Raw genomic sequence first — 57,671 nt, 5'->3', positions numbered from 1 at the left:
CGACCCACATGCCGCCGACCGGCGCCCACTGGCCCTTCTTCACGGACTCCTGGATGCGCGCCCACACCTGCGGGTAGTTGTCGCGGACCCACTCGTACTGCTGGGCCTGGGAGCAGGCGAAGATGAACTCGTCGTACTCGTCGGCGAGCGAGGTGACGTTGGAGAAGGTGCGGGACGTCTTGCGCTTGGTCTCGCGGATGGGCCACAGCCAGGCGGAGTCGATGTGCGCGTGGCCGACGCCGGAGATGGTGTGGGCGCTGGCGTGCGCGGGCTTGGCGAGGACGGGGGCGAGCACCTCGCGGACGGCGGCGGCGCTGCCGGAGACGTCGTCCAGGTCCAGGGCGTCCATGGCCCGGTCCAGGGCGTGCAGGATCTCGTGGCGGCGCGGTTCGTGCTCGGCGAGGTGGACCATGAGCTCGCGCAGCACCTGGAGGTCCAGGTCGAGGTGGAAGACCTCCTCGTCGAGGACGGCGAGGTCGGCGCGCCGGAAGGTGTACAGCGGCTTGTCGCCGGCGGTCAGCACATCGCCCAGACGCGTGGGCGCGGCGAAGTCGTTGGCCAGGATGTCGGGGTTGGACGCGGCCTCGACGAGGTAGTCGATCTGCTCGCCGCCCGTCGCCGGGTTGGCGATCGGCACGTACTGGTTGAGCGGGTTGACCGCCTTCAGGGGCGTCCCGTCGGTGAGGTGGACCAGCGCCTCCGCCTGGTTGCCCGGCCAGTCGCCCACGAAACCGAGGTCGATGACCGTCTCGACGCGCCGGCCGGCCCACTCGGCGGGCACCTGCCCGCTCATCCGGAACCAGGTCGTGCCCCAGGGCGGGCCCCAGGGAGTGTTCATCGCGAACGGCTCGTACGCGGCCGCCGCGGCCTCCTGGAAGGGGACCGGCTCGCCCGGCGCCTGCCAGGCCTCGACCGCCAGAGGGGCGGTGGCCGCGTAGATCGCGGGCTTGATGCGCTGGTTGTGGAGGCGCTCGGCGCGCTCCTCGATCCGGCGGCGTTCGTCGTGCATGGAGTGTCTCCAGGAAGGGAGCGGGCGAAGGAAGCGGAGGAGCCTGGGGAAAGCGCTTTCCGGCGAGCGTCTACCTAAGGTACGACAGTCCCGGATGCACGTCCGTGTAGCCCTCGACCAGGCGACGGGCCACGTTCACGGAGTCGACCAGCGGGTGCAGCGCGAACGCCTTCACCGCCGTCACACGGGAGCCGGACTCGGCGGCGGCGAGCACCTCGCGCTCGACCGCCTTGACCGCCGAGACCAGGCCGGTGGCGTGCTCGGGCAGCGGGGCGACGGTGACCGGGTGCGCGCCGTTGGCGTCGACCAGGCAGGGGACCTCGATGACGGCCTCGGTGTCGAGCACCGCGAGGGTGCTGCGGTTGCGGACGTTGAGGATCAGGGTGGTGCGCTCGTCGCGGGCGATGGCCCGCATCAGGGCGAGGGCGACCTTCTCGTAGCCACCGGAGAGGTCGTCGGCGTCACGTTCGCCGGCGCCGGCGCTCTCCCGGTTCTCGGCCATGTAGGTCGCCTCGCGCTCGGCGCGGGTGCGGTCCCAGGCGGTCAGGGCGTGCGCGCCGGGGTCGCGCATCTCCTCGTAGAAGTGGGCCTGCTGGTCGCGCAGGAAGGCACCGCGGGTCTTCTCGGCCTGCTGGTAGGCGCGGACGGCCTCGCGGTTGAAGTAGTAGTAGTGCAGGTATTCGTTGGGGATCGCGCCCAGGGACTGCAGCCAGTCGACACCGAACAGCTTGCCCTCCTCGAAGGAGCCGAGCAGGTCGGGGTCGGCGAGCAGTCGCGGGAGTTCGTCACGCCCCGCGATGTGCAGGCCGCGGACCCAGCCGAGGTGGTTGAGGCCGACGTAGTCGATCCAGGCCTCCTTCGGGTTCCCGCCGAGCACCCGGGCGATACGGCGGCCGAGCCCGACCGGTGAGTCGCAGATGCCGATGACACGGTCGCCGAGGTGGCGGGACATGGCCTCGGTGACCAGGCCCGCCGGGTTGGTGAAGTTGATGACCCAGGCGTCGGGGGCGAGACGGGCCACGCGCCGGGCGATGTCGACGGCGACCGGGACGGTCCTGAGGCCGTAGGCGATGCCGCCCGCGCCGACCGTCTCCTGGCCGAGGACGCCCTCCGCCAGGGCCACTCGCTCGTCGTTCGCCCTGCCCTCCAGGCCGCCGACGCGGATCGCGGAGAAGACGAAGTCGGCACCGCGCAGGGCCTGGTCGAGATCGGTGGTCGCCGTCACCGCCGGGGCGTCGGCGACGCCGGCCGCCTGTTCGGCGAGCACGCGGGCCACCGCGGACAGCCGGCCGGCGTCCAGATCGTGCAGCACGACGTCGGTGACCCGTCCCTCGCCCCGGTCGCCCAGGAGCGCCCCGTACACGAGCGGCACCCTGAACCCGCCACCGCCCAGAATCGTCAGCTTCACGCTTGCACCTCTCCTGCCACGACCACCTCGACGCCGGCCTCCTGCAGGGAGGCGCTGGTCGCCGGGTCGGCCGGCGTGTTCGTCACCACTACGTCCAGGTCCTCGGGACCGCAGACCTTCGCCATGCCCGTACCCGGGAACTTGGCCGAGTCGGCCAGCAGGACGACCCGCTCGCCCGCCTTGATCATGGCGCGCTTGACCGGCACCTCGACGACGGTCGTGTCCATCACCTGCCCACCGGGACGTACTCCACTGGTGCCGAGGAAGAGCCAGTCGGCATGCAGCTGGCGCAGGTTGTCCTCGGTGAGGAAGCCGACCAGGGAGCGGTACTCCCGGCGGACCATCCCGCCCAGCAGCACCAGCTCTATGCCCTCGTCGTCGGCCAGCTCCTCGTAGACCACCAGGTTGCTGGTGATCACGGTGAGGCGGCGGCCGTGCAGCTGGCGGGCCAGCCGGAGGGCGGTGGTGCCGATGTCGAGCAGCACCGACTGGCCGTCCCGGACCATCGCCGCGGCGCGCGCGGCGATGGCGTCCTTCTCCGCCACGCGCATCTCGGCGACCTCGGCGAAGGGCTGGTCGCCCTCGTCGGCGACGGCACCGCCGTGCACACGCGTGAGCAGTCCGTCGTCCTCCAGCTTGACCAGGTCGCGCCTGACCGTGGCGGGGCTCACGCCCAGCTGCTCGGAGAGGTCGGTCACAGCCGCGGGGCCGCCGGAGCGCAGGGCCCGCAGGATGAGTTGATGTCGTCGTTCTGCCAGCACGCCGTGAACACTACTCGTCATCTCCAATCATTTCCATGCTCACTTCTGTTCGGGTATTGACCAATCTCTCGGAACGGCGCACGATTCCGGTCATCGAAATTGACGAGTTTTGACGAGAGGGTGTGCGCGTGGACGACGACAGGCCCGATGTGCTGCTGACCGGGCTGCTCTTCTACGACCTCGTCCTCACAGGGCTCGGGAAGGCGCCGACGCCGGGCGAGGAGATCTGGACGGCCGGCATGGGCTGCGGCCCCGGCGGCATCGCGAACCTCGCGGTCGCCGCGTCCCGTTTCGGCCTGCGCACCTCGCTGGCCACGGTCTTCGGCGACGACTTCTACGGCGAGTACTGCCGGGACGTCCTGTGCGACCAGGAGGACATCGACCTCTCGCTCTCCCGCACCGCGGACGGCTGGCCCACCCCCGTCACCGTCTCGCTCGCCACCGGCCACGACCGGGCCCTCGTCACCCACGGGCAGGAACCCCCGTACTCGCAGGACACGCTGATGGGCGACCCGCCCGAGGCGCGCACCGCCCTCGTGCACCTGGAGGCCGAACCGCGCGCGTGGCTCGCGAAGGCCGCCGCGAACGGCACGCAGATCTACGCGGACGTCGGCTGGGATCCCACCCAGGAGTGGTCCACCGACCTCCTCGACCAGCTGAGGATGTGCCACGCCTTCCTCCCCAACGAGACCGAGGCGATGGCCTACACCCGCACCGACAGCGCCTTCGCCGCGCTCGGCACGCTCTCCGAGCTGGTCCCGGTGGCGGTCGTCACACGGGGCGGGGACGGCGCGGTGGCCGCCGACCAGATCACCGGCGAGTACGCCGAGGTCCCGGCCCTCGACGTCGACGTCCTGGACGCGACGGGCGCCGGGGACGTCTTCGGGGCGAGCTTCGTCGCAGCCTCGCTCGGCGGCTGGCCCCTTCAGGAACGGCTGCGGTTCGCCGTGCTCGCGGCCGGGCTGTCCGTCCGGCACCACGGCGGGGCCCTCGCTGCCCCCGGCTGGTACGGCGTCCACCGCTGGTGGCGGTCGCTGAAGGACCCCGGACTGCGGCGCGCGTACGGCTTCCTGGCCGACCGCATCCCGGCCGACGTCGGCCCGCCCGTGCAGCACGCGCCCGTCACCCCGCCCGCCCACACACCCGTCGGCTCACGCGTCTGCGAACGGCGGCAGTGACCCCTCGTACCCCCTCTCCACGTCGAACAGGAACAACAGGAGTGACCCGTGGACCTTTCTCGTAGAGGCTTCCTCCAGGCCGCCGCACTCACCGCGGCCGCATCCGGCCTGACCGTCGCATGCGGCGGAAGCTCAGGATCGGGCGGCACCAAGAACGGCAAGAACCTCACCCTGTGGTACTGGGGTGGCGGCCTCAGCGACAAGGTGGTCGCGGACGCCAGGACGCACTTCAGCAGCTCGGTGAAGCTGACCGTCGCCTCCATCGGCGGCGACTTCAAGCAGAAGCTCACCACCACCCTCGCCGCGGGCACCTCCGTGCCCGACATCACCGGCATCAAGGGCGAGGACATGGCGTCCTTCCTGCCCAACGCGAGCCGCTTCCTGGACCTGAACGACCTGGGCTTCAAGAAGATCTCCTCCCAGTACCTGGACTGGAAGACCAAGCTCGCCCAGACCAAGGACGGCAAGCAGATCGGTTTCCCGATCGACATCGGCCCCACCGCGATGTTCTTCCGCGCGGACCTGTTCGAGAAGGCCGGGCTGCCCACCGACCCCGACAAGGTCGCCGCCCAGGCCAAGACCTGGGAGGACTACTTCGCGCTCGGAACCGAGCTGAGGAAGAAGGTCCCCGGCACCTACCTGGTCAACAACCTCGGCTCCATGTTCGACATGACCGTCGGCCAGGGCACCCAGCGGTTCATCGACAAGAACAACCACTTCATCGGCGACCAGGACCACATCCGCGCCGCATGGACCACGTCGGTGCGCCCCTACACCCTCGGCCTCGACGCCAAGATCAACGACAACACCTGGAACGCCGCCATCGGCAAGACCCTGGGCACCGAACTCGGCGCGGCCTGGCACGCGCTGGACATCGAGCAGGCCGCACCGGCCACGAAGGGCAAATGGCGGGTGTGTGCCATGCCCGGCGGACCTGCCAACCAGGGCGGCTCCTACCTGGCCCTGCCCAGGCAGTGCCGCAACCCCGAAGAGGCCTTCAAGATCATCAGCTGGATCCTCAGCCCCGCCAACGACGCCCGCGGGTTCACCGACGCGGCCATCTTCCCCGCCGCCCCGGCCGCGTACGCCATGCCGGCCATGACGGGGCCCGACGCCTTCTTCGGCGGACAGAAGATCATCGAGGTCTTCGGGCCTGCGGCCAAGGCCATACCGGACAGCTACGAGGCGCCCGCCGACGCCGCCGTCATGGCCCCCTACAAGACGGAGCTGACCAACATCGAGGCCAAGGGCAAGAAGCCCGACGACGCCTGGAACGACGCCGTGAGCCAGGCCAAGCAGATCGCCCGCCGGCAGGGGGTGAGCTGAGGTGTCGTCCCCTCCGGTCACCGGTTCCGCCGAGGTGCCGCAGCGCCTCGGCGGGCCGGGCCCGGCCCGCTTCCGCCCGCGGCGCACGCCGCCGCCGGGCGCCGTGCGGCCCAAGCGCCGTGGGCTGCTGTCCTACTGGCGGCAGTACCTGGCGATCTCGCCCTTCTTCCTGATCTTCATCGCGTTCTCGTTCTTCCCGGTCTTCTACTCGCTGTATCTGGCCTTCCAGCGCTGGGACGGCCTGGGCGACATGCAGTTCGTCGGCCTGCAGCAGTTCAAGTTCCTCTGGGACGACGCGGTCTTCTGGCTGTCCATCCGCAACACCCTGGTGATCTGGGTCCTGTCCACGGTTCCCACGCTGTTCGGCGCCCTGGTGCTGGCAACGCTGCTGCACTCGGTGAGACGCTTCAAGGGCTTCTACCGCATCGCTCTCTACGTGCCGAACGTGACCTCGATCGTCGCCGTGTCGATCTTCTTCGGCGCGGTGTTCAGCAACAACTTCGGCCTGGTCAACGCGATCCTGGGCATGGTCGGCATCTCGCCGGTGCCGTGGCTGAGCAATCCGTGGCTGATCAAAGTGGTCATCGCGCTGCTGATGACGTGGATGTGGACCGGCTACAACATGATCATCTACCTGGCCGGTCTCCAGGCGATCCCGAACTCGATCTACGAAGCGGCCAAGATGGACGGGGCCGGCCCGATCCGCACCTTCTTCCAGATCACCATGCCGATCATGCGGCCCATCATCCTGTTCACCGTCGTCATCTCGACCATCAACGGCCTGCAGAGCTTCAGCGAACCGCAGGTCCTGTTCGCCAGCAACGCCGCCACCCCCAACCTCGGCGGCCCCGGCCAGGCCGGCCTGACCACGCTGCTGTACTTCTACCAGTCGGCCTTCGTCAGCAACGACTACGGCTACGGCGCGGCCATCGTGTGGGCCTTCTTCGTATTGATCCTGATCCTGGTCGTCGTCAACTGGCGCGTCGTGCAGCGCGGGAGGAAGTCATGACCGCAGCGGTGACGAGGCGGCCCAGGCGCCCCAAGGGCCTGACCGCGCACGTCTTCCTCATCCTGGCCGTCGTGATCTCGGTCTTCCCGTTCGTGTGGACGATCGTCATGGCGACCAACACCACCGAGGACATCTACAAGAGCCCGCCGAAGCTGACCCCCGGTTCGCACCTGCTGGAGAACGTCCGGCACGTGCTGAACACGATCGACTTCTTCGGCTCCATGCTCAACACCCTCGTCGTGGCGTGCGTGACCACCGTCCTGGTCCTGTTCATCGACTCCCTGGCGGCCTTCACCTTCGCCAAGTTCGACTTCCCCGGACGCAGGCTGCTCTTCGCCACCCTGCTGGGCTTCATGATGCTGCCGCTCCAGCTGGCCGTGCTGCCGCAGTTCATCCTCATGGGGCACATCGGCTGGGTCGGCACGCTCCAGGCACTGGTCCCGCCCGCCCTCGCCAACGCCTTCGGCATCTTCTGGCTACGCCAGTACATCGAGAACGGCGTGCCGGACGAACTCCTCGACGCCGCCCGCATCGACGGCGCCGGGTTCTTCCGCCAGTACTGGAACATCGCACTGCCGATGATCAAGCCCGGGCTGTCCTTCCTCGCCATCTACGCCTTCGTCGGTGCCTGGAACGACTACATCTGGCCGCTCGTCGTGCTCACCGACCCGCAGCGCCTCACCCTCCAGGTGGCGCTGGCCCAGCTCCATGTCGGCCACACCACCGACTACAGCATGGTCATGGCGGGCGTGCTCATGGCGGCCGTCCCGCTGGTCGTGGTCTTCACGGTCTTCGCCCGGGGATTCATCGCGGGCGCCACCGAGGGGGCGGTACAAGGGAGTTGACCCGGCCGGGCAGCGCAGGCTGCGCGGCAAGCACAGGAGACAGGAGGGGTATCTCGTGAGGCACGTCGACGCCGGGCGCCACAGGGTGCTCGTGGTGGGCATGGACGGGCTGCGCTTCGACCGGCTGACCCGCTCGCCCTCCCACGCACCCGTGCTGCACGGCCTGATGGCCGCGGGCGCCGTCGGAACCAGCCTGCTGCCCTACGGCAAGGCCGACGGCCAGGCCGGGCACGGGCCGACGGCCGGCATGGCCCACACCGACTCCGGGCCCGGCTGGTCGAGCATCCTGACCGGCGTGTGGCCCGACCGGCACGGCGTGAGGGGCAACGACTTCATCGGCGCCGACTACGCCCGCTACCCCGACTTCCTGACCCGCGCCGTCACCGCCCGCCCCGGTCTGCGCACCGCGGCCGCCGTGTCCTGGCCACAACTGATCCGCCGCGGCGTCCTGGGCCCCGCCATCGGCCGGCGGGTGCGCTACAACGGCGAGTTCCGCGGCTACGGGACCGCGGACCGCCGTGTCGCCCGCACCGCCCTGCGCTGGCTCACCACGCACGACCCGGACGTCGTGTTCGTGTACTTCGGCGCCACCGACGAGGCCGGCCACGACACGGGCCCCCTCTCCCCCGCCTACGACCGTGCCCTCCTCGCCCAGGACGCCCACCTGGGGCGGCTGCTGGAGGCGATCGACGCGCGGCGAAGCGACCCGCGCCGCGCCGACGAGCGCTGGACCGTGCTGGTCACCACGGACCACGGCCACCTGGACACCGGCGGCCACGGCGGCGACACACAGGCCGAACGGCAGGTCTTCGTCATCCTCGCCGAGCCCGGCAGGCCCGACGGCACCCTCCTCGACTCACCCCGCCTCACCGACATCGCCCCCACCGTCCTGGACCGGCTCGGCATCCCCGTCGACCCCGCCTGGGGCCTGCAGGGCCGCTCCTTGCCCCGGCCCATCACACCGACTTCGGAATGGTCATGACCGACGCACTCCCCGCCGATCCCCTGATCTCCCTCCGCCCCTGGGAGGCACCCGAGGTGACCTCCTGGGGGCGGCTGCCGATGAACGCCGTCGACCGGCGCGACGGAGCCCTCTCCCTGGACGGCGACTGGCGCTTCCGGTTGCTGCCCGCTCCTGACGCCCCGGTCGGAGGTGCCTGGTCGTCCTCGTACGTCCCGGGCGTCTGGACCATGCAGACCCTTCAGGGCGCCGACGACCTGCCGCAGTACACGAATGTCCGGATGCCCTTCGCCGAGTTCCCGCCCCACCCACCCGCCGCCAACCCGACGGGTGTCCACGAGCGTGAGGTCGACGTCCCCGCCGACTGGGCCGGGCGCCGGATCGTGCTCCAGGTCGGCGCCGCCGAGAGCGTGCTCCTCGTGCACGTGGACGGGCGGCCCGTCGGCATCTCCAAGGACTCCCATCTGGCCGCCGAGTTCGACCTGAGCGATGTGGTGCGTCCCGGCGGGCGGTCCGTCGTACGGCTCACCGTCGTCAAGTGGTCCGACGCCACGCACATCGAGGACCAGGACCAGTGGTGGCACGGCGGCATCACCCGCTCGGTTCTGCTGTACGCGACCGATCCGCTGCACCTGGCCGACGTCACCGTGCGGGCCGCCTTCGACGGCGAGCTGCGCGTCGACTGCCGGGTGCGGGACGCGGGCGGCGCGCTGCCCGAGGGGTGGTATGTCAGCGGCGAGCTGGAGGGCCGACTCCTCACCCAGGACCGGGAGTTCGACCGCGTCAACGCCGAGGAGGACCGTGTGTCCGACTTCCTCGGCGAGGCCCGGATCCACGCCACCGTCCCGGACGTGCGCACCTGGAACGCCGAGACCCCCGAGCTGTACGACCTGACCGTCCGCCTGCACCGCCGCGACGGAACCGTCGCCGACACCTCGCGCCACCGCGTCGGCTTCCGCGACGTCGAGATCACCGGCCGCGACCTGCTCGTCAACGGCGAGCGGGTGTTCATCCGCGGCGTCAACCGGCACGACTTCCATCCCCTGACCGGCCGCACGGTGTCGTACGACGACATGCGCGCGGACCTGGCCCTGCTGAAGCGGTTCGGCTTCAACGCGATCCGCACCTCCCACTACCCGAACGACCCGGCCCTCTGCGACCTCGCCGACGAGCTCGGCTTCTACGTCGTCGACGAAGCCGACATCGAGTCCCACGACCACGCCCACGAGATCGCCGACGACCCGCGCTATCTGAACGCCTTCGTGGACCGGGTCTCGCGGATGGTGCTGCGGGACAAGAACCACCCGTCGATCATCATCTGGTCGCTGGGCAACGAGTCGGACTACGGGGCGAACCACGACGCGGCGGCCGGCTGGCTGCGGCGGCACGATCCGACGCGGCCGATCCAGTACGAGGGTGCCGCCAAACTCGACTGGGCGGCCACCGACGACGCCTCCGACATCGCCTGCCCCATGTACGCGCCGATCGAGGACTGCGTCGCGCACGCCCTGTCGGGCCGGCAGACCAGGCCCCTCATCCAGTGCGAGTACTCCCACGCCATGGGCAACAGCAACGGCACGCTGGCGGACCATTGGGCGGCCATCGAGTCCACGCCAGGTCTTCAGGGCGGGTTCATCTGGGAGTTCTGGGACCACGGAATCCTGCAACGCGTGAGCGATGGAAGACCGGTCGGACGGGCCGGCGTAGGCCTGTATGACAACGGTGTCGCCGCGCCCGGCCACCGCTGGGCGTACGGCGGCGACTTCGGCGAGACGATCCACGACGGGGCGTTCATCGCCGACGGGGTCGTCTTCCCGGACCGCACGCCCAAGCCCGCCCTGTACGAGCACCGGGAGATCGCGGCGCCGGTGCGCATCGAGTGCTACAAGCACGAGGGCATCGTGCTCGGCAACCACCAGCACTTCCGGGGCCTGGACTGGCTGTCCGGCCAGTGGGCGCTGTCCCTGGCCGACGGCCGCACGCTGACCGCGCCCGCCGAGCTGCCGGATCTGCGGCCGGGCGAGACCGCCGCGGTGCCGCTGCCGTTCGAGGTGCCACGCGAGGGCGGCGAGGCCTGGCTGACACTGCGGGTGACCGTGGCCGAGGACCAGCCCTGGGCGCCGCGCGGCACGGAGATCTGCGCGCCGCAGGTGCGGCTGCGCGAGCCCGCGCTGCGCGAGGACGTTCCCGTGGACCGGCCCGTCGCGGTGGACGGCGAGGGCCTGCTGCTGCATCCGCTGCTCACGGCCGCTCCCACGCTGTCCCTGTGGCGGGCGCCCACCGACAACGACGAGCTGGGCGGCATGGCGCCGCGCTGGCGCACCTGGGGCCTCGACTCGCTGGTCCGCAAGGTCGTGTCGGTACGGCAGGACGGCGGCCGGGTGACCGTGGACGCCGAGTACGCCGGCACCAGCGGTGTCGTACGGCACCGGCAGGCGCTCACCCCCGTCGAGGGCGGCGTGCGGGTCGACGAGGAGGCCGTGCTGCCGGACGAGTTCCACGATGTGGCGCGGGTCGGCTCGGTCTTCGAGACGGCGGAGGGCCTCGACCTCCTTGAGTGGTTCGGGCAGGGGCCGTGGGAGTCGTACCCCGACCGCAGCGCGGGCGCGCCCGTCGGCCATCACGCCCTGCCCGTCGACGAGCTGTTCACTCCCTACCTCCGCCCGCAGGAGAGCGGCGGCCGGCACGGCGTACGGCGCTTCACGCTGTCCGCGCCGGACGCGACCGGTCTCGCGATCGAGCTGGACGAACCGCGCCAGGTCTCGGTGACGCGGTTCCGCGCCGAGGATCTGACCGGGGCCTCGCACCACGACGAGCTGGTGCCGCGCCCCGGGTGCGTGGTGCACGTCGACGCCGCGCACCGCGGGCTCGGCACGGCGTCGTGCGGGCCCGACACCTCCCCCTCGTACCTCATTGCGCCGGGTGTCCATCGCTGGAGCTGGACACTGCGCGTTCTGTGAACCCCCCGCCTTCCTGTCCCATGCCGCATGTCCCATGTGACATGTCACATCCCACGGAGCACACGTGTGTACTTCGCATGACCACGACCAGGGCGAGGCCCCCCAGGCCGGTGCCGGAAGACGCGGTTTCCTCAGGGCCACGGCGCTGCTGGGCGCCGCGGCCACGGCCGGGATCGGGGCCGGGGTCGCACTGCCGGCCGCCGCCGAGGCGGCCGAGAAGAGCGACTGGCGTCCGGACTCCCACAGCCGCCGCTTCACGATCGCCGTCATGCCCGACACCCAGTACCTCTTCGACGGACCGAGCATCGACAAGGCTCCGGTCGAGGCGTCGCTGCGTTATCTGCTGGAGCAGGGCGGCGGGCACGGCGGGCACGGCGAGAACCTCGTCTTCCTGTCCCATCTCGGCGATCTCACCCAGAACGGGGCGAAGGACGAATTCGCGGGCATCAGCGACGCGTTCAGGCTGCTGGACCGGCGGGGCGTCGGCTACAGCGTCCTGGCCGGCAACCACGACGTGAAGTCGTCGACGGACGACCAGCGCGGATCGACGCCGTACCTGGACGCGTTCGGACCTCAGCGCTTCAGGAGCAAGCCGACGTTCGGGGACGCCTCTTCGGACGGCTACAACACCTACCACCTGTTCAAGGCGGCCGGCCGCGAGTGGCTCGTCCTGGCGCTGGACTGGCGGCTGTCGGCGAAGGGGTACACCTGGGCGAAGGACGTGCTCGCCCGGCACCCGAAGACGCCGGTCATCCTGACCACGCACGAACTGGTCGTCGAGGACGACACGCTGTCGGACTACGGGCAGCAGCTGTGGGACCAGCTGATCAAGGACCACGACCAGATCTTCCTGACGCTGAACGGCCACTACTGGCCCGCGGGCCGCGCGACCCGCAGGAACGCGGCCGGCAACGACGTGCACCTGCACCTCACCAACTACCAGAACCGCTACTTCGGCGGGGCGGCGATGATCCGCCTCTACCGCTTCGACCTGGACCGGAACGTCATCGACGTGGAGACGGTCTCCCCGTGGATCCTCGGCCGGGCCGCCAAGGGCCTGAACGAGCTGGAGCGGCAGGAGATCGAGCTGAGCGGCGACGCCGACCGCTTCTCCGTCGACATCGACTTCGCTGAGCGCTTCGCCGGCTTCGCCCCGGTGCCGGCGCGCCCGGCGCGGCCCGCGTCGAAGATGCTGATCCGCGGCACGGCCGCGTACTGGCGCTTCGAGTCGGCCGCCTCCGGCACGGTCCGCGACCTGTCCGGCCACGGCAACGACCTGACCGTGGTCTCGGTGGGCGGCGGCACGCTCGGCTGGTCCGCCGACCACCATCCCGACCAACCGGGCCACGGCAGCCTGGACTTCACGGGATTCAAGTCCCCGCTGAAGGGCGCGTATCTGAAGACCGTCGACGGCGCCCCGCTGAACTCGGCGACGTTCAGGAACGGTTACACCATCGAGGCGTTCTACCGGCTGCCGGCCGACTGGGACCCCGACCACAACGCCTGGTCCGGCATCGTCAGCCGCACCGGCACGGGCGGCGCCGCCGGCAAGACCGGCGACGACCCGGACGAGCCCCTCGCCACCCTCTCGCTGTCCAACGACCGTGAGCCGCAGTGGGCGATGCGCCCGCTCAACCAGCAGGGCATCGCCACCAACTGGGGCCAGGAGACACCGCTGGAGACCTGGTGGCACCTGGCGGTCGTCAACGACGCCCGGCACACCACCCTCTATGTCGAGGGCTGCCCGGTCGTCCGCAACCCGAAGGCCACCGCGGTGGGCATCACCTCCGTCGGCCTGCCCTGGCTCCTCGGCGGCTACACGTACGCCGACAAGATCGACCAGATCCTGCACGGCCGCCTCGGCGACGTGCGGATCGTCTCACGGGCACTGCCCGTCACCTCCTTCATGACCCACTGACGCCCCAGAACAGGACGCGTACGCGACCATGGCCGAGCAGCAGCTGCCCGCCTGGGCAGATCCCTCCGTCTCCCCCTCCGACCTCGACGCCCAGGGCGTGTCCAGGCGCCGGCTCATGCGCAGCGCGGGCCTGTTCGGCGCCGCGTTCGCCCTGGGCGGGGCCGCCACCCCGGCCGTCGCCGCCACCGGCCACGGCTTGGGCGGCCACGACCCGCGTCTGGCCTACCTCGTCGGCGACCACCACGTGCACTCCGTCTACAGCCACGACGCGAAGTACACGTTCTCCCAGCAGGCCAAGGCGGCCGCCAAGTACGGCCTGGACTGGATGGTGTTCAACGAGCACTCCAACTTCGGGCATGCCGACTACGGCGCCGCGCTGGAGCACAAGGAGATCCTCAAGGCCCGCGCGGACAACCCGCGCCAGCTGCTCTTCCAGGGCCTGGAGTGGTACATCCCGGCTGCCGAGCACTGCACGGTGTTCGCCGCCCCCGGCCCGCACGAGGTCGACCTGCTCACGCAGTTCGAGCTGGCCTACGACGGCAAGCTGCTCGGCTACGACAAGGGCGGCGCCGCCGACGCCGACACCGCCCGCAACGAGGCGCACGCCGTCAAGGCGATCAAGTGGCTTGCGGAGCAACGCCGTTCGGGATACGTCGATGACGTCCTCGTCCTCGCCAACCACCCGCTGCGCCTCGGCATCGACTCCCCGCACGAGGTGCGCAACTGGCGGGACGCCGCACCCGAGATCATGATCGGCATGGAGGGTGCGCCCGGTGCCCAGGGCGCGGCGATTCCCGGCCGGCGCGGCAGCACCTCCATCCGCGGCGAGTACGAGAACAAGCCGTCGGCGCAGTCCTGGGCGGGCTACCCGGCTGACGCCTATCTCACCTACGGCGGTTTCGACTGGGCGACCGCGACCGTCGGCGGGCTGTGGGACTCGATGCTGGCCGAGGGCCGGCTGTTCTCGATCACCACCAACTCCGACAACCACCGCACCGTCTTCGACACCTGGAAGAACGGCGACTGGCCGGCCGGGCAGAACTTCGACAACACCGGCAAGCTGCCGGACCCGGTGAACACCGACACCCCGCAACCGGGCAGCGACTTCTGGCCGGGCGAGTTCAGCCGCACCCACGTCGGCGTGACCCGCTACGGCTACCGCGCGGTGATGGCGGGCCTGCGCGCGGGCCGCGTCTGGCTCGACCACGGGCATCTGCTGGACGGGCTCGACGTCCGGGTGAAGCGGGACTGCGACGCCGGCCGGGGCGTCACCCTCGGCGGGCGGCTGCGTGTCCGCAAGGGCGAGAAGATCACGCTGTACGTGACGGTGACGACCGCGTCCCGCCCCAACCCGCAGGGAATCCTCCCCGAGCCGGCGCACGTCGACGTCATCCGGGGCACGGTGCGCGGCCGGGTGACCGACCGCGACACCTGGAAGGCGCCCGACACCAAGGTCGTACAGACGAAGGACGTGTCCGGCCGGAAGGGGACGTACACCCTGCGCATCCCGCTGACGGCGGGGCACGAGTCCTTCTACCTCCGGCTGCGCGGCAGCGACGGCAACCGTCATGGCGCTGGTTACCTCGGCGCCTCCATCGACCCGAACGGGCCGATTGCGCACGAGCCCGGCAACGGTGACCCGTGGGCGGACACCTGGTTCTATTCGAACCCCGTGTTCATCGACGTGGCGGGTGCCTGAAGCGCCGGCTCCGCGGGCAGGCAGGGGCGAGCCGTGCGAACGGCTCGCCACGACCTCCTGGGCTGTGGCTTCGTGACGGACACGTCCTCGTACCAGCAGGTCACGAACTGATCGGACACGTCGTACGGTGGGCCGCATGACCGGTGAAGAGTCATTGCGGCCCCAGTCCCTGCTGCTGACGTTCCTGGGCGACCAGGTGCTCGGGCGGGACGTCTGCGTGTACTCGGGCAGCGTGATCGACGTCTTCGAGCGCGCCGGAGTCGGCGAGCAGGCGACCCGTTCGACCCTGACCCGGATGGTCAACCGGGGACTGCTGCGCCGCCAGCGCGAGGGCCGCAGGATGTACTTCGGCCTGACCGAGCACTCGATCTCGGTGCTGCGGGACGGCGAGCACCGCGTCTGGCAGACCGGCGCCGTCAACCGGCACTGGGACGGCACCTGGACCCTGCTCGGCTTCTCCCTCCCCGAGTCCTGGCAGCGTCAGCGCCACGATCTGCGCTCCAAACTGACGTGGAGCGGCTTCGGCCCGCTGTTCAGCGGTCTGTGGATCGCGCCGGGCGAGATCGACGTCTCGGAGCTGGTGTCCGAGCTGGGCCTCGCCGCCCATGTGAAGGTCTTCCGGGCGCACGCCGACGCCGGCATGGACATCGGCGCCATGATCGAGGACAGCTGGGATCTGTCCGAACTGGCCGCGGGCTACGAGGAGTTCGTGCGCCGCTGGGAGGCCTGGGAGAGCCGGCTGCCGGACGCCGACGACGCCCTGGCGCTACGGCTGCGGCTGCAGGCCGAGTGGCTGCGGATCATCCGCCGCGACCCGCGCCTCCCGGTCAGGCATCTGCCGGACGACTGGCCGGCGGAACGGGCCGAGAAGACGTTCCGGGCGGTGCACGAGCGGCTCACACCGCTCGCGCGCGAGGCCTCGGAGCGCCTTCTCGACCTGGTGCCGGTGCGCCCGGATCAGGCGTAGAAGCGGGACAGGCTCTGCAGCACGGCTGCGGGCTTCGCGCCGCCCTCGATCTCGATCGTGCCGTCCACGGTGATCTGCACTCCGCCCGGCACCTCCTCGACCTCCGCGAGCTTCCCGACCAGGCGGATGCGGGAGCCGGCCTTCACCGGCGACGGGAAACGGACCTTGTTCAGGCCGTAGTTGACCTTCGTGGTGACGCCCTGGACATCCAGCAGTTCGGTGAACAGCGGGATGAAGAGGGAGAGCGTGAGGTAGCCGTGGGCGATCGGGGCGCCGAAGGGGCCGGCTGCGGCCTTCTCCGGGTCCACGTGGATCCACTGGTGGTCGCCGGTGGCGTCGGCGAAGGTGTTGATGCGCTCCTGGGTGACCTCGATCCATTCGCTGGTGCCCAGGTCGCTGCCCGCGAGCTTCTTCAGTTCGTCGATGCCGTTGACGGTGACGCTCATGAAACTGTCCTTCAAGTAGTCAGGAAATGGTCAGGAGTTGGAGCCGTAGCGCTTGCGCACGCGGGACTTGAGGAGCTTCCCTGAGGCGGTGCGCGGGAGGTCGTCCGCGAGCACCAGCGACTTCGGGATCTTGTACTTGGCGAGGCGGCCCGCCAGTGAGGCCAGCACCTCGTCGGGATCCACCGAGGCGCCCTCGCGCGGGACGACGACCGCGCGCGGCACCTCGCCCCACTTGTCGTCCGGCACGCCGATGACCGCGACCTCGACGATGTCCGGATGGGAGAGGAGCAGGTCCTCGATCTCGGTGGGGTAGATGTTCTCTCCCCCGGAGATGATCATGTCCTTGATGCGGTCGACGATGTGGACGTAGCCGTCCTCGTCGACGCGCGCCGCGTCCCCGCTGCGGAACCAGCCGTCGGCGAAGGCGGCGGCCGTCTCCTCGGGCAGCCCCCAGTAGCCGGGCATGACGTGCGGCCCTCGGACGACGACCTCGCCGGTCTCGTCGAGGTCGACTGCGGTGAAGTCCGGCCGTACGACGCGTACATCGCTGAAGAAGTGCTGCACGCCCGCCGAACCCGCCTTGCTGATCGCGTGTTCGGCGTCCAGGAACAGGGTGCCGGGCGACGCCTCCGTCATGCCGTAGCCCTGGAGGAAGGTGAGCCCGCGCTCCTGGTAGGCGGCGATCAGCGGCGTCGGCACCGGGGAACCGCCGCAGGTCAGGATCCGCAGGGAGGACAGATCCGCACCCGCCCAGCGGGGGTGCCGGGCCACCTGCTCGAACATCGTCGGCACCCCGAACATGAAGGTGATCCGGTGCTGTTCGATCAGGTCGAAGGTGGCGTTCGGGTCGAAGGCCTCGACCAGGACGCAGGTGCCGCCCTTGAGCAGGACCGGCAGCGTCAGCATGTTCAGGCCGGCCGTGTGGAACAACGGCGCGGAGACCAGGGCGCGTTCGTCGGCGATCAGGTCGGTGTCGACGAGGACGTTGATCGCGTTCCAGGTCAGGTTGCCGTGGGTGAGCATCGCGCCCTTGGGGCGGCCGGTCGTTCCCGAGGTGTACATGATGATGCAGGTGTCGTCGGGGACGACCGGCTCGTCGACGGGCTCGGCGGAGGCCGAGGCCAGCGCCTCCTCGTACTCGGCGCCCACCTCGACGTACGCCCGCACGTCGGTACTGCCCGGCAGTCCGGCGACGAGCCCGGCGTGCGAGGAGCCGTACACGAGCGCCTTCGCCCCGGAGTCGGCGAGCTGGAAGGCGATCTCCGGCCCCGCGAGGCGGGTGTTGAGGGGGACGAAGACCGCGCCGAGCGTGCCCGCCGCGAACAGGGCCTCCAGGTAGGAGGGGTGGTTGGGGCCGAGGTAGGCGATGCGGTCGCCGCGCCGCACGCCCCGGGCGCGCAGGGCCTGGGCAAGGCGGGTGGTGCGGTCGTACAGCTGCGCGTACGTGAGCGAGGTGCCGCCGTGGATCAGGGCGGAGCGGTGCGGAGTCTTGCGAGCCCGGCGTGCGGGCCACGACCCCAGTCCCTCATTGCGCATCTACGGCCCCTTAAGGCTTGGTCAGCCCGAGCAGACGGGCGGCGTTCTCCTTGAGGATCCTCGGCTTGACGTCGTCCTTGATCGACAGCTTCTCGAAGTCGGCCAGCCAGCGGTCCGGGGTGAGAACGGGGAAGTCGGAGCCGAAGAGGACCTTGTCCTTCAGCAGTGTGTTGGCGTACTGCACGAGCTGCGGCGGGAAGTACTTCGGTGACCAGCCGGACAGGTCGATGTGCACGCCCGGTTTGTGCGTGGCGACGGCGAGGGCCTCGTCCTGCCAGGGGAAGGACGGGTGCGCCAGGATGATCTTGAGGTGCGGGAAGTCGGCGGCCACGTCGTCCACGTGGAGGGGGTTGGAGTACTTCAGGCGGATGCCGCCCCCGCCCGGGACTCCGGCGCCGATGCCGGTCTGGCCGGTGTGGAAGAGAGCGATCGTGCCGGTCTCCTCGATCACCTCGTAGAGGTCGTAGGCCACCGAGCGGTCGTTGGGGAAGAAGCCCTGGATGCTCGGGTGGAACTTGAAGCCCTTCACGCCGTACTCCTCGACCAGACGGCGGGCCTGCTTGACGCCCGCCTTCCCCCGGAAGGGGTCGATGGAGGCGAAGGGGATGAGGACGTCGGAGTTGGCGGCCGCGGCCTCGGCGACCTCCTCGTTCGGGACGGGCGCGGTGCCGGTCGCGGACTCGGCGTCGACCGTGAAGATCACGGCGGCCATCCTCCGCTCGCGGTAGTACGCGGCCGTCTCCTCCAGGGTGGGCTTCCGCTTGCCCTCGACCTTGAAATAGGCCGAGGAGGCGTCGTGCAGGTCGTCGTCCAGGGAGGAGTGTCCCTTGGAGGAGACCTCCGCGTGGGTGTGGACATCGATCGCGACGAGGTCGTCGACGTTCATGGAGGGAGCCATCACGCCTCCGGGAAGTTGGGCGCCGGGATGCCGACCGACTGGAGCTCTGCTCCCACGGACGTCGGGAAGACGTTGGCCAGGGAGTCAGGGGTCCAGCCGCCGTCCGCGTACGCCGCCTTGATCTCCTGCGGATGCGACCAGAGTGCCACCTTGTCGCCGCCGATGCCGATGGCCTGGCCTGTGATGCCGCGGGCCGCCTCCGAAGCGAGGAAGGGAACGAGTGCGGCGCAGTCCTCGGGCGTGCCGAACCCCTCGCCCTTGCGCAGGAAGTCCGGGAAGGGCTGTCCGTTCTTCAGCGCCTCCACGTACGGGGCGAAGGCGGGGATGGTCTCGGTCATCGCGGTCGCCGCGACCGGCACGATCGCGTTGACGGTGATGTTCGCTCGGCCCAGCTCCATCGACCAGGTGCGGGCGAACGCGGCGATGCCGGCCTTGGCGGCGGCGTAGTTCGTCTGGCCGAAGTTGCCGCGCTGGCCGGCCGGCGAGCCGACCAGGATCAGGGTGCCGCCCTCGCCCTGCTCGCGCATCCGGACGGCGGCGGCGCGGGCGCAGGTGAAGGTGCCCTTGAGGTGCGTGGTGATCACCGCGTCGAAGTCGTCGTCGGTCATCTTCCACAGCACCTTGTCGCGCAGGATGCCGGCGTTGGTGACGAGGATGTCCAGGCGTCCGAACTCCTCGACCGCGCGGCCGACCAGCCGCTCGGCGGCCTCGGTCGTCCCGACCGGCACCACCTCGGCGACGGCGGTGCCGCCGACCTCGGTGATGGACTTCACGGCCGCCTCGGCCACGGCCTCGTCGACGTCGTTGACGACCACGGAGGCGCCGTGGGCGGCCAGGGCGTGCGCGTAGGCGAGGCCGAGGCCCCGGCCACTGCCGGTGACGACGGCGACCTTGCCGGTGAGATCGATGCTGGGCACGGGTGGAGTCCCTTCACATGGGGTGCGACTACGAGATCGAAGCTAAGAGCAATAATTGTTGACGTCAATAGTTGTTGGAAACCTCCGGGTGCGACATGCTGGAATCCGTACCGAGAGAACGCCCCCTGCGGGGCCGAGACCAGGGAGCCCGCCATCACCCGCCAGCACGCCAAGAACGCAGCCTCGATCGACGCGGACGAGCCATGGATGCGCGGCCTGCACGCGGACACGGGCTATCTGCTCTACCGCCTCGGCATCCGCTCCGGACAACTGTTCAACGCATCCCTGCAGAAGTCGGGACTGCGACTGCGCCACTACGCCGTCCTGCGCTTCCTCGCCACCTCCGAGGGCGCACTGCAACGCGAGCTCAGCGCCCGACTCGGCTACGACCCGAGCGCGATCGTCGGCCTGGTCGACGACCTGGAGAAGCTGGGCTTCGCCGAGCGGCGCCCCTCCCCCGACGACCGCCGCAGCCGCATCGTCGCCCTGACCGCGGATGGCCGCACCTTCCTGCAGGGCAGCGACGAGGCGGGGCTGCGCGTGACGAACGACCTCCTGGCGCCGCTGGACCCGGCCGAGCGGGAGACGCTGCACGCGCTGTTGCTGCGGATCACGGAAGACGGACCCGGCTAATGCGCCCGGCAGGCACCGTTCGCCCGTCGCGACGCGCGGCACGCTCCCCCACTGCCTCAAGGGCGCGGGAGGGCCCACTCGCCGCACCGGGCACAGGCCCAAGTACGTCCGGCACGAGGGCCCGCGGTGCCGAGCGGTCAGCGCCCGGTCCACTCGATGCTGCGGCACACCGCGGGCCGGCCCTACGAGCGCACCCGGCGCTCCCCCGACCTCCGGCCGAGGGACCTCAGGGCTCGCACCGGACGCCGCTCCTCAACGGGCAAACGTCGCCCGCCGGGGCACTCTTGTTGTGCGATTCCTTGACGCCCGACGAATAGGTGCCTAACTTCACCGTGGTACCCTCCCGCACCCCCACCGGAAGGGACCCCGTTGAAAATCCGCATCTGCCTCACCGCGCTGACCCTCACCCTGAGCGCGGCCGCCGCCGTGCCCGCACAAGCGGCCGGCGACACCCACCTTGAGGGCCAACTCCCCTCGGGCGCCGCATACTTGATGGACGTACCGGCCGGCTGGAACGGCACCGTGCTGCTCTACAGCCACGGCTACAGTGCCGTCGGCTGGCCCAACCCGGCGCAGGACTCCCCCAGCTCCGCCACCCGCGACAAGCTGCTGGCCGAGGGCTACGCCCTCATCGGCTCGTCCTACGCCACCAACGGCTGGGCCGTGGCGGACGCGGTCCCCGACCAGCTCGCCACCCTGGACCTGTTCACGGAGAAGTTCGGCACGGCCCGGCGGACGCTCGCCTGGGGCACGTCGTACGGCGGGCTCGTCACGACGACCCTCGCCGAGCGGCACGCCGACCGCTTCGACGGATCGCTGTCGATGTGCGGGCTGGTGCAGGGCGGCGTCGCCAACTGGAACAGCACCCTCGACCCGGTGTTCGCTCTGAAGACCCTGCTCGCGCCCGGCGAGAAGATCCCGCTCACCGGATTCGCCGACCAGGAGGCCGCCGTGGCCGCCGCGAACACGCTCGGCTCGAAGACCACCGCGGCCCAGAAGTCCCCCGAGGGCCGTGCCCGTATCGCGCTCGCCGCCGCCCTGCACAACATCCCCGGCTACAACGACGCCACCCAGACGAAGCCGGGCCCGACCGACTGGGACGGGCAGGAGGCCAACCAGTACACGGCCGTCACCGGCCTGGTGCAGCTGCCCGCGTTCAGCTGGCGACAGGAGGCGGAGAGCCGGGCGGGCGGCAACACTGCATGGAACACCGGCGTCGACTACACCGCGATGCTGCGCCGGTCCCCGCTGTACAAAGAAGTGACCGAGCTCTACAAGGAGGCGGGACTGTCCTTGCGCACCGACCTCACGGCACTGAACCGTGCACCCCGCATCCAGGCCGACCCCTCGGCCCTGCGGTGGATGCGGCACACCAGCGTCTTCACCGGCCGGCTCACCGACCCCCAGCTCGACATCCACACCACCGGCGACGCCGTGATCCCCGTCCAGGCCGAGAGCGCCTACCGGCGGGCCGCCACCGCGGCCGGCGCGGGGCGGCTGCTCAGCCAGGCGTACGTCGACGGGCCCGGGCACTGCGCCTTCACCGCCGGTGAGATACTCGGCGCCCTGCACACCCTGGAGCACCGGCTGGACACGGGCCGCTGGGACACCTCGCCCCAGACCCTCAACTCCCGTGCAGCGCGGGAGGACGCGACGACCGAGCCGCGCTATGTGACCTACCAGCCGGCCGGCTACCCCCGCCCGTACGACCTCGCCCATCCGGGAGACGCCCGGCCATGAGCCTCCGCTCCGCGCCCGACCGGCTGCTGTCCGTGCTCGCCGCGTTCGACCACGAGCACCCGGCACTGTCCCTGACGGACATCAGCCGGCGGGCCGGGCTGACCCTCACCACCGCCCACCGGCTCGTGGCCGCCCTCACCGACTGGGGCGCCCTGGAGCGGGACGAGTCCGGCGTCTACCACGTCGGGCTCAGGCTGTGGGAGGTCGCGGCGCTCGCCCCGCGCGGGCTCGCGCTGCGGCAGATCGCACTGCCGTATCTGGAGGACCTGTACGAGGCGACCCACGAGAACGTGCAGTTGGCGGTGCGGGACGGCGACGAGGTCGTCTACATCGAGTGGATTTCCGGTCGCAGCGCCGTCGGCGTGCACATCCGCGTCGGCGCACGCTGGCCGCTGCACGCCACCGGGGTCGGGCTCGCGCTGCTGGCGCACTGCGGTCCGGAGGTCCAGGAGGAGTACTGCTCGGGCCCCCTCAGGTCCTTCACCCCGTACACCATCACCGAGCCGGTGCGGCTGCGCCGGGTGCTGGCCGAGGTACGGCGCACGGGAGTCGCGGTGAGCAGCCGACAAGTCACCGACGACGCCCTGTCGGTGGCCGCCCCGGTGCGCGGACCGGGCGCGGTGGTCCTCGCCGCGGTGTCGGTCGTCGTACCGCAAGCCGACGCGCAGGTACCGGCGTTGATACCGGCGGTACGGCTCGCGGCACTCGGCATCTCGCGAGCGCTGGGCTGGCGACCGGCCAAGGAATCGTAGGAACCGGTCCGCGGCACAGGGTCCCCGGTCCCGTCACCCGTTGCCGCACACCGGCCGTCCGATGACCAGGACGTGCGCCGCGACGACCTCGTGCACGCGGTACGGGTGGTCGCGGCCGGCGACTCCCTGCTCGCGCCGACGGTGCCCCGGCGACCGGTCGCGGACATCGTGCGGCGGCGCCGGGAGGAGGCCGCCGCCGACGTGACCGCGCAGCGGCTGGACGCGCTGACCGCCCGCGAGGTGGAGACGCTGCGGCTGCCGGCCCGCGTGCTGTCCGACTCCGAGATCGCCACGACGCTCTTCGCCAGCGAGCACACGGTGAAGACCCATGCCAGCAACGTGCTGAGCAGCCGGGTCTGCGGGACCGCGTCCAGGCGGTGATCCGCGCCTACGAGACGGGGCTGGTGACGCCCGGACCCGCCTGGCCGGAGCAGGTCAGTCGCCGAGTTCCTCGAAGAGTGTCAGCTGGAGTGCGCCCGGCGCCTCCAGGCGGGAGTTCAGGGAGTTCCACGGCGTGCGGGTCGGCCGGGCGAGAACCTCGGCGCCGGCGGCGGCCAGCCGTGCCGTGGCGGCGGTGGAGTCGTCGACCTGGAAGGCGACCCGAATGTGGCCGGCGACCCGGTGCCCCACCTCGACCTCGTCGATGAAGTCGGCGTGGTTCGGGTCGGTGAGCTCCAGGGTGGCCCGGCCCGCCTCCAGGATGGTGACCCGTCCGTCGGGTGAGGAGAAGGCTGCCCGCTCGGGCAGGCCGAGGACATCGCGGTAGAAGCGCAGCGCCGCGTCGTAGTCGGGCGCCGTGACGACGAGGCGGAGCTCACGGACGGCTGGTTCCTCGGACATGGCGCTCCCCGGAGATCGCGGATACCTGTCCGCCTCAACCTCCGCACCGTCGGGAGGATTCCCGGCCACAACCAGCCCGCAGACAGTCGACAACACATCACGACCCCGCGACGGACCGCACACCGACACCACCCACCAAGCGCTCAGGCCGGCAGGCCCGCCCGCATCCGACGGTCCCGCGGCGCCTCCTTGCGGTCCAGGCGGGTGTCCAGGAGCCGGCGAGCCGCGTCGCAGCGGCCCGCCGACACCAGGGCGTACAGCAGCGTCTCCTCGACCACCTCCCGCTGGGCCGCGCTACCGCCGACCCGGCACAGCACCGGCAGCAGCGCGTCGAGCCCACGCGCCGCCTCGTGGAAACGCTCCTCGACCAGCGCGACGAACGCCTCGCACAGCGGCACGATGACCTCCCGCTGCACCTCGTCGGCACCGGAGGCGTGGTCGCGCAGCCGGTGCAGGGCCGGCAGATCCGCCGCGGCGGCCAGGGCGACGGCGGCGTGCAGGGCGGTGAAGGCGGTCGCCGGCCGTTCCAGTACGTCGTGCGCGACGGTGTCCAGGACGTCCGCGGCGGGCAGTTCGCCCCGCCAGCTGTCGCTCAGCCGGGCCCGCCACAGCAGCGACCCCGAGTCGACCAGCGCCCGCACTCCGGTCACCACCCGCCCCGGCGCGAGCTGGGCGAACCACCGCCTGCGCACCGCCGCCGGGTCGTCCAGGGCGAGTTCGTGCAGGGCGATGTGCCAGGAGAAGTGGGCCCGGTGGACCGCGCCCCGGCCCTGCCCGGACACCCAGCCGTCAAGCCAGTCCCGGCCCGCCTGGTGCGCGCCGGACTCGTAGTGGACGTGGGCGAGCGCGTGCACGGCATGCCCGGAGGCCGGCTCGGCGGCCAGGGCGCGGTGGGCGAGTTCGCCTGCCTCGTGCAGCCGGCCCTGTTCCTGCCGGAGGAAGGCCAGCAGCGAGGTGTGGAACCAGTGGCCGTCGTGGGCCGCGGACGTCCGCTCGACGAGCCGCAGGGCCTGGTCGCCGTCGAGGTCGGTGACCCCGGAGAAGGCGATGGTCGGTACGGCGGCGGCGAGCGCGAGCGCATCGCCCGGGTGCGCGTCGAGGTGTCGCACGAGGGCCCCGCCACCCCCGTCGGCACAGTCGCCGTGCACCCGGCGCGTGACCACGTCCACGAAGGACCGCTCCCGCTCGTCGGCCCGTTCGAGGGCGGACCGCTGGGCCTCGGCGAGAGCACGCGGCACGTCGACGTCGGCGCCGCACTCGTGGCCGAGCAGGGCGAGGGTGGCATGGCCGAGGGCGAACCCGGGGTCGAGGGCGACCGAGCGCGCGAAGGCGTCGTCGGCGCCGGCCCGGACCTTGAGCACCCGGTCGAGGCCGCTGCGGTAGGCGGCGGCCGCCTCGGCGTGGGTGCTCAGAGGAAGGCCGTGTCCGTCGACGGGACGACGGGAGGGGCGGGGTGTGCGCGTCAGCGGGGCGAGCAACTGCCGTGCCAGGGCGGCCGCTTGGACGCGGATCTCGGGGATCGCGGTCGTCTCCCACAGTTCGCCTCGGCGCGGGGCGCCCAGCGTGAACAGCGGGCGCCCGGCGCGCCCTTCGGCGTCCAGCAGCCGCCCGTCGCGGGTGGCCACTCCCATCCCGAGCGGGCCGGGCACGGCGGCACCGGACGCGAGCAGTGAGCGCCACAGGGGATCGTCGAAGCGCCGCCCCGGCCCGGTACAGTCGATCACCCAACCGACGTGCAGGGTCCGGCCGTTGGAGAGCGTGACCAGGAGCGATCCGTCATGGTCCACCGCGTCCGTCACCGTGCCCGTGTGGACGCTGAGCCGGCGTGCCGTACGGGCCCGTGAGACGGACTCGGCGGTGGCGGGTGCCATGCGGTGACGGTGGGTGTTCCACAGGGCGCCCTCGCGGGCGAGGAACTCGGCGCGGTCCTCGGGGGTGAGGCTGTGCCAGAGGCGGGTGGTGTGGGGGCGCAGGCTGTCGAGGGCGGGGCGCCAGTCGCCGTGGGTGCGTACGGAGCGGCTGATGTGGCGGTAGACGGACCGGCGCAGTCGGCCCAGCGAGGCGTCGTCGAGGTCCTCGGGCGGGCTCATCGGGCCGGCCGCGGTGAGGGCATGTGGCTGGGGCAGCAGACCGCTGCGGGAGAGGGCGTGGACGGTGCGGCCGGGGCGGTCGAGGGTGAGGGCGAGGTCGACGGCGGTCAGGCCGGTGCCGACGAGGAGGACGTCGGCGGTGTCGGAGCGCGGGCCGTCGAGGGCGCCCGTGCTCCAGGGTGCGGCGACGAAGCGGTCCGAGGCGCGCAGGGCGGGCGGGGCCCAGCCGGCGGAAGGCGCCGCGGGACCGGTGGCCAGGACGGCGCTGTGGGCGGTCAGGTGTCCCCCGTCGGCGAGGCGGAGGTCCGCCCGGCCGTCGGGGGTGTCGGTACAGCTCTCGGCGCGGGTGCGCAGCCGTCGTACGGAGACCGTCCCCTGGGCCCGGACGATGGCCTGCGCGAGGGTGTCGGCGAGGTAGGCGCCGTAGCGGTAGCGGGTGGCGAAGTCGGCCGCGGAGACGGCCGGTTCGCCGTGCCGGCACAGCCAGCGCGTGAAGTGACCGGGGTCGTCGGGGTAGCAACTCATGCCGCCCACGGGCACGTTGAGGCGGTGGCGTGGGTCGCGTGTCGCGTACGCGGTGCCGCGGCCCGCCTCCGGTGACGGGTCGAGCAGGACCAGGTCGAGCGGTGTCCGGCGGCGCGTCGCCATCTCGCAGAGCTGGACGGCGGTCAGTGTGCCCGCCGCGCCCGCTCCGACGACGGCCACGGTGTGCGGCTCGCGGACTTCGGTCACGTATACCTCCGGCGATGGTCGGTCGTTCGCAGTGTTCGAACTGTTCCGACCGGGAGGTGGGGAAGCCATGCCGTGGCGGGGATCTCAGCGGACACTCAGGGCCCCGGTCGGGCCGCTCATACTCTGTTCACAAACCCTGGGGCCGGGACAACCGTGGTTTCGGGCCTTTTCAGGCCGAGTCCTCACAGGAATCTCAGGGACCGGCCCTGGTATGCGGAGGAGCAGCACATCCACGCGGCGCAGGATGCAACCGGAAAAGGTGGACATCCGGAAAGGCCTGCCGTGGGCGCCTCGCACCTAGCGAACCGGCCCGGACAGCGGTCGGGGAGGTGGTCCCGGCGCGGGCTGCTCGCGGTGCTCGGCGCGGCACCGGCCGCCGCCGCACTGACCGGGTGCAGCGGCTCGGCGGACGCCTCGGAGGGACAGCGACGGCCGCCGCGCCGGCCCAGGCGGCGAAGAGGCCCACCGTCTCGGTCACCCCCGCCGACGGCACCGGGCCGGTTTCGCCCGCCCCGTCGAGGTCACCGTGACCGAACGCCACCCTCGCCTCGGTGAGGGTCACCGGCAACGACGGCTCCAGGCCGGCCGGTTCGCCCAACGACGCGAAGACCAAGTGGACTTCGGCGAAGAACCCGTCGTTCATGGGGTGAACCCACCTGCACCGGAAGGACTTTCCTTGCTTTAACTCTTGACGGCCGGAGTGGCCGGGAGCACATTGGGCCCACGTTGAGAGCGCTCTCAAAGGCGCAGGCACCCCGCAGCCCATCACTCCGTACCGAGAGGCCCCCATGAGTGCTACCTCCGGCATACCCAGACGGCGACGCGCACTCATCGCCGTACTCAGCACACTCGGCCTGGCGGCGGCGCTCGCCACGACCGCCATCCAGTCCGCCGACGCCTCCGCGCCCACACCCCCGTCGGGCTGGACCCAGACCTTCCTCGACGACTTCAACGGCTCCGCAGGCACCGGCGTGAACACCTCCAACTGGCAGTACGACACCGGGACCTCGTATCCGGGCGGCCCCGCCAACTGGGGCACCGGCGAGGTCGAGACGATGACGAACAGCACCAGCAACGTCTCACTCGACGGCAGCGGCAACCTCCGCATCACCCCGCTGCGCGACTCGGCCGGCCGCTGGACCTCGGGCCGTATCGAGACCACCCGTAGCGACTTCCAGCCCCCGGCCGGCGGCAAGCTGCGTGTCGAGGCCCGGATCCAGATCCCCAATGTCACGGGCACCGCCGCCGAGGGCTACTGGCCGGCGTTCTGGGCGCTGGGTACCCCCTACCGCGGCAACTACCAGAACTGGCCGGGCGTGGGCGAGTTGGACGTGATGGAGAACGTCCAGGGCCTGAACAAGGTCTGGGCGACGATGCACTGCGGCACGAGCCCGGGCGGCCCGTGCAACGAGACGACGGGCATCGGCAACTCCGTCGCCTGCCCGGGCACCACGTGCCAGTCGGGCTTCCACACCTACAGCATGGAGTGGGACCGCTCGGTCAGCCCGGAGGCGATCCGCTTCTACGTCGACGGCGTCAACTACCACACGGTCACGGCGAATCAGGTCGACGCGACGACCTGGGCCAACGCGACGAACCACGGCTACTTCCTCATCCTGAACGTGGCGATGGGCGGCGCCTTCCCGGACGCGCTCGGCGGCGGCCTGGACGGCGACACCCAGTCGGGCCACCCGATGGTCGTCGACTACGTCCAGGTCCTTTCGGCCACCGGAAGCGGCACCACGCCCCCGCCGACCGGCAACCGTGACGCCTACGGCACCATCCAGGCCGAGTCGGCCGACAGCCAGTCCGGCACCGTCGCGGAGACCACCGCCGACACCGGCGGCGGCCAGGACATCGGCTCGCTGGCCAACGGCGACTGGGCCCTCTACAAGGGCGTCGACTTCGGCTCCACGGCAGCCACCCAGTTCCACGCGCGCGTGGCGAGCGGCGCCGGCTCCGGCGTGAGCGGCCTGGTCGAGGTCCGTCTGGACAGCCGGACCAGCACGCCCATCGGCAGCTTCTCGCTCGCCAACACCGGAGGCTGGCAGTCCTGGAGGACGGTCCCGGCCAACATCAGTTCGGTGACCGGCACACACGACGTCTATCTGACCTTCACCAGCGGCCAGCCGGCGGACTTCGTGAACGTGAACTGGTTCGACTTCGGGCACTGACCGATGTGTTGACGTTGCCCCGCGAGGCCGGCCGGTCTGGCGGGGCATCGGCAGGTCGTGGCCCGCCCCGCCCTGGCCCGTCACCCCAGATAGGCCGGGGCGAGGGCGGAGGTCATCAGGCGGCGGGCCGTGCCGGTGCCGTCGGCGGGGACGGTCCACAGGTCAGAGCCGTAGTCGCCGGGGAGGGCGTAGACGAGGGTGGAGTCGTCGGACCACAGGGCCTGGTCGTCGATGTTCCGCCGCTCTGCGGTCCCGGTCTCCTTCATGGTCCGCAGGTTCAGGACGTACAGCCGCCAAGGGGCGTCGGGGGAAGCTCCCTTGACGCGTTTCTTGTAGGCGATGCGGGTGCCGTCGGGTGAGAGGGAGGGGCATTCGACGTTGCGGTGCAAGGTGGTGAGGGTGCGTGCGGTGACGTCGCCCCGGACCAGGTAGGTCTGGCCGCCGGTCGCCAGCGTGGCGTAGAAGCGGTTGTCGTCGGCGAAGGTGACGCCCCAGATGTTGGTGTCCGCGGCGTGGTAGGACCGGCCGTCCCTGACGACGCGGAAGGTCTCCAGGTTGTCGTCGATGGCCCAGGTGCGGGTGTCGACGATGGCGGTTCGGGTGGAGAAGTCGGTGCCGGCGTACGAGTCTCCGCTGACGAAGACCGTCCAGGCGACCATGTGGCCGGAGGGCGAGACCCGGGCCCGGGTGGGGATCCCGGCTGCCGGGAAGCTGTGCCGCTTGTGCAGCTGGGCGTCGAGCACCACAGCGCGGTAGGTGTCCTCCAGGGGGCCGTGCACGGCCTGCAGGCAGATGCCGGTACCGGCTGCCGCGTAGAAGCGCAGGCACTTGACGCCGGACACGGTGCGTGGGCCCCGCGGATCGTCGGCGGGAACCGTGGCGATCTCGTCGCGGTGCGGGCCCCAGGCCAGATTGCGGACCAGCAGGCGGCGTCGAGCCGTCGGCCGGAGCGAGACGGTGCCGGCCCGCACGGTCGGACCGTCCGCCTGCTGCTGGTCCTTGATGCCTGACCGATGGGCGGCGTACAGCACGGAGCCGGTGCCGACCGCGCCGAGCAGCACGACGGCGACCAGCAGGAGCACCAGGCGGGTTGTCCGGGTCATGCGGGCACCTCATCGGCGGTTGCGGGCGCCTCGGGCCCGGTACGGAGGACGAACGAGGCCACGACGGCGCTGACGGCCAGTGCGGAGGCGGTGACGGCGAGCGCGCTCCGACCGCCCCACAGGCTCCAGGCCGCACCGAAGGCGAGCGAGCAGGCGAACCGGGCCAGCGCCTGCCCGGTGCCCACCAACGCCTGCCCGGCACCCTGGTGTTGTGCCGGAACGGCTCCCGCGGTGGCCGCCGCGAGCACTCCGTCGGTGGCCGCGTAGAAGGTGCCGTGCAGGACGAGGACGGCGATCACCGCGGGGACTCCGTGCCACGGGGAGAGCACCAGGCCGTAGCCGAGCAGCAGGACGCCGTGGCCGGCCAGGAAGAGACGGCGGCGGTTGACGCGGTCGGCCAGGGCGCCGAGCGGGACGGCGAGCAGCAGGAAGAAGGCGGCCGTGCCCAACGGCAGCAGCGGGAACAGGTGGGCGGGCAGGTCGCCTTCGCGCTGGAGCAGCAGATACAGGAAGGAGTCGCTCACGGTGGTCAGGCCGAGGAGGGTCGCGCACACCGTGAGCCGGCGCAGCTGCGGGCGGTGCAGCAGCGCGAGCGCGTCCCGCAGTGTCGGCCGGGGCCCGGACTCGGGCTGCCGTACGGCATCGGCGGGGGCGACGATGCGGCGGGGCACGAACAGCACCAGGACCAGGACGCCGAGTGCGGCGACGCAGCCGCTGACCGCGAAGACCGCGTCATAACCGTCGACGGTGGCGCGCAGGACGGCGAAGGCGACCAGCGGGCCGAGCAGCGCACCGGTGGTGTCCATGGCGCGGTGCACCCCGAACGCCCGTCCCCGGTGCTCGGGTTCGGTGGCCAGGGAGATCATCGCGTCCCGGGGTGCGGTGCGCAGCCCCTTGCCGGTGCGGTCGGCCGCGAGCACGGCGCTGATCACGGGGAGGGTGTGGGCGAGCAGCAGCAGTGGCTTGCACAGCGCCGACAGTCCGTAGCCGACGCCGGCCACGATCTTGTGCCGGCGGCCTCCCCGGTCGGCGAGGTGACCTCCGGCCAGCCGGACCAGGGCGCCGACGCCGTTGTTGATGCCGTCGAGGAGACCGAACCCGAGCGGCGACAGGCCGAGGCCCGCGACCACGTAGAGCGGAAGCACGGCCGTGACCATCTCGGAGGAGATGTCCGTGATCAGGCTGACCGCGCCCAGGGCCAGCACGGTGGCGGGCACGGCGGCCTTGGTGCTGCGGGAGTCCGCGAGATACACGGGCGTCAGTTCCAGATGCCGCTGATGTCGGAGGCGGAGGCGGCGTTGCCCGCGTGCGCGCTCAGACCGGCCAGGTCCTCCACGGTTCGCAGGACGTTGTAGTGGTTGTAGGTGGTCGCGCTGGAGCTGCCGGGCGTGACGTGCTGCCCGTAGAAGACGGTGGGGATGCGGTTGCCGGACTGCTTGTTGTCCTCGTCGAAGGTGACGGCGAGGATGCTGTTGTGGGTCTGAGCCCAGGTGGCGTACGCGCCCAGGTTGTTCTTGATCCAGGTGTCGCCCGTGGAGACCGAGCAGTCGTGCATGTCACTGCACAGGTTCGGGGTGACGAAGGAGACCTTGGGCAGGGTCGTGTAGTCGGTCGGGAACTGCGCGAAGGTCATCGCGGTGTTGGTCGGCACGTTGGAGAAGCCGAACCACGGGTTGTGCTTCTGCGCGTAGTTGCCGCTGCTGCAGGTCGTCGAACCCTGGCTGGGCAGCGACTCGTTGTAGCTCTTCCAGGTCTTGCCCGCGGCGATCAACTCGGAGGCGAGGTTCGGTGCGGAGATGGACCCGACGCCGACACAACTGTCGTCGGTGCGGCCCTGGTTGGAGCCCGAGAACAGCATGTAGTAGTTCGGCTCGCTGGGGTGGGTGAGGCCGTAGGACTGGGTGAGGTTCGCGCCACCCGCCTTGAGGGTGTTGTTGATGTAAGGGGCGCTGGAGCTGCCGATCACCTGCGAGTAGGCGTGGTTCTCCATCACCACGACCACCACGTGGTCGGGGGTCGGAAGAGCGGCGGCCTGAGCCGTGGAGGCCGTGACGGTCCACAGCCCGATCGACGTGGCGGTGAGGGCGACGGCCCCGGCGAGAGCGGTGAGGGAACGGCTGTTGCGCTTGGGTGCCTTGACGGCGGTCATAACTGTCCTCCGGACAGAGGTGACGGACGCGCGGGGGGAGGCGCCGTAACGCTAGAGGTTCCGTCCCTGCCTCTGAGTGAAGGCCAGACGAACCGTTGGGCCCGCCAGGCAAAGATCACGTCATGCACAGCCCAAGCACAGCAAAGGACGTCGGGCACGCACCGACCCGCCGTCAGTGCCGGCGCACTCCCTCAGCGCAGCTCCGCCCGGAACGCGGCCGGTGTCATCTCCGTGTGCTGCTGGAAGTACTTGGAGAAGTTCGCGGCGTCCGGGAAGCCGATCGCGGCGCCGACGCGGCCGATCGGCAGGTCGGTGTGCGCCAGGAGGCGTTTGGCCTCCAGGACGACACGCTTGTCGATGAAGCCCTTGGGTGTCTCACCGGTGGCTGCGCGGACCGCGCGGACGAGGGTGCGGCGGGAGTAGCCGAGGGAGTCGGCGTAGGCGCTGACGCTGTGGTTGGTGGCGAAGCTCTTCTCCACGGCGTCCCGGAAGAGCGTGAAGGTCGTGTCCGACTGACGGCGCGCCGCCTCCGCCGAACTGGCCGCCAGATGCGCGAGGCGCAGCAGAAACGCCGTCAGGGAGTGGCGCAGTACCGCGGTGTGCAGGCTCAGCGGCAGCGTCGCCGTGTCCTCGTACTCGCGTTGCAACTGCGCGAGGGAGGAGCGGAGGCCGGCCAGCCGGGGTGCGTCGGGGTGGAGCAGGGGCGGCAGGTCGTAGCGGTAGAGGCCGGTCGCCTCCACCGTGGCGCGGGGCAGAAAGCCGGGCTGCATGGTCAGGACGGTTCCGCGGTACTCGCTGGTGCGCGAGAAACGGTGGACCTGTCCCGGACGGATCCACAGCACGTCGCCGGCCGACGCCTCGTACTCGGCGAAGTCGATCATGTGGCGGACGGGGCCGCCGTCGAAGAGCATCACCACATGGAAGTCGATGCGATGGACACGCTCCAGCGGCGCCTCGGCGTGCCAGGTCCGTCCGGCCTCCATGGGGCCGGCCTGGATGCCGACTCCACCCACGCTCAGCTCGATCGGGAAGGGGAACGTTCGAATGCCGTCCACCTGGCCGTCACCGTCTCCACCTTGGATGGTTCTGTCCGCCATGTCCTTCTCACGCCGCCCGGCCGAAGCTCTCCGTGTCCCACTTTCACCACAGGCTGACACACGGCGACCTTCCCCCGTAAAAGTCAGACTTTTAAGTTTGAAGGCATCAGAGCAGGTACGACGCTTCGATCGAGGATTTCTTGAAGATGAGTACGCAGACACCGGACAGCTTCGAATGGACCGAACTCGACCGGCGTGCCGTCGACACCGCGCGTCTGCTGGCGGCCGACGCCGTGCAGAAGGTCGGCAACGGCCACCCTGGCACGGCGATGAGCCTGGCCCCGGCCGCGTACACGATCTTTCAGAAGGTGATGCGTCACGATCCCGCCGACCCCGAGTGGACCGGTCGGGATCGTTTCGTTCTCTCCCCCGGCCACACCTCGCTGACCCTCTACACCCAGCTCTTCCTGTCGGGGTACGAGGTCGAGCTGGATGACCTGAAGGCATTCCGGACGCACGGGTCCAAGACGCCCGGTCACCCGGAGTACGGGCACACCGCCGGCGTCGAGACCACCACCGGTCCCCTCGGCCAGGGCGTCGCCAACGCCGTCGGCATGGCGATGGCCGCCCGCTACGAGCGCGGTCTGTTCGACCCGGAGGCCCCCGAGGGCACCTCCCCCTTCGACCACACGATCTGGGCGATCGTCTCCGACGGCGACCTGGAGGAGGGCGTCTCCGCCGAGGCCTCCTCCCTGGCCGGCCACCAGCAGCTCGGCAATCTGGTCTTCCTCTACGACGACAACCACATCTCCATCGAGGGCGACACCGCGACCGCGTTCTCCGAGGACGTGCTGAAGCGGTACGAGGCCTACGGCTGGCACGTGCAGCGCGTCGAGCCCTCGCTCGGTGGCGACACCGACGTACCGGCTCTGTACGCGGCGCTCAGGACCGCGCAGGCCGAGACCGGCCGACCCTCCATCATCGCGATGCGCACCATCATCGCCTGGCCCGCCCCGAACGCGCAGAACACCGAGGCATCCCACGGCTCCGCGCTCGGCGCCGACGAGATCGCGGCCACCAAGCGCGTCCTCGGCTTCGACCCCGAGCAGTCCTTCCAGGTGGACGCCGACGTCCTCGCCCACGCCCGGGGGGCCCTGGACCGCGGTGCCGAGGCGCACGCCGCCTGGGACAAGCAGCTCGACAAGTGGCGCGGCGCCAACCCCGGGCGCGCCGAGCTGTTCGACCGGATCGTGGCCGGGCAGCTGCCCGAGGGCTGGCAGGAGGTCCTGCCCGTCTTCGAGGAGGGCAAGGCGGTCGCCACCCGTGCCGCCTCCGGCAAGGTGCTGCAGGCCCTCGGCCCGGTGCTGCCCGAACTGTGGGGCGGCTCCGCCGACCTGGCCGGCTCGAACAACACCACCATCGACAAGACGTCGTCCTTCCTGCCGAGGGGCAACCCGCTGCCGGAGGCCGACCCGTACGGCCGGACGGTCCACTTCGGCATCCGCGAGTTCTCGATGGCCGCGGAGATGAACGGCATCGCCCTGCACGGCAACACCCGCATCTACGGCGGCACCTTCCTGGTGTTCTCCGACTACATGCGCAACGCGGTACGGATGTCGGCGCTCATGCAGCTTCCGGTGACGTACGTCTGGACCCACGACTCCGTCGGTCTCGGCGAGGACGGGCCGACGCACCAGCCGGTCGAGCACCTGGCCTCGCTGCGCGCCATCCCGGGCCTGAACGTCGTCCGCCCCGCGGACGCCAACGAGACGGCGATCGCCTGGGCCGAGATCCTCAAGCGGCACGCCACCGACCCCGCTCCGCACGGGCTCGCGCTCACCCGTCAGGGTGTGCCGACGTACGCGCCCAACCCGGATACGGCGAAGGGCGGTTACGTCCTCAAGGAGTCCTCCACCGGGACTCCGGACGTCGTCCTGATCGCCACCGGCTCCGAGGTCCAGCTCGCCGTCGCCGCGCGTGAGCAGTTGGAGGCCGAGGGGATCGGCGCCCGCGTGGTGTCGATGCCGTCCGTGGAGTGGTTCGAGGAGCAGCCGCGCGAGTACCGCGAGCAGGTCCTTCCGCCGTCCGTGCGAGCGCGTGTCGCCGTCGAGGCCGGGATCGGTCTGACGTGGTACCGGTTCACAGGTGACGCAGGACGCATCGTCTCCCTCGAACACTTCGGCGCCTCCGCTGACGCCAAGACCCTGTTCGCCGAGTTCGGCTTCACCCCCGAGAACGTCGCCACCGCCGCCCGCGAATCCCTTGCTGCCGCCCGCGGTTGATCCGATCGCAAGAAAGAAGATGAGCACTGTGACTGAAGCAACCCCGACCGCGGGACCCCTGGCACGCCTCAGCGACGAAGGCGTCTCCATCTGGCTGGACGACCTGTCGCGCAGGCGGATCGAGTCCGGCAACCTGGCCGAACTCGTCGAGAACAAGCACGTGGTGGGCGTGACCACCAACCCGTCCATCTTCCAGGCCGCCATCGGCTCCGGCGCGGGCTACGAGGAGCAGCTCGCCGACCTCGCCGTGCGCGGCGTCACGGTCGACGAGGCCGTACGCATGATGACCACCGCGGACGTGCGCGCCGCCGCCGACATACTGCGGCCCGTGCACGACGCCACCGGTGGCCGCGACGGCCGGGTCTCCATCGAGGTGGACCCGCGGCTCGCCCACGACACGGCGGCCACGATCGCCGAGGCCAAGCAGCTCGCCTGGCTCGTCGACCGGCCCAACGTCATGATCAAGATCCCGGCGACCAAGGCGGGCCTCCCGGCGATCACCGAGGTCATCGGCCTCGGCATCAGCGTCAACGTCACGCTGATCTTCTCCCTGGAGCGCTACCGCGAGGTCATGGACGCCTACCTGGCGGGCCTGGAGAAGGCCGCCGCGAAGCGCCTGGACCTCTCCGCCATCCACTCCGTGGCCTCCTTCTTCGTCTCCCGCGTCGACTCCGAGATCGACAAGCGGCTGACCGTGCTGGGCACGGCCGAGGCGCTCGCACTCAAGGGCAGGGCGGCGCTCGCCAACGCGCGACTCGCCTACGAGGCCTACGAGGATGTCTTCGGAGGCGAGCGCTGGGCCGCCCTCGCCGGCGCCAAGGCCAACAGGCAGCGCCCGCTGTGGGCCTCGACCGGCGTGAAGGACCCGGCGTACAAGGACACTCTGTACGTCGACGAGCTGGTCGCTCCCGGCACCGTCAACACCATGCCGGAGGCCACCCTCGACGCCACCGCCGACCACGGCGACATCACGGGCGACACGGTGACCGGCGGCTACGCGCAGGCCCGCACCGACCTGGCGGCCGTGGAGGCGCTCGGGATCTCCTACGACCAGGTCGTGAAGCAGCTGGAGGACGAGGGCGTCGCCAAGTTCGAGGTCGCCTGGCAGGACCTGCTGAACACCGTGGCGAAGTCCCTGGACAGCAAGGGAGTTGACGCAGCATGACCGAGGAAGCAGTGGTCGGGACGGGACCCGACTGGACCAACCCGTTGCGCGACGCGCGCGACCGCCGGCTGCCGCGTATCGCGGGTCCGTCCGGTCTCGTCATCTTCGGCGTCACCGGCGACCTGTCCCGCAAGAAGCTGATGCCCGCCGTCTACGACCTCGCCAACCGCGGCCTGCTGCCGCCGGGCTTCTCCCTGGTCGGGTTCGCCCGCCGGGACTGGGAGGACCAGGACTTCGCACAGGTCGTGCACGACGCGGTCCGCGAGCACGCGCGCACCGAGTTCCGCGAGGAGGTCTGGCAGCAGCTTGCCGAGGGCATGCGCTTCATCCCGGGCGACTTCGACGACGACACGGCGTTCAAGCAGCTGAAGTCGGCCGTCGACGAGCTGGACGCCTCCCGCGGCACCGGAGGCAACTTCGCCTTCTACCTCTCCGTACCGCCGAAGTTCTTCCCCAAGGTCGTCCAGCAGCTGAAGAAGCACGGTCTGGCGCGTGCGCGGGAGGGTTCCTGGCGGCGTGCGGTGATCGAGAAGCCGTTCGGGCGCGACCTGGCGAGCGCCCGTGACCTGAACGCGCTCCTGCACGACGTGTTCGAGCCGGACCAGGTGTTCCGCATCGATCACTACCTGGGCAAGGAGACCGTCCAGAACATCCTGGCGCTGCGTTTCGCCAACCAGATGTACGAGCCCATCTGGAACCGGTCCTACGTCGACCACATCCAGATCACGATGGCCGAGGACATCGGCATCGGCGGCCGGGCCGGCTACTACGACGGCATCGGCGCCGCCCGTGACGTCATCCAGAACCACCTGCTCCAGCTGATGGCGCTCACCGCGATGGAGGAGCCCATCGCCTTCGACGCCGAGTCGCTGCTCACCGAGAAGCTCAAGGTCCTCAAGTCGGTGCGGGTGCCGGAGAAGCTGGGCGAGCACACCGTTCTCGCGCAGTACGCCGAGGGCTGGCAGGGCGGCGCCAAGGTGGCCGGCTACCTGCAGGAGGAGGGCATCGACCCGCAGTCGAAGACCGACACCTACGCGGCCGTCAAGCTGGAGGTGGACAACCGCCGCTGGGCGGGCATCCCGTTCTACCTGCGCACCGGCAAGCGCCTGGGCCGCCGGGTCACCGAGATCGCGGTCGTCTTCAAGCGGGCCCCGCACTCCCCCTTCGACTCCACCGCCACCGAGGAGCTCGGCCAGAACGCGATCGTCATCCGCGTCCAGCCCGACGAGGGCATGACGGTGCGGTTCGGCTCCAAGGTGCCGGGCACCTCCATGGAGATCCGGGACGTGTCGATGGACTTCGCCTACGGCGAGTCGTTCACCGAGTCCTCCCCGGAGGCGTACGAGCGCCTCATCCTGGACGTGCTGCTCGGCGACGCCAACCTGTTCCCCCGTCACCAGGAAGTGGAAGAGTCCTGGAAGATCCTCGACCCGATCGAGCAGTACTGGGCGCAGCACGGCAAGCCCGCGCAGTACCCCGCGGGAAGCTGGGGACCCGAGGAAGCCGACGAGATGCTCGCACGAGACGGACGGAGCTGGCGCAGGCCATGAAGATCGACCTGACCGACACCACGGCAAGCAAGATCAACAAGGCGCTGGTGCATGGCCGCCGCGCCATCGGCACCCCCGCCGTGGGCATGGTCCTGACGATGGTCATCGTCACGGACGAGGAGAACGCCTACGACGCGATCAAGGCGGCCGAGGAGGCCTCGCACGAGCACCCCTCGCGCACCCTGGTCGTCATCAAGCGGCACGCCCGCACCCCGCGCGACCGCATGGCGTCCAAGCTGGACGCGGAGGTGCGGGTGGGCGCCGACGCGGGCACCGGCGAGACGGTGGTGCTGCGCACCTACGGCGAGGTGTCCGACCACGCCGACTCCGTCGTCCTGCCGCTGCTGCTGCCGGACGCGCCGGTCGTGGTGTGGTGGCCGGTGGACGCGCCGAAGGTGCCCGCCAAGGACCCGCTGGGCGCCCTCGCCCAGCGCAGGATCACCGACCTGTACGCGGTGGAGAACCCGATGGAGGCGCTGGAGCAGCGGGCCCGTTCCTACGCACCCGGTGACACCGACCTCGCCTGGACCCGGCTGACCCCATGGCGTTCGATGCTGGCCGCGGCCCTGGACCAGGCCCGCAGCAGGATCATCTCGGGGGCCGTGGAGGCGGAGGCCGAGAACCCGGCGGCCGAGCTGCTGGCGCGCTGGCTGGAGGCGCGGCTGGACGTGAAGATCGACCGTGTCGTCACCGCCGGTCCGGTCGTGACGGCCGTCCGTCTCGGCACCGAGCAGGGCGAGATCGTCATCGACCGCCCCGAGGGCCCGCTGGCCACGCTGACCCTGCCGGACCAGCCCTCGCGCACCCTCGCGCTCAAGGTCCGCACCACCTCCGAACTCATCGCCGAGGAGCTGCGGCGCCTCGACGCGGACGAGATGTACGCCGTCGCCCTGCGCGGCGAGGCCACCAAGGAGACCCCCTCACATGTCTGACTCTTCGTCCGACGCCCCCAGGCTCAGCAGCCGGCCCGAGTGGACGGCGCTGGAGGACCACCGCGCGGACGCGCTGCGGCGCCCGCGGCTGCGTGAGCTGTTCGCGCAGGACCCCGGCCGCGCGGAGCGGTACGTCGTGCGCGTCGGTGACCTGCGCATCGACTACTCCAAGCACCTGGTCAACGACGAGACTCTCGCTCTGCTGAGGGAACTGGCCGTCGCCACCGACGTGTCCGGTCTGCGCGACGCCATGTTCCGCGGCGAGAAGATCAACGTCACCGAGGACCGGGCGGTGCTGCACACCGCACTGCGCGCGCCCCGGGACGCGGTGATCGAGGTCGACGGCGAGAACGTGGTGCCCGAGGTCCACGCGGTCCTCGACAAGATGAGCGCCTTCGCCGAGCGGGTCCGTTCGGGCGAGTGGACCGGTCACACCGGCAGGCGCATCCGCAACGTCGTCAACATCGGCATCGGCGGCTCCGACCTCGGTCCGGCGATGGCGTACGAGGCGCTGCGCACCTTCACGGCACGGGAGTTGACGTTCCGTTTCGTCTCGAACGTGGACGGCGCCGACCTGCATGAGGCGGTGCGGGACCTGGACCCGGCGGAGACGCTGTTCATCGTGGCGTCCAAGACGTTCACCACGATCGAGACCATCACCAACGCCACGTCGGCCCGCACCTGGCTGCTGGCCGGCCTCGGCGGCGACGACAAGGCGGTCGCCCGGCACTTCGTCGCGCTGTCGACGAACGCCGGCAAGGTCGGCGAGTTCGGCATCGACCCGGACAACATGTTCGAGTTCTGGGACTGGGTCGGCGGCCGCTACTCCTTCGACTCGGCGATCGGCCTGTCGCTGATGATCGCCATCGGCCCGGACCGCTTCCGCGAGCTGCTCGACGGGTTCCGCATCGTCGACGAGCACTTCCGGAACGCGCCCGCCGAGGCCAACGCCCCGATGATTCTGGGCCTGTTGGGCATCTGGTACGGCAACTTCTTCGACGCCCAGTCGCATGCGGTGCTGCCGTACAGCCACTACCTGTCCAAGTTCACCGCGTATCTGCAGCAGCTGGACATGGAGTCCAACGGCAAGTCGGTGGACCGTGACGGCCAGGTGGTCGCATGGGAGACCGGGCCGGTGGTGTGGGGCACGCCCGGCACCAACGGCCAGCACGCCTACTACCAGTTGATCCACCAGGGCACCCGGCTCATCCCCGCAGACCTGATCGGCTTCGCCCGTCCGGCCGGTGAGCTGAGCGACGAACTGGCTGCCCAGCACGACCTGTTGATGGCCAACCTGTTCGCGCAGGGCCAGGCGCTGGCCTTCGGCAAGACCGCGGACGAAGTGCGCGCGGAGGGGGTCGCCGAGGAGCAGGTGGCGCACCGCACCTTCCCGGGCAACCGCCCCACGACCACGATCCTGGCGCGCGAGCTGACCCCGTCGGTGCTGGGCCAGCTGATCGCCCTGTACGAGCACAAGGTGTTCGTCCAGGGCGCCGTCTGGAACATCGACTCCTTCGACCAGTGGGGCGTCGAGCTCGGCAAGGTCCTCGCCAAGCGCGTCGAGCCCGCCCTGACCGAGGGCACGGACGTCCCCGGCCTCGATCCCTCCACCACCGCTCTCGTGGCCGCGTACCGCGAACTCAAGGAAGGCAACTGACATGCAGCTCGGTCTCATCGGTCTGGGCAAGATGGGCGGCAACATGCGCGAGCGGATCCGCCGCGCAGGCCACACCGTCATCGGCTACGACCGCAACCCCGAGGTCACCGACGTCAAGAGCCTCGCCGAACTGGTCGAGCAGCTCGAAGCCCCGCGCGTGATCTGGGTGATGGTCCCGGCCGGGCCCGCCACCCAGTCCGTCGTCGACGAACTCGGCGGCCTCCTCTCCCCCGGCGACACGGTCGTCGACGGCGGCAACTCCCGCTGGTCGGACGACGAGAAGCACGCCGCGGAGCTGGGCGCCAAGGACATCGGCTTCGTCGACGCGGGTGTCTCCGGTGGTGTGTGGGGCCTGCAGAACGGCTACGCGCTGATGGTCGGCGGCGAGAAGGCGCACGTCGAGCGGCTGCAGCCGATCTTCGAGGCGCTCAAGCCGGAGGGCCCCTACGGCTATGTCCACGCGGGCAAGGTCGGCGCCGGACACTTCTCCAAGATGGTCCACAACGGCATCGAGTACGCCATGATGCAGGCCTACGCCGAGGGCTGGGAGCTGCTGGAGAAGGTCGACTCGGTGGACAACGTCCGTGAGGTGTTCCGTTCCTGGCAGGACGGCACGGTCATCCGTTCCTGGCTGCTGGACCTCGCGGTCAACGCCCTCGACGACGACGAGCACCTCGACAAGCTGAAGGGCTTCGCGCAGGACTCCGGCGAGGGCCGCTGGACCGTCGAGGCGGCCATCGACAACGCGGTGCCGCTGCCCGCGATCACCGCCTCGCTCTTCGCGCGGTTCGCCTCCCGCCAGGACGACTCCCCGCAGATGAAGATGATCTCCGCGCTGCGCAACCAGTTCGGCGGGCACGCCGTCGAGTCGAAGTAGGCCCGCCGTGGGGGACCTTCTCCTGGTCCGCCACGGCGAGACGGAGTGGAGCGTGTCGGGACAGCACACCAGCCGGACCGACCTGCCCCTCACCCAGCACGGTGAGGAGCAGGCCAAGTCCCTCGCTCCACTCCTCTCCCGGCGGACCTTCGCACGCGCGCTGACCAGCCCGCTCGACCGCGCGACACGCACCGCCGAACTCGCGGGCGTCACCGGGGCCGTCGTCGACTCCGACCTGCACGAATGGGACTACGGCGCCTACGAGGGCGTCACCAGCGTCGAGATCCACCGCACCCGGCCCGACTGGGACCTGTGGACCGACGGGGTGCCGCCCGGTCCGGTGGGGCAGCCTGGGGAGTCGCCGGAGCAGATCGGGCAGCGCGCCGACCGGGTGCTGTCCCGGGTGGAAGCGGCGCTCCTGGACGGCGATGTGATCCTGGTGGCCCACGGACACTTCCTACGGGTGCTGACGGCCCGCCGGCTGGGGCTGCCGGCCTCGGACGGGCGGCTCTTCCAGTTGGCGACGGGCACGGTCAGCCGTCTGTCGACGGAACACGGCCGGCCGGTCGTCGCCGAGTGGAACACCCGCGCGTAACTCCTGCGGCCCGATTAGAGTCCCGCTGTGTGGAGATCAATGATCTGACGCCGGCCGAGGAACGGGTGTGGCGCGCGTTCTCTACGGGAGAGCCGGTCGACTTCCGTGAGGGAACGGACGAGGACACCGCTCAGGGCGCGCGCTGGGGGCCCGAACGGACCGTCCGGGCCACCGTGTTGCGCGCCCTGCTGCTCAACGGGCCTCAGGATCCAGGTGAGATAGCCGCACTCAAGGTGTCCGGCGCCCGGATCACCGGCCCCCTGGACCTGCGGTACGGGACGAGCGACTTCGCCGTCCGGTTGAGCCACTGCCACTTCGACGAGATTCCACAGCTGTACGGCGCCCGGCTGCGCCAGCTCAACCTGAGCAACTCGGTACTGCCCGGACTGGTCGCCGCCACGATGCGGGTGGACGGTGTGCTGCGGCTGACGGACTGCCGGTTCGGGGGCCAGGTGCGGCTGGGCGGGGCGCACATCACGGGCGCGTTGTTCATGGACCGGGCCGAGTGCGCGGCACCGGACGACTCCGAGGGCGCCCTCCACCTCAACCACGTGACCATCGGCGACGATCTGTGGGCACCCGGCCTGCGGGCGGACGGCGAGGTGCGCCTGAACAGTGCCGAGGTCGCCGGATCGGTCCGGCTGAACGGCGCACGGCTCACCCGGCCGGGCGGTGCCGCCCTCGACGGGGAGACCCTGACGGTGCAGGGCGACGTCCTCATGCGGCAGGTGCACAGTGACGGGTGGATCGGCCTCCGGGGCGCTCGTATCGCGGGCCGTCTGGAGCTGTCGTACGCACGGCTGTCGAATCGCGGAGACACCGCGCTGCGGGCGAGCAGCTGCACCATCGGGGAACTGTGGCTGCGCAAGGGGCCTCCCATGGAAGGTGCCCTGAATCTGCGCCGCGCCCAGATCGAGGTCCTCTTCCTGGAACCGCAGATACTGCCCGCCGAGGTGTTCCTCGGCGACCTCGTCTACACCTCGCTCACCCCGCACGTGCCCGCCGACCACCGCCTGCCGATGCTGGAGCGGGACGGCGACGGCTATGTCCCCCACGCCTACGAGCAGTTGTCCGCCGCCTACCGCCGGGTCGGCGACGACCACGCCGCCCGCCTCGTCCAACTCGCCAAGCAGCGCCGCCTGCGCCGCACCCGCGCCTGGTACGGCCGCCTCTGGGGCTATGTCCAGGACGCCACCGTCGGCTACGGCTTCCATCCCCTGCGCGCCGCCGTCTGGCTGCTGTCCCTGCTGGCCGTCGGCTCGATCGCGTACGGGCTGCACCACCCACCCGCGCTCAAGCCGTCCGAGGCCCCCCACTTCAACCCGGTCTTCTACACTCTCGACCTCCTCCTCCCGGTGATCTCCTTCGGCCAGGAGGAGGCGTTCGCGCCGGACGGCTGGTACCAGTACCTCGCCTACGCGCTGATCATCACCGGCTGGATCCTCGCCACGACGGTCGTCACCGGCGTGACCAGAACCGTCAGCCGCCAGTGAGGCGCCGCGCGATGTGCTGGGCGGCGAGGCGCACGGGAGCGTTCGCCGCGCCGTACCCCCGATAACCCCCGTCCCGCTGGACGAGCTCGAAGAAGACACGGCCGACGGTCCGGGTGTAGCAGTGCCGGAACTCGCCGTACGCGTCACGGTCGTAGAGGATGCCCAGCTCGCGATACTCCGCCAACTCGCCCTCGGCGAACGTGAACCGGGCGGCCAGGTCGTCGTAGTAGTTCGCCGGCATCGTCAGCGGCAGCCCGCCCGCCTGCCGGAAGTGACGTGCCGCGGACACCACGTCGTGCGTGGCGAAGGCGATGTGCTGGGCGTGGACCGTGTCGTCGGCGGGACCCGCGCCGACGGACAGGGCGATGCGGACGTCACCGTCCGCGTCGGTCACCGCACGGCTGCGCAGCAGGCCGTACGGATCGGCGACGTCAACGCTCTCCTGTGCGGACAGGCCGAGAACGCTGCGGTGGAAGAGGGTCGCCTCATCGAAGTGGTGCCAGGGCTGGACGAGGGCGAGGTGGTCGATCCGGGTCACGCCGGCGCCCGCCGTGGTGTCCGCGGCGCCTTCGGGTTTCTCGGTGTTCTCGAAGTCCGCACGCCAGCTGGGGAGTTCGGGGCGGCCGGTGGCGCAGAAGAAGAGTTCCGTGCCGTCGGGGGCCGCCACGGCGTCGAGCGGGGCGTCCTCGGGCGCGCGGCGGCGCGGCAGCACCGGTGCCAGCAGCGCCTCCGCGCGGCGGGCGGCGCCGGCCGGGTCCGGGGACTCCAGACCGATCGCGGCGAGCCCGGTGCCGTCGACGGGGATCCCCCCGCTCGAACGAAACCGGGCGTGCGGCTGTGCGGCCGGACCGGTGTTGATGAGGATGCGGGCGTCGCCCTGCTGCCACAGGTCGACCGGCTTGCTGCGGTGGCGGGCGGTGCGGACGAAGCCCAGGGCGCCGAGTACGTCCGTGACCGGCTCGGCGTCGGCGGTGAGCAGCTCGGCGAACGCGACGCCCGTGGGGACGACGGGGGCGGGCAGGCCGGCCGTACCCACCGTCTCCTGCAGGACCAGGAGGGAGCGGTGCGCGTCCACGGCCGTCGGACCGGCCTCGGCCTGGCGGAAGACGTCGTTGAACACCTCCAGCGAGAGCGGACCGGCGTATCCCGTGCGCAGCACGTGCCGTACGAGCCCGGCGACGTCGAAGCCGCCCTGCCCCGGGAAGCAACGGTGGTGACGGCTCCACTGCAGTACGTCCATCGCGAGCAACGGGGCGTCCGCGAGCTGGAGGAAGAAGATCTTCTCGCCGGGGATGTCCTCGATGCCCTTGGGATCGGAACCGCGCGAGAGGATGTGGAAGCTGTCGAGGCAGGTGCCGAGGGCGGGGTGGTCCGCCGTCTCGACGATGTGCCAGGCGTGGTCGTACGCACTGACGTGCCGGCCCCAGGCGAGCGCCTCGTAGGCCACACGGATACCGAAGTCCTGTGCCAGATCGGCGAGTTGCCTCAGCTGTCCGGCGGCGAGGGCGTCATCGTCGACGGCGAGCGGCGAGACGCTGGAGCAGACGAGAACGGTGTCGGCACCGAGCCGCCGCATCAGCTCGAACTTGTGCCTGGCCCGGCGCAGATTGCGCGCGAACTCGTCCTCGGGCACGGCCTCGATGTCCCGCATCGGCTGATAGAGGTCGATGGTGAGCCCGAGGTCGGAACAGCGGACGCGGATCTCCTCGGGGGTGAGCGGACTCGCGAGCAGGTCGTTCTCGAAGATCTCGACGCCGTCGAACCCGGCCCGCGAGGCGGCGGTGAGCTTCTCGGTGAGGGAGCCACTGAGGGAGACGGTGGCGATGGACGTACGCATGGTCCTGCTCCTTCGAACTGCCGGGTGTTACTTGCCGACCGAGCTCTCCGCGGCGCCGGCCAGCTCCGCGATGTCCACCAACATCCGCGCGCTGTCGGGCTCACGCCCGGTGAACAACCGGAACGCGTCCGCAGCCTGGAAGACAGCCATCCCACCGCCGTCCGAAGTGGCGCAGCCAACCGCACGCGCGGTACGCAACAACTCCGTCTCCAACGGGCGGTAGACGACCTCGGCAACCCACAGTCCGGGGTGCAGGAACTCGGCGGGGAACGGCATCCCCGGATGGGCGGCCATTCCGGTCGGCGTGGCATGCACGACGCCGTCGGCCGAGCCGAGCAGCTGGGCGAGCTGATCCGGCGTGGCCGTGGCCGCCCGGTCGGCGCCGAAGTGGCGGTTCAGCCCAGCGGCAAGATCCGCGGCCCGATCGGACATCGCGTCGACAACGGTGACCCGCTCCGCGCCCAGGGTGAGCGTCGCGTGAGCGACCGCCGCGCCCGCACCGCCGGCGCCCAGCTGCACCACCCGCTCCAGCGAGGCGTCCGGCAGGCCGCGCGCGAACGCGGCGGCGAAACCGGTGACGTCCGTGTTGTGGCCGATCGCACGGCCGTCCTCGAAGACGACGGTGTTGACCGCGCCGAGCGCCTCGGCCCGCGGGGCGAGTGCGTCCAGGTGCTCGATGACCAGCTGCTTGCACGGGTGGGTGATGTTCAGCCCGTCGAAACCCAGGTCGCGGGCGGCCCGCACCAGGTCGCCCACTGCCTCGGGAGGCACACCGAGGGTGTCGATGTCGATGAGCCGGTACACATAGCGCAGGCCCTGCCGGTCCGCCTCCCGCTCGTGCAGCGCCGGGCTGAGCGACGGGCCGATGCCGGCTCCGATCAGTCCGACGAGATACGAGTCCTTGGCCACGTGGCCCTCCCGAGCTGAGCGCTAATGTACGAACTAGTACGTTAGCTATATCAGCCCGTCGGGTTCTCGGGAAGACCCTGGAGGCGACGCCCGGCCCGCCTTCTAGAATCTGCGGCACCGGCCGCACTCCCGAAGGAACCCGATGACCAGCGTCGACGAACCGGCACGACCGAACGGGCGGATCCGCGACGCCGCCCGCACCCAGGCCGAGATCCTCGACGTGGCCACGCGGGAGTTCGCTCGCGCGGGCTACGACGGCGCCCGCGTCGACGAGATCGCCGCCCGCACCCGCACCACCAAGCGGATGATCTACTACTACTTCGGCGGCAAGGAGCAGCTCTTCACGGCCGTCCTGGAGCGGGCGTACGGCGTGATCCGCGAGGCCGAGCAGGAACTGGACGTCGAGCACCTGGACCCGGTCGCCGCGATCCGGCGCCTCGCGGAGGTGACCTTCGACCACCACGAGCAGCACCCCGACTTCATCCGCCTGGTCAGCATCGAGAACATCCACGGGGCCGAGCACATCGCCGCCTCCGAGAAGCTCGGCAAGATCGGTTCCCCCGCGCTCGACGTGATCCGTCGCATCCTGGCCTCCGGGCAGGAGTCCGGCCTGTTCACGGCCGATGTCGACGCGGTCGACCTGCACGCGATGATCAGCTCGTTCTGCTTCTTCCGGGTCGCCAACCGGCACACCTTCGGCGCCCTGTTCGGCCGCGACCTGGTGGACCCGGCCCAGCGCGAGCACTACCGCGCCATGCTCGGCGACATGGTGATCGCCTACCTGACGGCGGAGCGGGCGGCCGGCTGAGGCCGTATGGCACCACCCCTTGACACCGGGGAAACGTCGGCGCAACATCCCTACCCACCGGGACTAACTACCCAGTGGGTTAATTAAGCCGAGATCCGGCCCCTTCATCGGCCCTCTGCCCCTGCCTCCTCTGCTTTCCCACTCCGCTCACTCCGCCTATGTTGGAGTTCCCCCGAAGGAGCACGCCGTGACGCATGCCGTCGCACCCCGCGACCCTGCCGAAGCCGCCGGGCAACCGAAAAAGGCGGCAGCAGCCGCCTGGATCGGCAGCGCCCTGGAGTACTACGACTTCTTCATCTACGGCAGCGCGGCAGCGCTGATCTTCCCGAAGGTCTTCTTCGACGAGTCGGATCCGGCCACCGCGACCCTGCTGTCGCTGGCCACGTTCGGCGTCGCGTACGCGGCCCGTCCCGTCGGCGCGCTCTTCCTCGGGCATTTCGGCGACCGGGTGGGCCGCAAGAAGATCATGGTCTTCACGCTGATCCTGATGGGCCTGTCGACGTTCCTCATCGGCTGTCTGCCCACGCGTGCCCAGGTCGGCTCCCTCGCCCCGGTCCTGCTGGTCGCCTGCCGTGTCCTCCAGGGCATCTCAGCCGCCGGCGAGCAGGCCAGCGCCAACTCCATGACGCTGGAACACGCGCCACCGGACCGACGCGGCTTCTTCACCAGCTTCACCCTCAGCGGCACACAGGGCGGCCAGCTCATCGCCACGCTGGTCTTCATCCCGGTGGCCGCGCTTCCCGAGGACCAGTTGCTGTCGTGGGGCTGGCGGGTGCCCTTCTGGGCGAGCATCGCCGTCGCCGTCGTCGGCTACGGCATCCGTCGCAGGCTGCAGGAGACGCCGGCCTTCGCGAAGCAGGCGGCTACCGAGGGGGTCGTGAAGCTGCCGCTGGTCGTGCTGCTGCGCGAGCACTGGGTGGACGTGCTGCGGGTGATCGGGGGCGCGCTCATCGCCTCGGTCTCCACGATCTTCACGGTCTGGGCCCTCGCCTACGCCACCAGCGACTCGGTGGGCATGTCCCGCTCCTCCATGCTGTGGGTGGGCGCGCTCGCCAACCTCGTGGCACTCGGCGCGATCCCCCTGTGGGCCGGCCTGTCGGACCGCATCGGCCGCCGCCCCGTGTTCCTGATCGGCGCGGCAGGCAGCGCGATCACCATGTTCCTCTACCTCTGGGCGATCTCGACGGGCAACTACGCCCTGACCCTGATCCTGGGCGTGGTCGCCTTCGGCATGGTCTACAGCGCCGCGAACGGCGTCTGGCCGTCCTTCTACGGCGAGATGTTCTCCACCCGCGTCCGCCTGTCCGGCATGGCGATCGGCACCCAGATCGGCTTCGCCGTGGCGGGCTTCGCGGTCACGTTCGCCGCCCGGATCGCGGGCCCCGACGGCAGCGACTGGTCGTCGGTGGCGCTGTTCACGGCGGCCCTGTGCGTCCCGCCGGTGATCGCCGCCCTCTCGGCCCGCGAGACTCACAGGATCCCGACGGAACACCTGGGTGAGCGCACGCCCCAGGGAGCGTCACGGCCGGAGACGGTCAGGGCCTGACCGCTCCGCACGATCACCCCGCGACCCCACGGGCCGGTATTCGATCACCCCGGCGCCCCCGGGCCCCGGACGCCACGAAGGCTCCGGGGCCCGGGGGCCGCGGCATCGCGGGGCGTACGCGGCCCCGTGTCGCCCTAGGTCGCTCGCGGGTGACGCGGCTCGTACAAGCCGACCTCGCCCCCACCCGGCAGTCGGAAACCCGTTACCCGACCCCAGCGGGCCTCCTCCAGCGGTCGCGTCAACTCCACCCCCTTTTCGGTGAGTTCGGCGGCCGTCGCGTCGATGTCGTCGCACATCAGCATCAGTTCGTGCGACGGCTCGCCCTCGGCCGGATGGAAGGCCACCTCCGCGGGCGGTGCCCTGAAGATCAGCCAGCCGTGTCCCGCGTCGACATGCGCCCAGCCGAGGACGTCCCGGAAGAAGGCCCGGTCCGCCTCTGCGTCGCGGGTGTAGATCACCACATGTGCCCCATTGATCACGCGCGGAGGCTATGCGTGCGCGGAGGTGACGGCAAGCACCCGCGCGCCACGCGTTGAACCAGGCGCGAGCGGGCGTACGCCACCCCGCTCGGCGTCGTACCGGCCTTCGTGGGGCTCGGAGAAAAAGGCGCCGTTGAGGCGCCGGGTCAAGTGCGGTAATCATGGGGGCCTCCGCGCGCTCCGGCCGGATTCAGGGGCGGCCGGGGTGCGCGGACGGGTAGTGCGCTCAGCCCCTGTTGGCCCCCTTGGGAATTCCGTAGGCCCGCTCCACCCTCAGCCGCACCACCCGGCGTCGGTCGCGGACCATCGCGGCGCGGTAGTCGTCCCAGTCCGGGTGCTCGCCCAGGACGTCGCGGTAGAGGCGGATCAGCTCCTCGACGGTGTCGTCGTGCGGGTCGTTCGCGACGGGTGAGAGGTCGGCGGCGCCCTCGACGACCGTGTAGGCAAGGCGATCGGGCGTGGACACGTGGTACGACGCCCGTGGGTCGCGCAGCAGGTTGCGGGTCTTGGCGCGGTCGTCGGTGACCGAGATCCGGACGATGTGCTCGTCGGGATAGTAGTGATGGCTGACGTTCGACAGCTGCGGCCGGCCGTCGCGCTTGAGGGTGACGAGCACCCCGCTGCGGTCGTCGGAGAGCAGCCTGAGCAGTGTGTCCTGAGTCATATCCGGGTCAACCCGTCGGGCCGATCCCCGCATTCCCGAGTAGACACTGTCTACGCGAGCTGGTAGACAGTGTCTATGGAGAAAGTGCCTATGGATGGATCCGAGACGGGACTGCGGGACCGGCTGGTGGGCGTCGGGGTGGAACTGGTGGCCCAAGAAGGAGCGCAGGCACTGACTCTGCGGGAGATCGCGCGCCGCGCGGGCGTCTCGCACGGGGCGCCCCGCCGCTACTTCCCCACTCACCTGGAGCTGCTGTCCGCCATCGCGCGCCGCGGCTTCGCCGAGCTGGCCGGTCGGGCGACGGCGGCGACCGGCGACGGCACTACGCCGCCGCGCGAGCAACTGACGGCCCTGGGGCGCGTATACCTCGAGTTCGCTCTCGGCAACCGCGGCATGTACGACCTGATGTTTCGTCATGATCTGCTGGAGAGCGGCCATTTGGGACTGCGGGACACCAGTCTGCCGTTGTTCGGGCGCCTGGTGGAGCTGGTCGGGCGGGCCCGTCCCGATGTGGACGCCCGGCTCGTCGCCGGCTCGCTGTGGGCGCACCTGCACGGCATCGCCCAGCTGTGGGGCTGGGGCAGCCTTCAACTCGCCACGGGCGCCGAAGACTTCGTACACCTGCTGCGGTCGGCCCTCGACGCGCACCTCGGGAAGGACTCATGAGCCTCCACCGCTCCCTGACGCTGGCGAGCAGCGTGGTCGGGGCCATGGTGGTCGCCCTGGACGGCACGGTCCTCACCGTCGCTCAGCCCACCCTGCAACGGGACTTGGGCGCGTCCTTCGCGCAGGTCCAGTGGACCAGCACCGGCTATCTCATCGCGGTGGCGGGACTGCTCGTGTTCTCCGGGCGGCTCGGTGACCGGTACGGGCACCACCGCGTGTTCGGTGTCGGGATGCTGGGCTTCGCAGTGACCTCGGCGGCGATCGGGCTCGCCCCTGGCATCGGCTGGGTGATCGGACTGCGGGTCGTCCAGGGCGTGTTCGGGGCGCTGCTGCAGCCGGCCACGCTGGGGATGCTGCGGGCTGCGTTCCGGCCGGAGCGGCTGCGGATGCCCATCGCCGTCCGCACGAGTGCGATCGGGGTGGCGGCCGCTGCGGGGCCCGTGCTGGGCGGGGCGCTGGTGGCCGGGCCGGGCTGGCGGGCCGTCTTCTTCCTCAACGTCGTACCGGCGCTGGTCTTCGGCCTTTCGGCGCTCACCGTGCGCGGACCACGCCCCGAGCCCTCGCCCGCCCGCCTGGACCTGCCCGGCGCGCTGCTGCTCGCGGTGACCCTGGCCTGCCTCGTCCAAGCCCTCGTCGGACTGCCGGACAGCGGCTGGACGGCAACGAGCGCGGCGGGCCTGGCGACGGCCGTGGTCGCGGGCCTCGCCTTCGTACGGCACGAGCGACGCACCGCGATCCCGCTGGTGCCGCCGGACGTCCTCGGCTCGAAGGAGGTCGGCTCGGCTCTCGGCATGCTGGTCGCCGCGTCTGCGGCCCTGAACGGCACGCTGTTCGTCGCCACCTTCCTGCTGCAGGACACCCTCGGATTCGACCCCCTGCACATGGCTCTGCTCAGCCTGCCGCTCGCGGCGACGATGATCGTCGCCGCGCCGGGAAGCGCGGTGCTGCTGCGCAGGGCCGGGGCCCGCCGTACGGCCATGGCGGCGATGACCGTCCTGGGCGCCGGGATCCTGCTGCTGGGCGCGGCCCCGGGCGCGGTCCTGCTGTGCGCCGCGTTCGCGCTGCTGGGGGCAGGGTTCGGCACGGTGATGGTGGCGGCCACCCATGTCGTCGTACGGCGGGCCGCGGTCGGGTCGGCCGGGGTGGCGGGCGGATTGCAGCAGACCGCGATGAACGTCGGACCGGTGCTGGGCGTGGCGGCCGCGACGACGCTCATGGGGCTGGGGCACGGGCACGCGCTGCCGCTGTGCGTCCTCGCCGTGGTGGCCGTGGCGGGGGCGATGGCGGGCCGCGCCCTGCCGAAACGTTCGGCCCCGATGATCAATCATGGTCAAGAAGGGGACCGTGCCCGCGTTCCTGCGCGACCATGAGTCTGAGGTCGATCGGGCGGGGTACTGCCGGACCGCATCTCGACGAGCGCATTCGGAGGAGAGCGATGGCACAGCTGCGACAAGAGGTCGACCCGGGCGAGGCCGGGCTGGACGCGAAGGCGCTGGACCGCCTCGACCAGCACGTCGCCCACTACGTCGACGAAGGACGCCTGCCCGGCTTTCTGCTCGCCGTGGCCCGTGGCGGACGCGTCGCGCACCTCACCACCCACGGCCGCCGCGACGTCGCGGCGGATCTGCCCGTCGAGGCCGACACCCTGTGGCGGATCTACTCCATGACCAAACCGGTCACCACGGTCGCCGCGCTGATACTCATGGAGGAGGGCCGCCTGTCGCTGGACGACCCGGTCGCCCGCCATCTCCCGGCCTTCGCCGACCCGCAGGTGTACCAGAGCGGCTCGGGCACCGACGTCCGGACCCGCCCGGTCGGCCAACCCCTGCTGATCCGCCACCTGTTGACCCACACGGCGGGCCTGACCTTCGCCTTCTACCGCACCCACCCGGTCGACGCCCTCTACCGCGCCGCCGGCCTCGACTCGGCGGTGCTGCCGGGCTCGGACCTGGCCGGGACCGTCGAGGCGTACGCGCGCCTGCCGCTGCAGTTCGAGCCGGGCACACAGTGGAACTACTCGGTCGCCACCAACGTGCTCGGCAGAGTGATCGAGGTCGTGTCCGGACAGCCGCTCGACGCGTTCTTCGCCGAGCGCGTCTTCGGCCCGCTCGGCATGACCGACGCGGGCTTCTGCGTCTCCGACGAACAGGCGCCCCGGCTCAGCGAGTTGTACGGCGAGACCAGCGGTGGCGGTATCGAGCCGATCGCCGGGCTGCCGCTGCGCGGACGGCCCCGCTTCCTGTCCGGCAGCGGCGGCATGGCGGCCTCCGCGTACGACGTGCACCGCTTCATGGAGCTGCTGCGCCGCCGCGGTGAGCTCGACGGGGTGCGTCTGCTGGCCCCCGAGACGGTGGAGCTGATGACCCGCAACCACCTTCCCGGCGGCGCCGACCTGCGTGCCTACGGCAGCCGCCCGGCCCACGACGAGCCCGGCAACGACGGCGTCGGCTTCGGCCTCGGCGTCTCCGTCGTCATCGATCCCGAGCGCACCCAGGCTCCGTCGGGCCTGGGCACGTACGGCTGGAGCGGGGTGGCGACGACGACGTTCTGGGTGGACCCGAGCCGTGATCTGACCGTGCAGTTCATGACTCAGGTCCGGCCGAAGTCGTCACTCAGGCTCTTCCCGGACCTCAAGAGGCTGGTCCACGAGGCGGTCACGGACTGAGTCCGGCTACGTGACGGTGCGCAGGGTGAACTCCAGTCCCTCACGGGCGAGTTCGTCCAGCCACTGCTGCGACCGGGCGGCCGTCTCCGCCGCCCGGTCGAGCCCGGCGGGCAGGGTGCCGTCGAGGATGTGGCGGATGCCCAGGGCCAGCGGACGGGAGACGCAGCGGGCCATCGCGCTCTCCTCCGCGTCGCCCACCAGGTCCAGGAGGTAACTCCCCGACCAGCTCCGCTCCCCCTCCCCCCGGACCTCCAGCGACACGGCGAGCACGACCCGGTCCCGGTCGGCGTCGGTGGTGGGATGGCGGGCAGCCAACTCCTGTGCCAGCGCGCCGATCCGGGCGTCGTCACCTGCCTTGAGCTCCTCGAACACCGCGTCCCAGGCCCGCAGCCAGCCGTCGAGACGCAGGGTGCCGCGGACGAAGGACCGCGCCTGCCAGGCGGTGGGCAGTCCGTACTGCTCGACGAAGGGGACGCTGTCCCGGTTCGGGTAGACCTCGAACCTCTCGCCGTCGAGGACGTGCGGCCTGGTGGCCTCCCAGGGCCGGTCGGCGGTGGTCTGCGCGCCGTCCTCGATGTAACGGGCGGGCGAGCGCAGCGCGTTGAGCACACCCGCGGGCGCCCAGCTGAAGCGGTACCTGAAGTCGTTCGGGACGGCCGGGATGCCGCCGCAGTACGAGGTGAAGCGGTACGAGGCCGGCGTGCCGGCGCCGATCGCCTCCCGGGCACGGGCGACGAGGCCGTGCGCGAAGAGATGGTCGAGGCCCGGGTCGAGCCCCGCCTCCGTGAGGACCACGAGGCCGGCCTTCGCGGCGCCGGGCACCTGTTCCAGTACGGCGTCCGACACATAGCTGGAGCAGGCGAAGTGGGCCCCCTCGCGCACACAGAGGGCCAGGATGGCGGCGTGCTCCGGTGCGGGCAGCATCGATACGACGACATCGCCGGGCGCCAAGTCGGCGGCGAGGGCGGTGAGCGTGTAGGCGCGGGGCTCGGCGCGGCCGGTCAGGCCCAGGCGGTCGAGGGCCTGGGCGGCGCGTTCTTCGGTGCGGTGCCACAGCCGTACCCGCTCGGCCGTCTCGCACAGGCGGGCCAGGCCGCTGCCCGTGGACAGACCGGCGCCGATCCAGTGGACGGTGCCGCTCGCGGTGACCCTGTCGGTGCTGTCAGCCATGGCGGAATTCCCCTTCTGTGATGCCGAGTTCGCGGCAGGCCTGGCGGAAGCGGTCCAGACAGCGGCCCCAGGGCCCGTCGGCACCGAACTCCAGGAGCTGGAGCACCAGTGCCGCCGAGAAGTCGGTGCTGGACTCCCGCGGGAGGAGGGAGGGCAGGTTGTCGATGGCGATCAGGTCGAGTGGGGGGTGCGGGGGGCTATCGCGCAGGCGGCGCACGGGGTGCTCCCAGTCCGTGGTGCGGTCGTAGACCGGCAGGACGTTCAGCTCGGAGCCGACGTCGCAGGTGACGTCGCAGACGGTGCGCAGGCGGCGGGCGGGGGCGGCTCCACCCTGGATGTCCTGCTCCCGGAGGAAGGGCGGGATGGGGGTGGTGGCGAGGACCGCGTTCACGAAGACGTCGTGGGCGAGCAGGGCCGGCCGGTCCAGGTCGCGGGTCTCGGCGAGGTCCCAGCAGGTCGGCTCGACCCCGGCCGTGTGGAAGGCGACGCGCGCACCCCGGCCGCTGCGGCCCAGGGCGCCGATCACCACAGCCGTGAACTCCTCGTCCCCGTCGGCGCGTCGGAGCGTCTCGTCCAGCTCCTCCTTGGACGTGGGCGTGAGGGGCGCTGCGAGCCTGCCCCGCTGCTGCAGCACGGCCAGCGCGGCGCCCAGATAGCCGGCCCAGAACCCGAACGCGGCGAGCCTGCGGCCGTCGTCGTCCACCAGGTACTCCAGGTCCAGGAGCGCCCCTCCCCCGGCGGCGAAGCGGCGCAGCAGGGTCTCGGCACCGGGCTGCCGTTTGTAGGCGTGCCCGAAGAAGATGTGTTGGTGCGTCAGTTCGGCGGGCTCGTCGGGGAGTTCCTTCAGGCCTACGACGACGGCGCCGTGCGGAGCCGACACCCATGAGCCCGCGGGTGCGACGCGGCAGCCCGCCGCCTCGTACTCCTCGATCGGGAAGATTCGCTGCGGGGACTCCTCCACCGTCAGGGTCACCCCGCTGTCGACGAGCCGGCGGGCGTCGGACGGCACGAGGGGCGTGCGGCGTTCGGTGCTGCGGACCTCGTGGCGCAGCCACAGATGGAGCTCTGTCATACGAGGTGGGCCTCCGGGCGCGGGGCGTCGGCCGCGAGAGGGCCGGCGCTCAAGGGGCTGATGTCCACGAAGGGTACGCGGCCGGGGCGCGGGTCACGGCCCACCTCGCCGACGGCAGGTCGCGGCGGACACCGGCGGCGGCGAGGTGGTGGGCGTGATCAGGACAGGTGCGCCACCGCGTCCAGATGCGGCAGGACATGGTCGAGGCGTTCGCGCTTGGTGCGCAGATAGGTGATGTTGCTCTCGCACGGCGGGATCAACAGCGGCACGGTCTCGGCCACTTGGATGCCGTGTTGCACCAGCGCCTCCCGCTTGCGCGGGTTGTTGGACATCAGCCGTACCGAGTTCACGCCCAGGTCCTGCAGGATCCCGGCGGCGACGCCGTAGTCACGGGCGTCCACCGGCAGTCCGAGCGCGAGGTTCGCCTCGACGGTGTCCAGGCCCTCCGCCTGCAGCGCCATCGCCCGCAACTTGGCCAGCAGACCGATCCCGCGGCCCTCGTGGCCCCTCAAGTAGACGACGATGCCGCTGCCTTCGGCGACCACGGCCTTCAGCGCGGAGGCGAGCTGGTCGCCGCATTCGCAGTGCTGGGAGCCGAACGCGTCACCGGTCAGGCACTCGGAATGGAGCCGGGTGAGCACGTTGTCCGTGCCGATCTCACCGTGGACCAGGGCCACTTGTTCGTCACCACGGTCATGGTCCATGTAGCCGACCGCCCGGAATTGTCCGTACACCGTGGGCAGCGGTGCATTCACAATCCGCTCCACGCCCGTGCGCTGCGCGGACTTCTTGCCGAGGACGCCGATTTTATCTGTCATGATCTGATTCCTAAGCAGAGACGAAGGGCCGTGAAGAAATGAGTGATTCGGGCGGGCGTACGGCGGCGAACGGGCTGGTGCCGGCGGACACTACGGAAGAGGTACGGACCAGGGCGGCGGGTGTCTCAACGCAGGTCGCCGTCCTTCCGGTCGGGAGCTTCGAGCAGCACGGTGCCTTCCTTCCACTGGCGACCGACACGCTCGTCGCCTGTGCCGTGGCCCGGGAGATCGCCGCGGCGTACCCGGTGCACCTCCTGCCCCCGGTGACGATCTCCTGCTCGCACGAGCACGCGGCCTGGCCCGGAACCGTCAGCATCTCCTCGGTGACCCTTCATGCGGTGGTGTCGGACATCGCGGCCTCGCTCCGTCGCTCCGGCGTCGACGCCCTGGTGGTGGTCAACGGCCACGGCGGAAACTACGTACTGGGCAACGTCGTTCAGGAATCCTCCGCCCGCGGCGAGCGCATGGCGCTCTTCCCGGCCGTCGAGGACTGGGAAGCGGCGCTGCAGCGGGCGGGGGTGGCCACCTCGCTGCTGACCGACATGCACGCGGGAGAAATCGAGACCTCCATCCTTCTGCACGCTCACCCGGAATTTCTCCGACCCGGTTATGAAACCTCCGATTTCATCGCGGACGACCGCCGTCATCTGCTCACCCTCGGTATGTCCGGCTATACCGATTCGGGTGTCATCGGGCGCCCTTCGCTGGGTTCCGCGGAAAAAGGGAAGGAACTGCTCGCGAGCCTCGCGGATTCGTTCGGCGCGTATTTCTCGCTCCTCACGTCGGCGGACGGGCGCGGATAGCCGGAGCCGGGTTCCGGGGCCGCCTGGGCCGTCCCGGAACCGTCGCGCAGGCCCGTGTACCAGCGGGCCACGAGGACGACGGCGCCCGGCAGCGCGGCCACGAAGCTGAGCACGCCGTACACCACGGCGACGGCCACGCCACTGCTCGCGCCGAGTCCGGCCGCCCCGAAGGCCCAGGCGGTGACGCCCTCCCGCGGCCCGAAGCCGCCGATGTTCAGCGGCAGCCCCATGGCGACGAGCGCCAGTACCGCGAGGGGCAGCAGGGCGGCGACGGAGGCGCGGGAGTCCGCGACCCGGGCGGCGAGCACGAACATCCCGAGGTGGCCGGCCAGGATGAGGAGCGAGGAGACGGTCACGCCCGGCCAGTTGCGGCGCGACAGCAGCCCCTCGCGGGCCTCGGCCAGCGTCGAGCGCAGAGCCCGTCCGCGCCGGGACGGCGCGCGGTTCATCCGCAGCGCGATCACGACGGCGAGCGCGCCCACGGCGGCGAGCGCGACCAGCGGTGCGAAGTGCCGCACCTCGTCCCGTACCGGCGAGTCCATCGTCAGCAGCATCGCCGCTCCGACGACCGTCAACGCGGCCTGCCCCGCGACCC

47 protein-coding genes and 2 pseudogenes (2 of these 49 only partly in view) are annotated in these 57,671 nt (G+C 70.9%); 28 read left to right on the top strand and 21 right to left on the bottom strand.

Annotation, left to right across the window (positions count from 1 at the left end):
• The 3 genes from ACYUED_RS39875 to ACYUED_RS39865 form a co-directional block, all read right to left on the bottom strand.
• Positions 1 to 1,009 carry the 5' portion of an alpha-mannosidase gene (locus tag ACYUED_RS39875; RefSeq protein ID WP_491289282.1) on the bottom strand. 2,033 nt of this gene lie to the left of the window's left edge, so 1,009 of the gene's 3,042 nt are visible here — the first part of the coding sequence; the start codon lies at positions 1,007 to 1,009; its stop codon lies beyond the left edge, outside the window.
• A gap of 70 nt (positions 1,010 to 1,079) precedes the next feature.
• The gene (locus ACYUED_RS39870) at positions 1,080 to 2,417 is read right to left on the bottom strand and encodes a 6-phospho-beta-glucosidase (protein ID WP_491289281.1); all 1,338 of its coding nucleotides are present in this window, start codon (positions 2,415 to 2,417) and stop codon (positions 1,080 to 1,082) included.
• On the bottom strand, positions 2,414 to 3,178 hold the full coding sequence (locus ACYUED_RS39865; protein WP_491294645.1) for a DeoR/GlpR family DNA-binding transcription regulator: 765 nt from the start codon (positions 3,176 to 3,178) through the stop codon (positions 2,414 to 2,416). The genes ACYUED_RS39870 and ACYUED_RS39865 overlap by 4 nt, the downstream gene beginning before the upstream one ends.
• Before the next feature lie 128 nt (positions 3,179 to 3,306).
• Between ACYUED_RS39865 and ACYUED_RS39860 the strand changes: the two genes are divergently transcribed.
• The 9 genes from ACYUED_RS39860 (at position 3,307) to ACYUED_RS39820 (ending at position 16,041) form a co-directional block, all read left to right on the top strand.
• Positions 3,307 to 4,356 (top strand): carbohydrate kinase family protein, encoded by a 1,050-nt coding sequence (locus tag ACYUED_RS39860; RefSeq protein WP_491289280.1) that lies wholly within the window; start codon positions 3,307 to 3,309, stop codon positions 4,354 to 4,356.
• Positions 4,357 to 4,404: 48 nt separating this feature from the next.
• Positions 4,405 to 5,682: an extracellular solute-binding protein gene (locus ACYUED_RS39855; RefSeq protein ID WP_491289279.1), complete on the top strand. Its 1,278-nt coding sequence runs from the start codon at positions 4,405 to 4,407 to the stop codon at positions 5,680 to 5,682.
• 124 nt (positions 5,683 to 5,806) lie between these two features.
• Positions 5,807 to 6,691: a carbohydrate ABC transporter permease gene (locus ACYUED_RS39850; protein ID WP_491294643.1), complete on the top strand. Its 885-nt coding sequence runs from the start codon at positions 5,807 to 5,809 to the stop codon at positions 6,689 to 6,691.
• Positions 6,688 to 7,536 (top strand): carbohydrate ABC transporter permease, encoded by an 849-nt coding sequence (locus ACYUED_RS39845; RefSeq protein ID WP_491289278.1) that lies wholly within the window; start codon positions 6,688 to 6,690, stop codon positions 7,534 to 7,536. The genes ACYUED_RS39850 and ACYUED_RS39845 overlap by 4 nt, the downstream gene beginning before the upstream one ends.
• Before the next feature lie 55 nt (positions 7,537 to 7,591).
• The gene (locus ACYUED_RS39840) at positions 7,592 to 8,518 is read left to right on the top strand and encodes an alkaline phosphatase family protein (protein WP_491289277.1); all 927 of its coding nucleotides are present in this window, start codon (positions 7,592 to 7,594) and stop codon (positions 8,516 to 8,518) included.
• Positions 8,515 to 11,457 (top strand): glycoside hydrolase family 2 TIM barrel-domain containing protein, encoded by a 2,943-nt coding sequence (locus ACYUED_RS39835; protein ID WP_491289276.1) that lies wholly within the window; start codon positions 8,515 to 8,517, stop codon positions 11,455 to 11,457. The genes ACYUED_RS39840 and ACYUED_RS39835 overlap by 4 nt, the downstream gene beginning before the upstream one ends.
• Positions 11,458 to 11,521: 64 nt before the next feature.
• A complete protein-coding gene (locus ACYUED_RS39830; protein ID WP_491289275.1) occupies positions 11,522 to 13,375 on the top strand; it encodes a LamG-like jellyroll fold domain-containing protein in 1,854 nt (617 codons plus the stop codon).
• 28 nt (positions 13,376 to 13,403) lie between these two features.
• Positions 13,404 to 15,074 (top strand): PHP domain-containing protein, encoded by a 1,671-nt coding sequence (locus ACYUED_RS39825; RefSeq protein ID WP_491289274.1) that lies wholly within the window; start codon positions 13,404 to 13,406, stop codon positions 15,072 to 15,074.
• A gap of 136 nt (positions 15,075 to 15,210) precedes the next feature.
• Positions 15,211 to 16,041, top strand: a complete 831-nt coding sequence (locus tag ACYUED_RS39820; RefSeq protein ID WP_491289273.1) for a PaaX family transcriptional regulator — start codon at positions 15,211 to 15,213, stop codon at positions 16,039 to 16,041.
• Here ACYUED_RS39820 and ACYUED_RS39815 read toward each other — a convergent pair.
• From ACYUED_RS39815 to ACYUED_RS39800, 4 genes are read right to left on the bottom strand one after another with little or no spacing between them, the layout of a single operon-like run.
• Positions 16,032 to 16,487: a MaoC family dehydratase gene (locus ACYUED_RS39815; RefSeq protein WP_491289272.1), complete on the bottom strand. Its 456-nt coding sequence runs from the start codon at positions 16,485 to 16,487 to the stop codon at positions 16,032 to 16,034. The genes ACYUED_RS39820 and ACYUED_RS39815 overlap by 10 nt on opposite strands.
• A gap of 30 nt (positions 16,488 to 16,517) precedes the next feature.
• Entirely contained in the window at positions 16,518 to 18,023 is a 1,506-nt protein-coding gene (gene menE, locus ACYUED_RS39810) for an o-succinylbenzoate--CoA ligase (RefSeq protein WP_491289271.1), read from the bottom strand.
• Positions 18,024 to 18,033: 10 nt separating this feature from the next.
• The gene (locus ACYUED_RS39805) at positions 18,034 to 18,909 is read right to left on the bottom strand and encodes an amidohydrolase family protein (protein WP_491294642.1); all 876 of its coding nucleotides are present in this window, start codon (positions 18,907 to 18,909) and stop codon (positions 18,034 to 18,036) included.
• Between the two features lie 11 nt (positions 18,910 to 18,920).
• Positions 18,921 to 19,838: an SDR family NAD(P)-dependent oxidoreductase gene (locus tag ACYUED_RS39800; protein ID WP_491289270.1), complete on the bottom strand. Its 918-nt coding sequence runs from the start codon at positions 19,836 to 19,838 to the stop codon at positions 18,921 to 18,923.
• A gap of 207 nt (positions 19,839 to 20,045) precedes the next feature.
• Between ACYUED_RS39800 and ACYUED_RS39795 the strand changes: the two genes are divergently transcribed.
• The 4 genes and pseudogenes from ACYUED_RS39795 to ACYUED_RS39780 form a co-directional block, all read left to right on the top strand.
• Positions 20,046 to 20,471 (top strand): MarR family winged helix-turn-helix transcriptional regulator, encoded by a 426-nt coding sequence (locus ACYUED_RS39795; RefSeq protein WP_491289269.1) that lies wholly within the window; start codon positions 20,046 to 20,048, stop codon positions 20,469 to 20,471.
• 375 nt (positions 20,472 to 20,846) lie between these two features.
• Complete coding sequence (locus ACYUED_RS39790; protein WP_491294641.1) at positions 20,847 to 22,211, top strand: alpha/beta hydrolase family protein; 1,365 nt, start codon at positions 20,847 to 20,849, stop codon at positions 22,209 to 22,211.
• On the top strand, positions 22,208 to 22,963 hold the full coding sequence (locus ACYUED_RS39785; protein ID WP_491289268.1) for an IclR family transcriptional regulator: 756 nt from the start codon (positions 22,208 to 22,210) through the stop codon (positions 22,961 to 22,963). The genes ACYUED_RS39790 and ACYUED_RS39785 overlap by 4 nt, the downstream gene beginning before the upstream one ends.
• 66 nt (positions 22,964 to 23,029) lie before the next feature.
• Positions 23,030 to 23,379, top strand: a pseudogene (locus tag ACYUED_RS39780) (LuxR C-terminal-related transcriptional regulator); the annotation flags it as partial.
• Positions 23,380 to 23,398: 19 nt separating this feature from the next.
• On the opposite strand, the gene ACYUED_RS39775 reads toward ACYUED_RS39780, so the two are convergent.
• Complete coding sequence (locus tag ACYUED_RS39775) at positions 23,399 to 23,803, bottom strand: VOC family protein (RefSeq protein WP_491289267.1); 405 nt, start codon at positions 23,801 to 23,803, stop codon at positions 23,399 to 23,401.
• 143 nt (positions 23,804 to 23,946) lie between these two features.
• Positions 23,947 to 26,625, bottom strand: a complete 2,679-nt coding sequence (locus tag ACYUED_RS39770) for an FAD/NAD(P)-binding protein (protein WP_491289266.1) — start codon at positions 26,623 to 26,625, stop codon at positions 23,947 to 23,949.
• A 788-nt stretch (positions 26,626 to 27,413) separates the two neighbouring features.
• Between ACYUED_RS39770 and ACYUED_RS39765 the strand changes: the two genes are divergently transcribed.
• A complete protein-coding gene (locus tag ACYUED_RS39765; RefSeq protein WP_491289265.1) occupies positions 27,414 to 28,799 on the top strand; it encodes a glycoside hydrolase family 16 protein in 1,386 nt (461 codons plus the stop codon).
• A gap of 80 nt (positions 28,800 to 28,879) precedes the next feature.
• On the opposite strand, the gene ACYUED_RS39760 is transcribed toward ACYUED_RS39765, so the two are convergent.
• The 4 genes from ACYUED_RS39760 to ACYUED_RS39745 all read right to left on the bottom strand — a co-directional run bounded on the left by ACYUED_RS39760 (position 28,880) and on the right by ACYUED_RS39745 (position 33,148).
• Positions 28,880 to 29,902, bottom strand: a complete 1,023-nt coding sequence (locus tag ACYUED_RS39760) for a TolB family protein (protein WP_491289264.1) — start codon at positions 29,900 to 29,902, stop codon at positions 28,880 to 28,882.
• Positions 29,899 to 31,155: an MFS transporter gene (locus ACYUED_RS39755; RefSeq protein ID WP_491289263.1), complete on the bottom strand. Its 1,257-nt coding sequence runs from the start codon at positions 31,153 to 31,155 to the stop codon at positions 29,899 to 29,901. Before ACYUED_RS39755 ends, ACYUED_RS39760 begins: the two co-directional genes overlap by 4 nt.
• 5 nt (positions 31,156 to 31,160) lie before the next feature.
• A complete protein-coding gene (locus ACYUED_RS39750) occupies positions 31,161 to 32,051 on the bottom strand; it encodes an alkaline phosphatase family protein (protein WP_491289262.1) in 891 nt (296 codons plus the stop codon).
• 191 nt (positions 32,052 to 32,242) lie between these two features.
• Positions 32,243 to 33,148: a helix-turn-helix transcriptional regulator gene (locus tag ACYUED_RS39745; RefSeq protein WP_491289261.1), complete on the bottom strand. Its 906-nt coding sequence runs from the start codon at positions 33,146 to 33,148 to the stop codon at positions 32,243 to 32,245.
• Between the two features lie 146 nt (positions 33,149 to 33,294).
• On the opposite strand from ACYUED_RS39745, the gene tkt reads away from it, so the two are divergent.
• From tkt to ACYUED_RS39705, 8 genes are read left to right on the top strand one after another with little or no spacing between them, the layout of a single operon-like run.
• Entirely contained in the window at positions 33,295 to 35,370 is a 2,076-nt protein-coding gene (tkt, locus tag ACYUED_RS39740) for a transketolase (RefSeq protein ID WP_491289260.1), read from the top strand.
• Positions 35,371 to 35,389: 19 nt separating this feature from the next.
• The gene (tal, locus tag ACYUED_RS39735) at positions 35,390 to 36,535 is read left to right on the top strand and encodes a transaldolase (protein WP_491289259.1); all 1,146 of its coding nucleotides are present in this window, start codon (positions 35,390 to 35,392) and stop codon (positions 36,533 to 36,535) included.
• Positions 36,532 to 38,085: a glucose-6-phosphate dehydrogenase gene (gene zwf / locus ACYUED_RS39730; RefSeq protein WP_491289258.1), complete on the top strand. Its 1,554-nt coding sequence runs from the start codon at positions 36,532 to 36,534 to the stop codon at positions 38,083 to 38,085. The genes tal and zwf overlap by 4 nt, the downstream gene beginning before the upstream one ends.
• Positions 38,082 to 39,017: a glucose-6-phosphate dehydrogenase assembly protein OpcA gene (opcA, locus tag ACYUED_RS39725; protein WP_491289257.1), complete on the top strand. Its 936-nt coding sequence runs from the start codon at positions 38,082 to 38,084 to the stop codon at positions 39,015 to 39,017. The genes zwf and opcA overlap by 4 nt, the downstream gene beginning before the upstream one ends.
• Positions 39,010 to 40,674, top strand: a complete 1,665-nt coding sequence (gene pgi, locus ACYUED_RS39720; RefSeq protein ID WP_491289256.1) for a glucose-6-phosphate isomerase — start codon at positions 39,010 to 39,012, stop codon at positions 40,672 to 40,674. The genes opcA and pgi overlap by 8 nt, the downstream gene beginning before the upstream one ends.
• Before the next feature lies 1 nt (position 40,675).
• Positions 40,676 to 41,551: a phosphogluconate dehydrogenase (NAD(+)-dependent, decarboxylating) gene (gene gnd / locus ACYUED_RS39715; protein WP_491289255.1), complete on the top strand. Its 876-nt coding sequence runs from the start codon at positions 40,676 to 40,678 to the stop codon at positions 41,549 to 41,551.
• 7 nt (positions 41,552 to 41,558) lie between these two features.
• Positions 41,559 to 42,146 (top strand): histidine phosphatase family protein, encoded by a 588-nt coding sequence (locus tag ACYUED_RS39710; protein ID WP_491289254.1) that lies wholly within the window; start codon positions 41,559 to 41,561, stop codon positions 42,144 to 42,146.
• Positions 42,147 to 42,175: 29 nt separating this feature from the next.
• On the top strand, positions 42,176 to 43,639 hold the full coding sequence (locus tag ACYUED_RS39705; protein WP_491289253.1) for a membrane-associated oxidoreductase: 1,464 nt from the start codon (positions 42,176 to 42,178) through the stop codon (positions 43,637 to 43,639).
• Here the strand turns inward: ACYUED_RS39705 and ACYUED_RS39700 are convergent.
• Both ACYUED_RS39700 and ACYUED_RS39695 read right to left on the bottom strand, forming a co-directional pair.
• Positions 43,626 to 45,476, bottom strand: coding sequence for a bifunctional sugar phosphate isomerase/epimerase/4-hydroxyphenylpyruvate dioxygenase family protein (locus ACYUED_RS39700; protein WP_491289252.1), 1,851 nt, complete (start codon positions 45,474 to 45,476; stop codon positions 43,626 to 43,628). The two genes, ACYUED_RS39705 and ACYUED_RS39700, sit on opposite strands and share 14 nt — an antisense overlap.
• A 27-nt stretch (positions 45,477 to 45,503) precedes the next feature.
• Entirely contained in the window at positions 45,504 to 46,385 is an 882-nt protein-coding gene (locus ACYUED_RS39695; RefSeq protein ID WP_491289251.1) for a shikimate dehydrogenase, read from the bottom strand.
• 142 nt (positions 46,386 to 46,527) lie between these two features.
• On the opposite strand from ACYUED_RS39695, the gene ACYUED_RS39690 reads away from it, so the two are divergent.
• Both ACYUED_RS39690 and ACYUED_RS39685 read left to right on the top strand, forming a co-directional pair.
• Positions 46,528 to 47,193, top strand: coding sequence for a TetR/AcrR family transcriptional regulator (locus ACYUED_RS39690; protein ID WP_491289250.1), 666 nt, complete (start codon positions 46,528 to 46,530; stop codon positions 47,191 to 47,193).
• Between the two features lie 187 nt (positions 47,194 to 47,380).
• Positions 47,381 to 48,739, top strand: a complete 1,359-nt coding sequence (locus ACYUED_RS39685; protein ID WP_491289249.1) for an MFS transporter — start codon at positions 47,381 to 47,383, stop codon at positions 48,737 to 48,739.
• A gap of 134 nt (positions 48,740 to 48,873) precedes the next feature.
• Here ACYUED_RS39685 and ACYUED_RS39680 read toward each other — a convergent pair whose 3' ends face one another.
• Both ACYUED_RS39680 and ACYUED_RS39675 read right to left on the bottom strand, forming a co-directional pair.
• Entirely contained in the window at positions 48,874 to 49,218 is a 345-nt protein-coding gene (locus ACYUED_RS39680) for a VOC family protein (RefSeq protein WP_491289248.1), read from the bottom strand.
• A 226-nt stretch (positions 49,219 to 49,444) separates the two neighbouring features.
• Entirely contained in the window at positions 49,445 to 49,882 is a 438-nt protein-coding gene (locus tag ACYUED_RS39675; RefSeq protein ID WP_491289247.1) for a TIGR03618 family F420-dependent PPOX class oxidoreductase, read from the bottom strand.
• Positions 49,883 to 49,972: 90 nt separating this feature from the next.
• On the opposite strand from ACYUED_RS39675, the gene ACYUED_RS39670 reads away from it, so the two are divergent.
• From ACYUED_RS39670 to ACYUED_RS39660, 3 genes are all read left to right on the top strand, one after another.
• Positions 49,973 to 50,548 (top strand): TetR/AcrR family transcriptional regulator, encoded by a 576-nt coding sequence (locus ACYUED_RS39670; RefSeq protein ID WP_491289246.1) that lies wholly within the window; start codon positions 49,973 to 49,975, stop codon positions 50,546 to 50,548.
• Positions 50,545 to 51,918 carry an MFS transporter gene (locus ACYUED_RS39665; RefSeq protein WP_491289245.1) on the top strand — a complete coding sequence of 458 codons (1,374 nt, stop codon included), beginning with the start codon at positions 50,545 to 50,547 and terminating at the stop codon, positions 51,916 to 51,918. Before ACYUED_RS39670 ends, ACYUED_RS39665 begins: the two co-directional genes overlap by 4 nt.
• 65 nt (positions 51,919 to 51,983) lie before the next feature.
• Positions 51,984 to 53,213, top strand: a complete 1,230-nt coding sequence (locus tag ACYUED_RS39660; protein ID WP_491289244.1) for a serine hydrolase domain-containing protein — start codon at positions 51,984 to 51,986, stop codon at positions 53,211 to 53,213.
• A 6-nt stretch (positions 53,214 to 53,219) separates the two neighbouring features.
• On the opposite strand, the gene ACYUED_RS39655 is transcribed toward ACYUED_RS39660, so the two are convergent.
• The 3 genes from ACYUED_RS39655 to ribA form a co-directional block, all read right to left on the bottom strand.
• Entirely contained in the window at positions 53,220 to 54,383 is a 1,164-nt protein-coding gene (locus ACYUED_RS39655; RefSeq protein WP_491289243.1) for a saccharopine dehydrogenase family protein, read from the bottom strand.
• Complete coding sequence (locus ACYUED_RS39650) at positions 54,376 to 55,455, bottom strand: saccharopine dehydrogenase (protein WP_491289242.1); 1,080 nt, start codon at positions 55,453 to 55,455, stop codon at positions 54,376 to 54,378. Before ACYUED_RS39650 ends, ACYUED_RS39655 begins: the two co-directional genes overlap by 8 nt.
• A gap of 158 nt (positions 55,456 to 55,613) precedes the next feature.
• On the bottom strand, positions 55,614 to 56,273 hold the full coding sequence (gene ribA / locus ACYUED_RS39645) for a GTP cyclohydrolase II (RefSeq protein WP_266525382.1): 660 nt from the start codon (positions 56,271 to 56,273) through the stop codon (positions 55,614 to 55,616).
• A 38-nt stretch (positions 56,274 to 56,311) separates the two neighbouring features.
• Here ribA and ACYUED_RS39640 point away from each other — a divergent pair, with 38 nt between their 5' ends.
• Positions 56,312 to 57,076 carry a creatininase family protein gene (locus tag ACYUED_RS39640; protein WP_491289241.1) on the top strand — a complete coding sequence of 255 codons (765 nt, stop codon included), beginning with the start codon at positions 56,312 to 56,314 and terminating at the stop codon, positions 57,074 to 57,076.
• A 146-nt stretch (positions 57,077 to 57,222) separates the two neighbouring features.
• Here the strand turns inward: ACYUED_RS39640 and ACYUED_RS39635 are convergent.
• A pseudogene (locus tag ACYUED_RS39635) lies at positions 57,223 to 57,671 on the bottom strand (lysylphosphatidylglycerol synthase transmembrane domain-containing protein) (its annotated part continues 562 nt past the right edge of the window); the annotation flags it as partial.

This window comes from Streptomyces sp. DF42, assembly GCF_058267695.1.
Note: the sequence above shows the minus strand (reverse complement) of the source record. Positions and strands in the feature narration are given on the sequence as shown.

Bases quoted from the DNA above. Each gene is read 5' to 3' on its own strand.
- ACYUED_RS39845 (WP_491289278.1), top strand. From the start codon at position 6,688: ATGACCGCAGCGGTGACGAGGCGGCCCAGGCGCCCCAAGGGCCTGACC.
- ACYUED_RS39835 (WP_491289276.1), top strand. From the start codon at position 8,515: ATGACCGACGCACTCCCCGCCGATCCCCTGATCTCCCTCCGCCCCTGG.
- ACYUED_RS39825 (WP_491289274.1), top strand. From the start codon at position 13,404: ATGGCCGAGCAGCAGCTGCCCGCCTGGGCAGATCCCTCCGTCTCCCCC.
- ACYUED_RS39820 (WP_491289273.1), top strand. From the start codon at position 15,211: ATGACCGGTGAAGAGTCATTGCGGCCCCAGTCCCTGCTGCTGACGTTC.
- ACYUED_RS39815 (WP_491289272.1), bottom strand. From the start codon at position 16,487: ATGAGCGTCACCGTCAACGGCATCGACGAACTGAAGAAGCTCGCGGGC.
- menE (WP_491289271.1), bottom strand. From the start codon at position 18,023: ATGCGCAATGAGGGACTGGGGTCGTGGCCCGCACGCCGGGCTCGCAAG.
- ACYUED_RS39805 (WP_491294642.1), bottom strand. From the start codon at position 18,909: ATGAACGTCGACGACCTCGTCGCGATCGATGTCCACACCCACGCGGAG.
- ACYUED_RS39795 (WP_491289269.1), top strand. From the start codon at position 20,046: ATGCGCGGCCTGCACGCGGACACGGGCTATCTGCTCTACCGCCTCGGC.
- ACYUED_RS39785 (WP_491289268.1), top strand. From the start codon at position 22,208: ATGAGCCTCCGCTCCGCGCCCGACCGGCTGCTGTCCGTGCTCGCCGCG.
- ACYUED_RS39775 (WP_491289267.1), bottom strand. From the start codon at position 23,803: ATGTCCGAGGAACCAGCCGTCCGTGAGCTCCGCCTCGTCGTCACGGCG.
- ACYUED_RS39765 (WP_491289265.1), top strand. From the start codon at position 27,414: ATGAGTGCTACCTCCGGCATACCCAGACGGCGACGCGCACTCATCGCC.
- ACYUED_RS39760 (WP_491289264.1), bottom strand. From the start codon at position 29,902: ATGACCCGGACAACCCGCCTGGTGCTCCTGCTGGTCGCCGTCGTGCTG.
- ACYUED_RS39750 (WP_491289262.1), bottom strand. From the start codon at position 32,051: ATGACCGCCGTCAAGGCACCCAAGCGCAACAGCCGTTCCCTCACCGCT.
- ACYUED_RS39745 (WP_491289261.1), bottom strand. From the start codon at position 33,148: ATGGCGGACAGAACCATCCAAGGTGGAGACGGTGACGGCCAGGTGGAC.
- tkt (WP_491289260.1), top strand. From the start codon at position 33,295: ATGAGTACGCAGACACCGGACAGCTTCGAATGGACCGAACTCGACCGG.
- tal (WP_491289259.1), top strand. From the start codon at position 35,390: ATGAGCACTGTGACTGAAGCAACCCCGACCGCGGGACCCCTGGCACGC.
- zwf (WP_491289258.1), top strand. From the start codon at position 36,532: ATGACCGAGGAAGCAGTGGTCGGGACGGGACCCGACTGGACCAACCCG.
- opcA (WP_491289257.1), top strand. From the start codon at position 38,082: ATGAAGATCGACCTGACCGACACCACGGCAAGCAAGATCAACAAGGCG.
- pgi (WP_491289256.1), top strand. From the start codon at position 39,010: ATGTCTGACTCTTCGTCCGACGCCCCCAGGCTCAGCAGCCGGCCCGAG.
- gnd (WP_491289255.1), top strand. From the start codon at position 40,676: ATGCAGCTCGGTCTCATCGGTCTGGGCAAGATGGGCGGCAACATGCGC.
- ACYUED_RS39700 (WP_491289252.1), bottom strand. From the start codon at position 45,476: ATGCGTACGTCCATCGCCACCGTCTCCCTCAGTGGCTCCCTCACCGAG.
- ACYUED_RS39690 (WP_491289250.1), top strand. From the start codon at position 46,528: ATGACCAGCGTCGACGAACCGGCACGACCGAACGGGCGGATCCGCGAC.
- ACYUED_RS39675 (WP_491289247.1), bottom strand. From the start codon at position 49,882: ATGACTCAGGACACACTGCTCAGGCTGCTCTCCGACGACCGCAGCGGG.
- ACYUED_RS39670 (WP_491289246.1), top strand. From the start codon at position 49,973: ATGGATGGATCCGAGACGGGACTGCGGGACCGGCTGGTGGGCGTCGGG.
- ACYUED_RS39665 (WP_491289245.1), top strand. From the start codon at position 50,545: ATGAGCCTCCACCGCTCCCTGACGCTGGCGAGCAGCGTGGTCGGGGCC.
- ACYUED_RS39660 (WP_491289244.1), top strand. From the start codon at position 51,984: ATGGCACAGCTGCGACAAGAGGTCGACCCGGGCGAGGCCGGGCTGGAC.
- ACYUED_RS39655 (WP_491289243.1), bottom strand. From the start codon at position 54,383: ATGGCTGACAGCACCGACAGGGTCACCGCGAGCGGCACCGTCCACTGG.
- ACYUED_RS39650 (WP_491289242.1), bottom strand. From the start codon at position 55,455: ATGACAGAGCTCCATCTGTGGCTGCGCCACGAGGTCCGCAGCACCGAA.
- ribA (WP_266525382.1), bottom strand. From the start codon at position 56,273: ATGACAGATAAAATCGGCGTCCTCGGCAAGAAGTCCGCGCAGCGCACG.
- ACYUED_RS39640 (WP_491289241.1), top strand. From the start codon at position 56,312: ATGAGTGATTCGGGCGGGCGTACGGCGGCGAACGGGCTGGTGCCGGCG.